Source organism: Streptomyces sp. Isolate_45, from assembly GCF_024721315.2.
GTDB lineage: Bacteria > Actinomycetota > Actinomycetes > Streptomycetales > Streptomycetaceae > Streptomyces.
Map to the genome: position 1 here is coordinate 1 of NZ_JANFAK020000005.1, position 57377 is coordinate 57377.

48 protein-coding genes and 6 pseudogenes are annotated in these 57377 nt (G+C 69.5%); 19 read left to right on the forward strand and 35 right to left on the reverse strand.

The window, feature by feature from the left end:
• Positions 1-99: 99 nt before the first annotated feature.
• Positions 100-261, reverse strand: a complete 162-nt coding sequence (locus NOD94_RS02925; protein WP_053676175.1) for a hypothetical protein — start codon at positions 259-261, stop codon at positions 100-102.
• Between the two features lie 300 nt (positions 262-561).
• Positions 562-747: pseudogene (locus NOD94_RS02930) on the reverse strand (HNH endonuclease); the annotation flags it as partial.
• A gap of 480 nt (positions 748-1227) precedes the next feature.
• Here NOD94_RS02930 and NOD94_RS02935 point away from each other — a divergent pair.
• Positions 1228-1710 carry a hypothetical protein gene (locus tag NOD94_RS02935; protein ID WP_281204108.1) on the forward strand — a complete coding sequence of 161 codons (483 nt, stop codon included), beginning with the start codon at positions 1228-1230 and terminating at the stop codon, positions 1708-1710.
• 110 nt (positions 1711-1820) lie between these two features.
• Here NOD94_RS02935 and NOD94_RS41360 read toward each other — a convergent pair whose 3' ends face one another.
• Positions 1821-1982 carry a hypothetical protein gene (locus tag NOD94_RS41360; RefSeq protein WP_348652304.1) on the reverse strand — a complete coding sequence of 54 codons (162 nt, stop codon included), beginning with the start codon at positions 1980-1982 and terminating at the stop codon, positions 1821-1823.
• A gap of 562 nt (positions 1983-2544) precedes the next feature.
• On the opposite strand from NOD94_RS41360, the gene NOD94_RS02945 reads away from it, so the two are divergent.
• Positions 2545-3042: a peptidase inhibitor family I36 protein gene (locus NOD94_RS02945; RefSeq protein ID WP_281204109.1), complete on the forward strand. Its 498-nt coding sequence runs from the start codon at positions 2545-2547 to the stop codon at positions 3040-3042.
• A gap of 64 nt (positions 3043-3106) precedes the next feature.
• Here NOD94_RS02945 and NOD94_RS02950 read toward each other — a convergent pair whose 3' ends face one another.
• Positions 3107-3646 carry an EF-hand domain-containing protein gene (locus tag NOD94_RS02950; protein WP_281204110.1) on the reverse strand — a complete coding sequence of 180 codons (540 nt, stop codon included), beginning with the start codon at positions 3644-3646 and terminating at the stop codon, positions 3107-3109.
• A gap of 195 nt (positions 3647-3841) precedes the next feature.
• Between NOD94_RS02950 and NOD94_RS02955 the strand changes: the two genes are divergently transcribed.
• Positions 3842-4510: a hypothetical protein gene (locus NOD94_RS02955; RefSeq protein WP_281204111.1), complete on the forward strand. Its 669-nt coding sequence runs from the start codon at positions 3842-3844 to the stop codon at positions 4508-4510.
• Positions 4511-4603: 93 nt separating this feature from the next.
• Here NOD94_RS02955 and NOD94_RS02960 read toward each other — a convergent pair whose 3' ends face one another.
• From NOD94_RS02960 to NOD94_RS02975, 4 genes are all read right to left on the reverse strand, one after another.
• Positions 4604-4753 (reverse strand): hypothetical protein, encoded by a 150-nt coding sequence (locus NOD94_RS02960; RefSeq protein ID WP_281204112.1) that lies wholly within the window; start codon positions 4751-4753, stop codon positions 4604-4606.
• A gap of 468 nt (positions 4754-5221) precedes the next feature.
• Positions 5222-5428 carry a hypothetical protein gene (locus NOD94_RS02965; RefSeq protein ID WP_281204113.1) on the reverse strand — a complete coding sequence of 69 codons (207 nt, stop codon included), beginning with the start codon at positions 5426-5428 and terminating at the stop codon, positions 5222-5224.
• A gap of 51 nt (positions 5429-5479) precedes the next feature.
• The gene (locus tag NOD94_RS02970; protein WP_281204114.1) at positions 5480-5761 is read right to left on the reverse strand and encodes a hypothetical protein; all 282 of its coding nucleotides are present in this window, start codon (positions 5759-5761) and stop codon (positions 5480-5482) included.
• Positions 5762-5958: 197 nt separating this feature from the next.
• Positions 5959-6147: a cold shock domain-containing protein gene (locus NOD94_RS02975; protein ID WP_281204115.1), complete on the reverse strand. Its 189-nt coding sequence runs from the start codon at positions 6145-6147 to the stop codon at positions 5959-5961.
• A 357-nt stretch (positions 6148-6504) separates the two neighbouring features.
• Here NOD94_RS02975 and NOD94_RS02980 point away from each other — a divergent pair, with 357 nt between their 5' ends.
• Complete coding sequence (locus tag NOD94_RS02980) at positions 6505-7266, forward strand: hypothetical protein (protein WP_281204116.1); 762 nt, start codon at positions 6505-6507, stop codon at positions 7264-7266.
• 323 nt (positions 7267-7589) lie between these two features.
• Here the strand turns inward: NOD94_RS02980 and NOD94_RS02985 are convergent.
• The 4 genes and pseudogenes from NOD94_RS02985 to NOD94_RS03000 all read right to left on the reverse strand — a co-directional run bounded on the left by NOD94_RS02985 (position 7590) and on the right by NOD94_RS03000 (position 11331).
• Positions 7590-8154 (reverse strand): annotated as a pseudogene (locus tag NOD94_RS02985) (HNH endonuclease family protein).
• A gap of 932 nt (positions 8155-9086) precedes the next feature.
• Entirely contained in the window at positions 9087-10292 is a 1206-nt protein-coding gene (locus tag NOD94_RS02990) for a PP2C family protein-serine/threonine phosphatase (protein WP_281204117.1), read from the reverse strand.
• A gap of 254 nt (positions 10293-10546) precedes the next feature.
• Entirely contained in the window at positions 10547-10879 is a 333-nt protein-coding gene (locus NOD94_RS02995; protein WP_281204118.1) for an STAS domain-containing protein, read from the reverse strand.
• A gap of 107 nt (positions 10880-10986) precedes the next feature.
• Positions 10987-11331, reverse strand: a complete 345-nt coding sequence (locus NOD94_RS03000; RefSeq protein ID WP_281204119.1) for a MerR family transcriptional regulator — start codon at positions 11329-11331, stop codon at positions 10987-10989.
• A gap of 1149 nt (positions 11332-12480) precedes the next feature.
• Between NOD94_RS03000 and NOD94_RS03005 the strand changes: the two genes are divergently transcribed.
• Both NOD94_RS03005 and NOD94_RS03010 read left to right on the forward strand, forming a co-directional pair.
• Positions 12481-12732, forward strand: coding sequence for a hypothetical protein (locus tag NOD94_RS03005; RefSeq protein WP_281204120.1), 252 nt, complete (start codon positions 12481-12483; stop codon positions 12730-12732).
• 425 nt (positions 12733-13157) lie between these two features.
• Positions 13158-15491 carry an Orn/Lys/Arg decarboxylase N-terminal domain-containing protein gene (locus tag NOD94_RS03010; protein WP_281204121.1) on the forward strand — a complete coding sequence of 778 codons (2334 nt, stop codon included), beginning with the start codon at positions 13158-13160 and terminating at the stop codon, positions 15489-15491.
• Between the two features lie 1121 nt (positions 15492-16612).
• On the opposite strand, the gene NOD94_RS03015 is transcribed toward NOD94_RS03010, so the two are convergent.
• The 7 genes and pseudogenes from NOD94_RS03015 to NOD94_RS03045 all read right to left on the reverse strand — a co-directional run bounded on the left by NOD94_RS03015 (position 16613) and on the right by NOD94_RS03045 (position 27479).
• Complete coding sequence (locus tag NOD94_RS03015) at positions 16613-16963, reverse strand: MerR family transcriptional regulator (RefSeq protein WP_281204122.1); 351 nt, start codon at positions 16961-16963, stop codon at positions 16613-16615.
• A gap of 1400 nt (positions 16964-18363) precedes the next feature.
• A pseudogene (locus NOD94_RS03020) lies at positions 18364-18552 on the reverse strand (hypothetical protein); the annotation flags it as partial.
• A gap of 106 nt (positions 18553-18658) precedes the next feature.
• Positions 18659-18904 (reverse strand): hypothetical protein, encoded by a 246-nt coding sequence (locus NOD94_RS03025; protein ID WP_281204123.1) that lies wholly within the window; start codon positions 18902-18904, stop codon positions 18659-18661.
• A gap of 281 nt (positions 18905-19185) precedes the next feature.
• A complete protein-coding gene (locus NOD94_RS03030) occupies positions 19186-19473 on the reverse strand; it encodes a hypothetical protein (RefSeq protein WP_281204124.1) in 288 nt (95 codons plus the stop codon).
• 383 nt (positions 19474-19856) lie between these two features.
• On the reverse strand, positions 19857-25358 hold the full coding sequence (locus NOD94_RS03035; RefSeq protein ID WP_281204125.1) for an FAD-binding protein: 5502 nt from the start codon (positions 25356-25358) through the stop codon (positions 19857-19859).
• A gap of 628 nt (positions 25359-25986) precedes the next feature.
• Positions 25987-27087: a hypothetical protein gene (locus NOD94_RS03040; protein ID WP_281204126.1), complete on the reverse strand. Its 1101-nt coding sequence runs from the start codon at positions 27085-27087 to the stop codon at positions 25987-25989.
• On the reverse strand, positions 27060-27479 hold the full coding sequence (locus tag NOD94_RS03045) for a DUF4158 domain-containing protein (protein WP_348652305.1): 420 nt from the start codon (positions 27477-27479) through the stop codon (positions 27060-27062). The genes NOD94_RS03040 and NOD94_RS03045 overlap by 28 nt, the downstream gene beginning before the upstream one ends.
• Before the next feature lie 38 nt (positions 27480-27517).
• Here NOD94_RS03045 and NOD94_RS03050 point away from each other — a divergent pair, with 38 nt between their 5' ends.
• Positions 27518-27673, forward strand: coding sequence for a hypothetical protein (locus tag NOD94_RS03050; protein WP_281204128.1), 156 nt, complete (start codon positions 27518-27520; stop codon positions 27671-27673).
• Between the two features lie 410 nt (positions 27674-28083).
• Here the strand turns inward: NOD94_RS03050 and NOD94_RS03055 are convergent, their stop codons facing one another.
• The gene (locus NOD94_RS03055; protein WP_281204129.1) at positions 28084-28764 is read right to left on the reverse strand and encodes a pyridoxamine 5'-phosphate oxidase family protein; all 681 of its coding nucleotides are present in this window, start codon (positions 28762-28764) and stop codon (positions 28084-28086) included.
• Between the two features lie 409 nt (positions 28765-29173).
• On the opposite strand from NOD94_RS03055, the pseudogene NOD94_RS03060 reads away from it, so the two are divergent.
• Positions 29174-29515: pseudogene (locus NOD94_RS03060) on the forward strand (transposase); the annotation flags it as partial.
• 198 nt (positions 29516-29713) lie between these two features.
• Here the strand turns inward: NOD94_RS03060 and NOD94_RS41365 are convergent.
• The 4 genes from NOD94_RS41365 to NOD94_RS03080 form a co-directional block, all read right to left on the reverse strand.
• Positions 29714-30268 carry a Ku protein gene (locus NOD94_RS41365; protein ID WP_348652308.1) on the reverse strand — a complete coding sequence of 185 codons (555 nt, stop codon included), beginning with the start codon at positions 30266-30268 and terminating at the stop codon, positions 29714-29716.
• A 330-nt stretch (positions 30269-30598) separates the two neighbouring features.
• The gene (locus NOD94_RS03070) at positions 30599-30787 is read right to left on the reverse strand and encodes a hypothetical protein (protein WP_281204130.1); all 189 of its coding nucleotides are present in this window, start codon (positions 30785-30787) and stop codon (positions 30599-30601) included.
• A gap of 143 nt (positions 30788-30930) precedes the next feature.
• Positions 30931-32766, reverse strand: coding sequence for a SulP family inorganic anion transporter (locus tag NOD94_RS03075; RefSeq protein ID WP_281204194.1), 1836 nt, complete (start codon positions 32764-32766; stop codon positions 30931-30933).
• Between the two features lie 172 nt (positions 32767-32938).
• On the reverse strand, positions 32939-33541 hold the full coding sequence (locus NOD94_RS03080) for a carbonic anhydrase (protein ID WP_281204131.1): 603 nt from the start codon (positions 33539-33541) through the stop codon (positions 32939-32941).
• A gap of 284 nt (positions 33542-33825) precedes the next feature.
• Between NOD94_RS03080 and NOD94_RS03085 the strand changes: the two genes are divergently transcribed.
• The 3 genes from NOD94_RS03085 to NOD94_RS03095 all read left to right on the forward strand — a co-directional run bounded on the left by NOD94_RS03085 (position 33826) and on the right by NOD94_RS03095 (position 35018).
• Positions 33826-34134, forward strand: a complete 309-nt coding sequence (locus NOD94_RS03085; protein WP_281204132.1) for a transposase — start codon at positions 33826-33828, stop codon at positions 34132-34134.
• Positions 34131-34532 (forward strand): IS3 family transposase, encoded by a 402-nt coding sequence (locus tag NOD94_RS03090; protein WP_281204133.1) that lies wholly within the window; start codon positions 34131-34133, stop codon positions 34530-34532. Before NOD94_RS03085 ends, NOD94_RS03090 begins: the two co-directional genes overlap by 4 nt.
• Before the next feature lie 66 nt (positions 34533-34598).
• Entirely contained in the window at positions 34599-35018 is a 420-nt protein-coding gene (locus NOD94_RS03095) for a hypothetical protein (RefSeq protein WP_281204134.1), read from the forward strand.
• Between the two features lie 269 nt (positions 35019-35287).
• Here NOD94_RS03095 and NOD94_RS03100 read toward each other — a convergent pair whose 3' ends face one another.
• Positions 35288-35947: a response regulator transcription factor gene (locus NOD94_RS03100; protein ID WP_281204135.1), complete on the reverse strand. Its 660-nt coding sequence runs from the start codon at positions 35945-35947 to the stop codon at positions 35288-35290.
• On the reverse strand, positions 35850-37328 hold the full coding sequence (locus tag NOD94_RS03105) for a HAMP domain-containing sensor histidine kinase (RefSeq protein WP_281204195.1): 1479 nt from the start codon (positions 37326-37328) through the stop codon (positions 35850-35852). The genes NOD94_RS03100 and NOD94_RS03105 overlap by 98 nt, the downstream gene beginning before the upstream one ends.
• 1469 nt (positions 37329-38797) lie before the next feature.
• Between NOD94_RS03105 and NOD94_RS03110 the strand changes: the two genes are divergently transcribed.
• The 4 genes and pseudogenes from NOD94_RS03110 to NOD94_RS03125 form a co-directional block, all read left to right on the forward strand.
• Entirely contained in the window at positions 38798-40210 is a 1413-nt protein-coding gene (locus NOD94_RS03110) for a DNRLRE domain-containing protein (protein ID WP_281204136.1), read from the forward strand.
• A gap of 174 nt (positions 40211-40384) precedes the next feature.
• Positions 40385-41725 carry an MFS transporter gene (locus NOD94_RS03115; protein WP_281204137.1) on the forward strand — a complete coding sequence of 447 codons (1341 nt, stop codon included), beginning with the start codon at positions 40385-40387 and terminating at the stop codon, positions 41723-41725.
• Entirely contained in the window at positions 41722-42735 is a 1014-nt protein-coding gene (locus NOD94_RS03120) for a hypothetical protein (protein WP_281204138.1), read from the forward strand. The genes NOD94_RS03115 and NOD94_RS03120 overlap by 4 nt, the downstream gene beginning before the upstream one ends.
• 233 nt (positions 42736-42968) lie before the next feature.
• Positions 42969-43091, forward strand: a pseudogene (locus tag NOD94_RS03125) (DUF5999 family protein); the annotation flags it as partial.
• Positions 43092-43157: 66 nt separating this feature from the next.
• Here NOD94_RS03125 and NOD94_RS03130 read toward each other — a convergent pair.
• The 4 genes from NOD94_RS03130 to NOD94_RS03145 form a co-directional block, all read right to left on the reverse strand.
• Positions 43158-43505 (reverse strand): hypothetical protein, encoded by a 348-nt coding sequence (locus NOD94_RS03130; protein WP_281204139.1) that lies wholly within the window; start codon positions 43503-43505, stop codon positions 43158-43160.
• Between the two features lie 81 nt (positions 43506-43586).
• A complete protein-coding gene (locus NOD94_RS03135; RefSeq protein WP_281204140.1) occupies positions 43587-43970 on the reverse strand; it encodes a DUF6262 family protein in 384 nt (127 codons plus the stop codon).
• Positions 43957-46083, reverse strand: coding sequence for a tyrosine-type recombinase/integrase (locus tag NOD94_RS03140; protein ID WP_281204141.1), 2127 nt, complete (start codon positions 46081-46083; stop codon positions 43957-43959). Before NOD94_RS03140 ends, NOD94_RS03135 begins: the two co-directional genes overlap by 14 nt.
• 158 nt (positions 46084-46241) lie before the next feature.
• Complete coding sequence (locus NOD94_RS03145) at positions 46242-47360, reverse strand: tyrosine-type recombinase/integrase (RefSeq protein WP_281204142.1); 1119 nt, start codon at positions 47358-47360, stop codon at positions 46242-46244.
• A gap of 298 nt (positions 47361-47658) precedes the next feature.
• Here NOD94_RS03145 and NOD94_RS03150 point away from each other — a divergent pair.
• Positions 47659-48350, forward strand: a pseudogene (locus tag NOD94_RS03150) (IS5 family transposase); the annotation flags it as partial.
• A 14-nt stretch (positions 48351-48364) separates the two neighbouring features.
• On the opposite strand, the gene NOD94_RS03155 reads toward NOD94_RS03150, so the two are convergent.
• Positions 48365-48766: a hypothetical protein gene (locus tag NOD94_RS03155; protein WP_281204143.1), complete on the reverse strand. Its 402-nt coding sequence runs from the start codon at positions 48764-48766 to the stop codon at positions 48365-48367.
• 311 nt (positions 48767-49077) lie between these two features.
• On the opposite strand from NOD94_RS03155, the gene NOD94_RS03160 reads away from it, so the two are divergent.
• The 3 genes from NOD94_RS03160 (at position 49078) to NOD94_RS03170 (ending at position 52774) form a co-directional block, all read left to right on the forward strand.
• A complete protein-coding gene (locus NOD94_RS03160; protein ID WP_281204144.1) occupies positions 49078-51438 on the forward strand; it encodes a phosphoketolase family protein in 2361 nt (786 codons plus the stop codon).
• Between the two features lie 116 nt (positions 51439-51554).
• Positions 51555-52040 (forward strand): cyclic nucleotide-binding domain-containing protein, encoded by a 486-nt coding sequence (locus tag NOD94_RS03165; protein WP_281204145.1) that lies wholly within the window; start codon positions 51555-51557, stop codon positions 52038-52040.
• A gap of 44 nt (positions 52041-52084) precedes the next feature.
• A complete protein-coding gene (locus tag NOD94_RS03170) occupies positions 52085-52774 on the forward strand; it encodes a response regulator transcription factor (RefSeq protein WP_281204146.1) in 690 nt (229 codons plus the stop codon).
• A gap of 9 nt (positions 52775-52783) precedes the next feature.
• Here the strand turns inward: NOD94_RS03170 and NOD94_RS03175 are convergent, their stop codons facing one another.
• The 4 genes from NOD94_RS03175 to NOD94_RS03190 all read right to left on the reverse strand — a co-directional run bounded on the left by NOD94_RS03175 (position 52784) and on the right by NOD94_RS03190 (position 56843).
• Positions 52784-54502, reverse strand: coding sequence for a GAF domain-containing sensor histidine kinase (locus NOD94_RS03175; protein ID WP_281204147.1), 1719 nt, complete (start codon positions 54500-54502; stop codon positions 52784-52786).
• A 161-nt stretch (positions 54503-54663) separates the two neighbouring features.
• Positions 54664-55032, reverse strand: a complete 369-nt coding sequence (locus tag NOD94_RS03180) for a universal stress protein (RefSeq protein WP_281204148.1) — start codon at positions 55030-55032, stop codon at positions 54664-54666.
• Between the two features lie 52 nt (positions 55033-55084).
• Complete coding sequence (locus tag NOD94_RS03185) at positions 55085-55474, reverse strand: peptidase inhibitor family I36 protein (protein ID WP_281204149.1); 390 nt, start codon at positions 55472-55474, stop codon at positions 55085-55087.
• Positions 55475-56330: 856 nt separating this feature from the next.
• Positions 56331-56843: an AAA family ATPase gene (locus NOD94_RS03190; protein WP_281204150.1), complete on the reverse strand. Its 513-nt coding sequence runs from the start codon at positions 56841-56843 to the stop codon at positions 56331-56333.
• Between the last annotated feature and the right edge of the window lie 534 nt (positions 56844-57377).

Consider the following 57377-nt stretch of genomic DNA (forward strand, 5'->3'; position numbering starts at 1 on the left):
CCCCCCCCCCCCCCCCCCCCCCCCCCCCCCCCCCCCCCCCCCCCCCCCCCCCCCCCCCCCCCCCCCCCCCCATGACGTGCAGTCGAAGCGGGTGTTCGGCTACCAGCGGTACCAGCGGCCGCTACCGCCCTTCGGACGGGCGACGAAACCGACCAGCCACAACACCAGAACAGCGATCGCGACCCACCAAAGGATCTTCACCGCGAAACCGGCACCGAACAGAATCAGAGCGAGCAGAAGAACAAGAAGCAGGGGAACCATAGTTATCAACCTCCAAGGCATCGTGTGCCCGACCACCTCCCCACCATGCACCCGACATTTATCTGTTTCTTATCCGAACCTGCGGGCACGAGCATCCGCTCCGAAGTCGACCGCCGGGCCCGCTCCTCCCCGGAAACCGACCGGCAGGACCAGCGCTCGCCGCGTGATCAGGCCGCACATCGTCACCGATCCACCCCCGACCGCAACCCACCCGACCCGGCACCCGGCACGTCGGCCGCCGACCCCCACACGGCGGCAGGGCGGGCACGCGAAAGCGCGGGCCGCCGCCAAAAGGCAGCGGCGGGTCGCGGTCCACTCCGCCGCGTACCGGCACAGCGCCTCCGACGACGACGGCAACCACTCCGCCGGATCCTGATCCGACTTCTGCCGATTCGAACGAGCGATCACCGCGACGAGGGACGTCTCCTGACCGAGGTCGTTGGCGTACGCCTCCCGCCGAGCCGCCGTCTACGAACTTGCCCCAGCTGGCGGGGAGCGCTATTCGAAGCGTGCGGTATTCCCCCGATGTCGGTACGCCCCACTAGGCGGCGACGTCGGTGTCCGGGAGGGCCGGGGACCCCGGAACGAGCGTCCGTGAAGTGGGGAGTTTCCAGACCTGGGCCAGGACGTCATTCGTGGTGCTGCCGGTTCGCTCTGGCCGTTGGACGGAGAGGGACCGGAAACGTGGGCGAGCGCCAACGGCTCGGGCCTGATGTGCCGGTTGTGCGCCCCGGCCACCGGGGTGAACTCCGGGAGCCGATCAGGCGATGCCCGTAATCCGCCATCCGGGGGTGGGGCTCGGCAGTTCCGAATCGTTTCTCCGCCCGCAGGCTCGGCAGAGCCCTCCGGGCGGAGAGCGCCGGCAGTACCACGGAGCGGGATGACAACGAGCTGACGCCCATGATCATGTAGCGCCGTCCGGACCACGCCGGTCCGGACGCAACGCGACAGGATCGGTTGGACCAGATGAAGCGTTTCGTTCCGTCGAAGAAGACCCTCGGGGTCGCCGTGGCGGCCCTCGCGCTCGGCGCCGGCTGCGCCTTCAGCGCGCCCGTCGCCGCCCAGCAGCCGACCCAGCACACGGCCATTGACCTCTACGCCATGACGATCACGTTCAGCGATCTCACCGGAGCGAACTACACGGGCCACGGCGTCGTCCACGACATTCGAGGAGAGAGCCCCGTCGTCGTCGGAGACGCCTACCGCCGCTGCGAGGACACGGCCTTCGTCTCCACCGAGACCTGGTGCACGCTCCACATCCGCTTCGGCACCGACAAGGAGGCGAGCACCGTTGACCTGTCGGAGGTCATGAAGACGCCCGAGACCTACCCCTCCGAGGAGTGGATGGCGACGATCACCGCGGGCTCCTACACCCACGAGGGCCTCACCGGCCAGGTTCCGGCCAAGGCTCTGAGCCGTAACGTCGTCCAGTACGTCGGCGCGTACTGATCGTCACCCAACCACGATCACCCACCCTCATAGTGGGGGACGCGCAGACGCCCGTGTCCCCCACCCCGGGGGCCTGTCCCACTCGACCGGCAACGATCCGCTCAACGCTTCTACACGGCGGCCTCGTAGACGACGGTGGTGGTGGAGCAGTCCTCGGCGAGTCCGAGGAGAGCCTGCCGCTCGGACTCGCCGACGGCCATGTCCCAGCGCAACTTCGTGCCGACCAGGTCGCGGCGTACGTGCAGTGGTAGGAGCCGTCCGAGGGCAGCCACTCGGCAGGGTCCTTGTCGCTCTTGGAGCGGTTGGTGGCGGCGGAGACCGCGATCAGAGTGTCCGGGCTGCTCTGGTCGTTCGCGTACGCCTCCCGCCGCGCCGTACGCCACGGGGTGGGTTAGCTGGCGGGGAGCGCTATTCGAAGCGCGCGGTATTCGCCAGACATCTTTTATGTCCAAGGCGGCCACGGGCACAACGCCCGCGTGGAGCTCCCCTGCAGCACCTACGCTCTGCACCGAGATCCGCGCTGGTTCCCCGACCCTGAGCGGTTCTAACTCGACCGCTGGCCGCCCGACCGCGCACGCTCCGCGCCAAGGGCCCCTGGCCTTCACCGAGATCGTCCTCGCCCTCGCGGTCATCTGCCGCCGCTGGAGCCCTCTGCCGGTTCCGGGTATCCGGGTGAGCGAGGTCGCCCGGGGAGATGCCACGCCAGCCGGCTCTCCATGGCCGTGGAACCCCGGAGCATCCGGACCGGCAGCCCGGCCGCCCAACAGGTGTGACCTTCGGGATCCGGTGGCGTTGATCATGCGATTGGATCCCACCCCTATCGGAGGTACCGGAATGCGCATCCATCGCGCACGCGGGCTCACTCTGGCCGCCGGCTCGTTCGTCGCCTTGGCTCTGTCCCTGCCCGGCGGAACCGCCGCGGGGCAGGGACAGCCCGACACCTTCTATGTCCAGGGCGGCCACGGGCACGAGGCCTGCCCCGACGGCTACCTGTGCGTCTACGACGACGTCCAGTGGAATACCACAGGAGGGCTCCCCGGCAAGGAGCCCGTGACTCCCAGCGGCGGATCCATGTGGGCCACCAAGGTCAGCGACCCTCACCTCAACCACATGAGCGACCGCGCTTCCTCCCTCGTCAACAACACCGGCCGCCGGGTCACGATCTACCAGGACCGCAGGTACAGCGGCCACAGCTTCACCACCACGGCCCGCCGACGCACCCTGTACACCACCCTCCGCCAGGCCCCGTACGGCAAGGGCGACCAGATTCCCTACGGGCCGGAGGCCGGCTTCAACTGGAACGACCAGATCACCTCCGTGAAGATCAACTGATCCTCACGAGCCGCCAACGGACGTGGCGGGTGAGGCCGGCAAGCCTTCGGGCGGTCGCGGTGGTTCAGGCGGGGACGGCGAAGGCCTGCTGGGGTTGGCCGGTGGTGTGGTAGGCGGTGACGGCGGTGAGGATCTCGTCCTCGGTGATCAGTCCTGTGGTGTCGGTGTGGTGCTCGGCGGCGACACGGCGGGCCTGCTCCGGTTCCGCGCCGAGCGTGACCAACATCAGGTCGACCGCGTTGACGGTGACTCGGCGGTCGCCGTCGTGGTCGGCGGCCGTGAACACCGCCCGGTGCCAGGGCAGGGCGATCCGGGTGAACGCTTCCGGGTCCTGGTGCAGGCCGGCCAGGGCGGCGCCGACGAACTCCCCGCGGGTGATGCGGCCGTCGAGGTCCCTGTCGGCGAGGCCGGCCATGCCCTCCCAGTACCGGTCGGCCGCCTCCCGCAGAGCGACCTGGCCCGCGCCGTCGGCGACGTCGAAGGCGAGAGCGACCCGCTCGGCCATGAGCTGGAAGTCCCGGCGGGTGACGTGTCCGTCACCGTCCTGGTCGAAGGTGTGGAAGCGGGCCGCCATCTTGGCGGCGTAGTCGTCGAGCTCACTCACGGGGAAACCTCGCAGGTCGTCACAGCGGGAAGAACGCCGAGACTAGGTGGGCCACGAAGGCCTCGACACCGCCGCACATGTGCGCCCGTGCGCCGCCGCCGCGCCCCGCCGGGCTCCCGAACGCTGTTCGAGGATGAAGCCTGCCCGCCCGCCTCATGCGGCCGGATGCTCCGTCGCCTGCCCGAAGGGATGACCGTGATCACCCTGACCGAGACACTCGCCGTCCGCACCGTGCCCGGATTCCTCGACCCGAAAGAGATCACCGAGCTCACCGCGCTCCTTGACGATCATCTCGCGGCCATCAGCTGGCGTCCCGCCTACGTGGGCGAGGAACTCGACGACCTTCCCGCCCGCGTGCACGAGTTCCTCGACCGTGCGGTCGCCCGGCACCTGCCGGAGATCCGCAAGGTGTTCCCCTCGGCTGTGGGGGCCTCGCCGTGGCAGTTCATCGAGTTCGGGCCGGGCGAGGGCGCGGTCCGCCACCTCGACGGCATCGGGCCCGACCCGCTGGCCCACCCGCGGCATGTCGCCCGCATCGGCGTGACCGTCGAAGACGCCACCGCCGGAGGCGAGTTCTTCATCGAGACCGGCCCCGGCGAAGCCGTATGGGACACACGGCTCGACGCCGGACCCCACACCGGCTACGCGCCGGGCATGCGGTTCACCCGCATCGCACCCCACGACAAGATCTCCCGCGGCGAGCAGGACACGTCCTGGATCCACACCGTCACCGGCAGCCCCACCGTCCTGCCCGCCGACACCGGCACCGCCACCGTCTACGGCGCCCAACTCATCCACGGCATCAACCCCGTCCACCAGGGGCGCTGCCGCAAATTCATCACCGGACTCACATCAGGCCGGTGACCGATTACCGCTCGCCCTGGCGGAACGGCGACCGCGGCCGGCGGGCCTGTCCTCGGGTGGACAGGACAGGGCCGGGAGACCTGTCGGTGGGGGTCAGGACTGGCCTTGCTGCATCATGTTGCGCGCCTGCGCCTGTCCTTCGGCAGGTGCCCCTTCCTCCGTGGCGTCGTGGGCGTCCTCGTCACCGGCGACGGCGGTGATGACGAGTTCGGGCTCGTCGGCGTAGAGGTCCTTCTCGGTCATGGCGAATCCTCCTCATGCGGCGGCAGGGCGCCGGCCGCCCGCCGATGATGTCACTACGCAAGGTGGCGAGCCGACAGCGGAGGGTCGCCGCCGACGGTGTCCATGCCCCCTAAGCCCGATCTTCGACGAGAAGCCGACGGATGTTGGGGAGCGCGGCTCGGGGACAGCCGTCGGTGCCCGCTCTCCGCCGAAGCGCCCTCAAGGGGTCGGTGGGTTCTCCGCAGGCGGGACTGGGTTCACGCCGGATACGGTCGGTGCCACGTCCACGGTGGCGCCCGAACGCGGTCGGGCGTGCAAAGGAGCACTCGCCCACGGCCGGAGCCCGCGTTACCGGCCCTGGGTCGCCGGCCGACCGACGCCCCCGGCGCCGGGCCCTCGCAACGACGGTTCGGCTGGGGGCCCGCCGGATTCGCAAGCCCCCGCGGTCGTGTCCCGGGCCCGGGGCGGAGGCGCGGCGGCCCTGCCGAGCTACTTGCCGACGGCGTAGACGATGTCCTGTTCCAGGTACTTGTCCTGGACGGTCTCGGCGTAGGTGGCGAGGTTGGTGGAGAGCACCGCCCTGGCCCGTGCCTGGACAGGAGCGGGTGCGTCCGTCAGCTGCCCGAGCGCGGTGGCCAGGTCGCGGGACAGGACGGTGATCGTCTCGATCAGGGCATCGTGGTCCGGAGTTCTCATGAGGTTCCTTCACTGCGTGGGCAGGGATCTCGCACCGCGTGGATGCCGGGTTCAGGCCTGGTCCGCCGTCACATCCAGCTGGGCCGTCCTGCTGTCTTCGTTGGCGGTGAAGTCGACCTCGATGGGAATGACGTCGCCGGGCCGGGGCACGCCCAAGGTGCCGGTGCCCGCCGACAGCCGTCCACTGTCAAGGTTCTCCTGCTCGACGTCCGCCGTGAGGGTGGCGACACGGTCCCTGAGGGCGGCTTCGTCGACGGCGTCGGCGTGCGCCAAGCCGGCGGAGAGCAGGACGGTGCCCACGACGAGTGCCGCCTGTGCGGTTTTCTTGATCATGTAAAGATCAACGACAACAGGCTCCGCCGGTCACCGTGCCGGACGCGGTCCGGTCGGTCCGTCAGGCCATCCGGGATCAGCGGCGTCGCGGTCGTGGGCCGACGGCCGCCCGCCAGAGTCGGTGCTCGAAGGGCGGATCCGGCATCGCCGGTGTGCCCGATGTGCTCCACGACGAGCGTTCCGTCGTATGCGGTGCTTCAGTCGAAGTTGTAGGTGATGCCGGTCGCCTCGCCGTTGACGACGTTGAACGTGACCCTCTGGCTCTCCATGAGCGCGGTGCCCCGCTCAACCTGACTGGGGACGAAGTTGTAGATCTTGCCGTCGTCACCGGTGATGGTGCCGAAGCCCTTGTCCGAGTTGTACAACGAGATGTTCCCTGCCGGCATCGTTCCTCCGCTGCCACGTGAATCGGTCCGCCGCGCGGTCCGACGCGACGGGCGGCGACCGAAACGGTCGCCTCAGCGGATCGTTCCAGGCCCGCCGGCAGCCCGCCAGGCTCAGCGGGGCGGCCCACCCCAAGGGGTGAATTCCCATACCGGACCAGCAGAGATGCCGCTGCCACCGGGCGAACCGGAGCAGCACACCCCGTACAAGGATCAGCAGCCGGCGGTGAGAGAAGCCGGGGTGTGAAACCCGATCGGACTCTTCGCGAACGCCGGAAACGAGCCTGCCGCATGGGGCATGATCGTCATTCCCGATCATGTCCTGGAAGGGTTCCTGCGTTGATATCGAAGAGTCCGGCGGTGCGCAGAGGCGCTCTGGTCGCGGGTGCGGCGGCCTGTGGCGCGGTGGTACTGGCCGGGTCGCTCACCGGCGTGGCACACGCCGCGGAGCCTGCCGGGACCGGGGTGAGGATCGTCTCCGCGCAGAGCTCCGGGGGCACCCTCGCCTGGTCGGGGAGCTACTCGTGCGCGGGCGGTGTCGCGAACACGGTGACGGTCCACGCCAGTGACGAACTCGGCCACAGCGCAACGGGCCTGGCCGTCATCACCTGCCTGGGCAAGGTCACCGGTGCATCCGTCAGCGGCACCGTCAGCACCGGACTGCTGGGGCTCGGCGGCTCCTGGGGCAACGAGATCACCCTGACGACCACGATGCGCGGCCTGCTCGGCGTCACACTGGCCTCCGACCAGGTCGCCCTGGCCGGCAACCGCCTGAACAAGGCGTCCCTGGAGGGCGTCACCCCCACCCCGAGCGGCCTGACCGTCTCCGGCGGCTTCGACTGCGAGACCCCGGTCGGCACGGTGACGCTCCGCCTTACGGCGGCCGACCGCATCACCGGCCTCCCGCTCGGCACCACCGCCCAGACCCTCTCCTGCCAGGGCAACACGGGCACCCCCGGCTCCGGCACCTGGAGCGCCGCCCTTCCCTCGGCATCGGGCGGCGCATCCGGCGGTACTGCAGGCAGTGACGAGAACCTGAGTTTCAGCATGGAAGGCAGCGTCGCCGTCACCATTGACGGGCAGAACGTGGCGCGCAAGTTCAGCTTCAACGGCCAGATCTGACACGGCGCCGCGCGGTGCTGAGCCGACGGGGTGGCCGCCAGTGCGGACGACTGACTGCGGACTGGGTGTTCGGCTGACATCCGTCATCCACGCCACCGCAACTGGCAAGGGCGCCGCATCGTTGGTTCGCTGACGCGCACGGATTCTGAACGACCCCCACGGGGATCCGTGTACGTCGGTGGGCCCCGGTGCGCCGTTCAGCACCGGGGCCACAGCACGAGCGGAAACTGCCCCGGCTCCGGGGGCTGCCTCGTAGACGACGGTGGGTGGTGGGACAGTCCTCGACGAGTCCGAGGAGAGTCTGCCGATCAACCTCGTCGACGCTACGGGGCGGGGGTGTAGGTGACGGTGTTGCCGCCGCAGCCGGCCGCGATGTCATACAGGCGGTCCTGCTCACTCTCGTCGACGGCGAGCTCCCAGCGGAGCTTGGTCGCGGTCCACTCCGACGCGTACCGGCACAGCGCCTCCGACGCCGGCGGCAGCCACTCGAACGGGTCCTGGTCGGACTTCTGCCGGTTCCGACCGCGCCGTGACCGCGACGAGGCTGCTGGCCTGCTGTTGGTCGTGCGCGTACGCCTCACGCCGCGCCGGCGTCCAGGCGGAAGCGCCCGAGTCCCAGGCCTCGGCCAGGGGCACCATGTGGTCGATGTCCAGCGCGCCCGCCGAGGTCACGGTCTGCTCGTCGTAGTACGACCACCAACTGCCCCCGCTCAGCGTGCGCCGCGGCCCCACCACCGGCGGCTCGACGGCCTCGGCGATCAGAACCTCCCGACGGGTGTCACAGCCGTCGGTGCGGTTCTCGCCCGCGTTCCAGTGCCTGAACGCGTCGCGGTCGTAGCCGTCCCGGGACTCGTCCGCGATCCGCAGCGCGGAAACCACGACACCGATCGGCGAACGGGTCCTCGGTCTCGTCCATGACGTCCTCGGACGCGGCCGCCAAGGCGTCGGCGAAGCGCCTGGTGGACGGCCGCCTCCTTCAGGGCCTGGACGACGCTCTCGCGGTCGGCGGTGCTCCGCGTGATGGCGTCGGCGAGCATTCCCAGCGCGGCGGCCGCCGCCGGGGCCAGGTACGCGAGCTCGCTGTCGACGGCACCCGCCTCTCAGGTCCGCGACCTCTTCCGCTGGCTGTAGACCCGCCCGCCGACCCCGCCCAACCCCCACTAGGGAGACACCGTGTTCATTGGAACCACCGAAGACTCCGCGCCCGCGAGGCTTCGACGCCCGCCTGGCCGCCGACAACCTCTCGGGCGCGGCTGGGCCTGGGCGCGGGCGGCGGGCAGGGGGAGGGGGAATTCAGCTCAGGCGCAGGATGGCTTGGATGGTTTTGCCGTCGGGGTGGGGGGTGATGTCGATGTGTTCGGCCAGTCGCTGGATTAGCGGCCACCCGTATCCGCCGGACCGGGCGGGGTCACGGCCGTGGGAGGACGGTGTGCGCGTACTGGCGTCGCCGACGAGGACGCGCAGGGCGCCGTCGGTGATGTCGGTGTGGAAGAGGGTGATGCCGCCGCCGTGGCGGATCGCGTTGGTGACGAGCTCGGTGGTGACGAGGAGGGCGTCTGCGGCAAGACACTGTCAGGGGGATGCCCGCGCGTTCCAGGATCTCGCCGACGTGACGGCGGGCGGCGGCCGACGTCGTGACGGCCGGCTGGTCGCCGCCCCGAGCGCGGTACGGGCCGAGCGTGCCGTCAGCTGCTGGGGGCGTGCTCATACCCTGATCACCTGCCCTGCCTCCCGTTGTCAAGCCCTCCGGCCCGTTCGGCGGCGGTGTTGGTGATCAGGATGCCATCTCGGCGTCCGGGCATCCTGCGGCAGGCCCCGCATCAGAGGTCGAGGGCCTTCGGGGAGATTTCGGTGCGGGGGCCGTGCCAGTCCAGGCAGAGAACGGTCGCGTCGTCTCTCGGCGGCCGGCTGTCGTAGGCGTCGGTGACCGCTCCGACCAGAGCGCGCACGACCTCACGGGGGTGCTCGGCGGTGGTCTTGCGCAGGAGGCCGGGCAGGTCGACCGTTTCGGCTTCGCGGTCCTGCATGCCGTCGGTGTGGAGCAGGAGGCGATCGCCGGGTTGCAGGTCGAGGTCCTGGACCTGATAGATGCCCGGATGGTCACCGAAGCCGAAAGGCATGTCCACGGCCAGGGCGAGTTCGGTGACGGTGCCGTCGCGCAGTCTCAGCGGCTTGGGATGGCCGGCGTTGACGAGCTGGGTGCCGCTTCCGTCGAGGGCGATGCGCAGCATTTGGCCGGTGACGAAGGTGCGGTGGCCGTGGTCGAGGAGGGCCTGGTGGCTCTGGCGTGCCTGTTCGGCGAGGTCTTGGCCGGCTCGGCGGGCGCCGCGGGATGCGTTGACCAGGAGGGTGGCCATCAGCGAGGCGTGGACGTCGTGGCCCATGGCGTCGGTGATGGACAGGTGCAGAGTGTCGGCATCGAGGCTGTAATCGTAGGTGTCGCCGGCGACGGTGGCCGCCGGGACGAGGGCGCCGGCGAGGGTGAACTGGGGGGCTTCGCACGCGGCGGCGGAGGGCAGGAGCTGGCGCTGGATCTCGGCGGCGACGCTGACCGTGGTGGTGCGGTTGCCCCAGTGGTAGAGGTCGGTGAATCGGCGGTCGGTGACGATGATGTACGCCAGCGCGTGCGCGGCCTCCTCCACCTGCGCCAGGACATCGTCGGTGACGTCGGTGGTGAGGAACAGCTCCAGAACTCCGACGGTGTCGCCGCGGTTCGTCACCGGGGCCAGGACCCGCTGCCCGTCATCGCCGGCCGGGGCCCGCACCAGCTGCTGCGTGCGCAGGACCTCGTCGTAGACGCCGCTGTCGACCAGGGGAATCCGCTCGGCGCGATCGTCCGGATCCGCGCCCAAGGTGTCGTGAACGCGCAGCATGCGCCGGCCAACGATGTCGACGAACAGAAATGACACATATCGGGCACCGAATCGGTCCCGCAGGTTGTGGGCGACGATATTGAGGGAGTCCACCGGCGCGGCCGCCTCCGCCCCGGCCAGCACATCAGCCAACCCGAACCGGTCATCCGTCACAGCAGCCTCCACAGGATCCGCACTTCATAAGAGTCAGCCCGGAAGGTTTCCAGCTTCCCCTCGGACGAAGACGTCCCACCTGGTGTACCCGCCGCTGGACAGCCAAGCCCACCCCATGAACAACGTCACACCACTGCGATGCCGGCATGAGTGCGGCGGCACGGGGCAAAGCCGGGCGAAGTTCCGCTCCGGTCCCGGCGTGAGGGGGCCGGGGCGAGCACTGCGTGCCCGCGAAGGCAGGAGGGCGGGGCCCGCTACAGGGTGCGGGCCTCTTCCACACTGCCGGCCGTCGGGAACAGCGGGCCGGCCTGGGTTATCTCCAGGACCCGGGCCAAGGAACGCGGCAGCGGGCCGGCCAGGACCAGACGGCCGGTGCGTAGCAGGTGGAACATGGTGTTGAGCATGGAGGAGTCGGCGAAGGTGATACGGCTGACGTCCAGGACGATCCGTCGGATTGCCGGGTCGGCGACGGCCGGTGCGTAGGCCTGTCGCAGCGGCTCGAGGGTGTCCTGGTCGAACTCTCCGGAGCACGCGATCACGCGGACGCCGTCACCTTCGTCCGGGAGTGTCAGGACGTCTTGTTCCACGGGCTTTCCTTGATCGGGTACAGGGGTCTGGATGGGCGGGGGATGTGGAAGAGCCCATGCGGGGGTTCTCCACATCGGCTCATGAGGGTGCGTCGGGGTGACTCGGGTCAGGCCGCGGCCCGGGGTCGCGCCGGCGCCGCGGTGGCGACTTGCCGGTGCTCCGCGTTGACGCGCCGTGCTTCCTGGAGCTGGTCCTCGAGGATCACGATCCGGCAGGCCGCCTCGATAGGGGTTCCCCGGTCGACGAGTTGCCGGGCGCGGGCGGCGATGCGCAGCTGGTAGCGGGAGTAACGCCGGTGCCCGCCGGCGGAGCGCAGCGGGGTGATCAGGCGAGCCTCGCCGATCGCGCGCAGGAAGCTCTGGGTGGTGCCGAGCATGTCGGCGGCCCGGCCCATCGTGTAGGCGGGGAAATCGTCGTCGTCGAGACGGTCGAGCATGTCGCCTGCGGTCATTTCACCTCTCTGTGAACCATGCGGAGGGGCCCGGGCGCCTGATGGCACCCGGGCCCCGAAGGAACTGCTACACCATCTACCGGCCCTGGAACTGCGCCGGCCTTCTTGTTCCGCCTACCCGACCGGAATGCTGCCGGGGGTGCGGGGATCGCGGTTGCTCGACCGGAGACCACCTCACAAACGATGTCCTGCGGTACCCGGACTCGCGTGGCGTCCGGGCGATCCTGATGGCGCCTCAACTCCTCCGTTCATCCCTCTGGGATCACTTACTTACCAAACGGGTACTGCTCTTACTGCGGTACTGCAACTGCTGGTACTGCGAACTGCTCGTGGCCTGACCAAGCACCACGCTTCGGCAGCCGGCCCCGTCGCCCATCCTGCATCTGCTCTGGCTTGGAACCCCACTGCCGAACCTCCCGGTCCGGACGCCCACCTTCGACGCCCTGACCGAGGTACTGCGGACTTCTGTTACTGCACCACTGCGGTAATGCTCCCGGTGGCCCCTGACGACTGCGGGCCACCCGGTCCGGTGATCAGTCCCGTCGCCCATCCTGCACAAAACCTGGCTTCGACACTCCACCACCGCACCGCACTGCTGAACTGCAACAACCTTTTCTGTTGCCCGCCAGTTCGTCTCTGCCGGGCCCTTCTTGACTGGGCTACGAGAGAAACCATAACCACACCAGCACCCAATGTCTACTCCGGCCACCATAGGTTTTCGTGTGAGATCCGCTGAGGAAAACGAACGCCACCACGGGCGGGGAACAGCCGGCGGGAGCGGGGCCGGCAGGCGGCAGGGCCCCGCGAAGGAAGGGTGAACACCGCCCGAGCCCTGACCAGGACAGCTCGTTCGAAGTCAGTTCCGGCGGGCCGTGATCCGATGTGCGGGTGCTGTGACGTGGTGACCCGGACGGCTGAATCCGGACAGCAATCCGGGATCGTCATGGAGTGACGGGGCTGCGCCCGCTACCTCCGGGCCAGACTGCTGGCCTACCGCTCGACCACACATGACAGGGGACCCCTACCCTGCACGACCCGAGCGGCCGGGGCGAACTGGACCGCGACGCCTTCGCCGCGCAACTGCTGGCGGCGGCACGAGAGAACGCCCGCTCCTTCCGAGCCTCGCTGAACCGGCTGTGCTGCGCGCTGGTGGACATCGCGGATACCGACGGCGACGACCAGGTGTCCGAGCGCGAGTACCGGGTGCTGCTCTCCGCTGCCTTCGGGCTCACCTCGGAGCGCGACCTGACCGCGGCCTACCGGATGCTGGACCGTGACGGGAGCGGAACGCCGGAGCACAACGAGATCCATGCGGCGGTGCTGGAGTACTTCACCAGCGAATCGCCCGATGCGCCGGGCAATTGGCTGCTGGGCCCGCCGCCCACCTCGTTCACGGCGTGAAGTGTGCCGCATCGGCCGCTCCGGCATCACCGTCGCCCACGCCGGGGAACGGCCGCAGAGGGTAACCTGCGCGGTCGAACGAGGCGTCATGGGGCTGGAGTGCCGCATCGACGTGTTCAACCTCCGGGGTCAGGACCCGCCTGGGCTGTGCCCTCGGGTGACAGCACGGACCGTTGCCCCGCTCGGTTACGGCGATGCGCCCGGAGTCGCATGGGCGCGGAAGAGGCCCGGCGGCGCCCGACCCTGATGACGGACAACCAGACCTGCGAGCCGTCGTTCGCTCGGCCTTAGGTCGGTGGAACGCGGGGGCGCCCTGCCGTGCGCCCCTGCCGAACGGGTGAGGGTCGCCGGATTTCGACCCGGTCCGTGGTGTTTGAACTCGATGCTTGGCAGGTCGGGATGGGTAGACGCACGTGGAGAGTGTCATGGCGAACGGTAGTGTCCTGCTGGCTTTGCGCGAGGACCCCTTGGGTCGGGGTGTCGGCGGTGACCAACTGCGCAGGATCGGCAAGGAGTTGGAGAATCGCGGCCTGGAGGTGCGGTGGGCTCGGACCGTTGAGGCGGCCTGTGCCGCCCTGCGTACGGAGGCGGGCCTGTCGGCCGCGGTCGTCGCCTGGGACCTGCCGTCCGAGACCGGCGAGGACGGCGACGGCCGGGGAGCGGCCGTCTTGCGCCAGATCACCCGCCGTTTCACGGCCCTGCCCGTCTTCGTCGTCATGAGCGAGGAGTCGGACCACGGCCTGGACCGGCTACCCCTGTGGGTGGCGGAGACCGCCGTCGGATACATCTGGCCGCTGGAGGACACGCCGTCCTTCATCGCGGGCCGGGTCTTCAACGCCGCCCGGGAGTACGGCGACTCCGTCCTGCCGCCGTTCTTCAAAGCGCTGCGTCGGTTCGACGACGCCCACGAGTACTCCTGGCACACCCCGGCACACTCGGGCGGCGTGGCCTTCTTGAAGTCGCCCGTGGGTCGGGCCTTCTTCGACTACTACGGTGAGCGGCTCTTCCGCACCGATCTGTCGATCTCGGTGGAGGAACTGGGCTCCCTCTTCGAGCACAGCGGCCCCATCGGGGACGCCGAGCGCAACGCCGCCCGCGTCTTCGGCGCCGACCGTACGTACTTCGTGCTCCACGGCGACTCCACCGCGGACCGCATGGTCGGCCACTACTGCGTCACCGCCGACGAGATCGCCCTCGTGGACCGCAACTGTCACAAGTCGGTGCTGCACGGGCTGGTGATCTCGGGTGCGCGCCCGGTCTACCTCGTCCCGACCCGCAACGGATACGGGCTGGCCGGACCGCTCCCGGCGCGCGAGACGGCGCCCGCCGCGGTCGCCGCCCGGATCGCAGCCCACCCGCTGACGCCTGGCGCGGTATCGCCCCAGGCCCAGTACGCGGTGATCACGAACTCGACGTACGACGGCCTGTGCTACGACACCGTGGAGACGGCGCGCGCCCTGGCTCCCAGTACGCCCCGTCTGCACTTCGACGAGGCGTGGTTCGCCTATGCGCGTTTCCACTCGCTCTACGCGGGCCGTTACGGCATGGCCGTGGGGCCGGACACCTTCGAGGGCGACGAGCGTCCCACGGTCTTCGCGACCCAGTCGACGCACAAGCTGCTGGCCGCCCTGTCGCAGAGCGCCATGGTCCACGTGAAGTCCTCGCCCCGAGCGCCGGTCGAGCACCACCGGTTCAACGAGACGTTCATGATGCACGGCACCACCTCGGCGCTGTACCCGGTGATCGCCTCGCTGGACGTGGCCGCGGCGATGATGGACGGACCGCAGGGCGAGTGGCTGGTGAACGAGGCGGTGACCGAGGCCGTGCGGTTCCGGCAGGCCCTCGTCCGTACCGCACGGCGGATCGCGGAGGCCGGGGACCGACTGCCGTGGTTCTTCGGCGTCTGGCAACCAGACACCGTCACCGACCCGGCCGACGGGACCACCGTCGCCTTCGCAGACGCCTCCCCGGCACTCCTGGCCTCCGACCCCCGCTGCTGGGAGCTCGTCCCGGAGGCGGACTGGCACGGCTTCGAGGGACTCAGCGAGGGCCAGTGCCTGCTGGACCCCATCAAGGTGACGCTGACCTGCCCCGGCGTCAATGCGCGCGGCGAGGCGGACTCCTGGGGCATCCCCGCCCGCATCCTCACCGCGTACCTGGCCGGCCGCGGCATCGTCGTGGAGAAGACCGACACCTACACCACCCTCGTCCTGTTCTCCATGGGCATCACCAAGGGCAAGTGGGGCACCCTGATGGATGCCCTCATGGACTTCAAGGCCCTCCATGACGCCGACACCCCGCTGCGCCAAGTACTGCCGGACCTCGTCGAGCGCTACCCGCAGCGCTACAGCGGCACGACACTGCGCGGTCTGTGCCAGGACATGCACGAACACCTCACCCGGGCGGAACTGATCGACGCCCTGGACACCGCCTTCCAGCAGCTGCCGGAACCCGTCGTCCCGCCCCAGGCGTGCTATCGGCAGCTGATCCGGGGCGGCACGGAACGGCTCCCCCTCGCCCAGGCCGCCGGCAGGGTGGCAGCGGCCATGGTGACCGTGACTCCCCCGGGGATCCCCGTCCTGATGCCCGGAGAAGCGCTCGGCGCACCGGGCGGCCCGGTCCTGCGCTACCTGTCCGCGCTGGAGGCGTTCGACCGGGCCTTCCCCGGATTCCACAGCGAGGCCCACGGTGTCACCATCGATGCCGACACCGGGGACTACCTCATCGAATGCGTACGCCAGGGCACCCGGATGACGTGAGCCTCACGTCGCGTCGTCCTCCGGCCCGGGCAGTTCGAGTAGCGCTCTCCGCCGGCCGGCGGAATCACCAGCCATTGCCAAAACCCATCAACGAGATCCCGGCCTCACACACACGGCCTTGTCCCCCCTCCGGGCGTTCCCGGTGTCCCGGCGGCGCTCGCCAGGAACGTGGTCTACCCGAGGCGTAGTTCGGCCAAGCAGCCCCCGACACCGGCCGGCAACAGCGGCGAGCGGCTCGGGGGCCCCCGACGGACGTCCGGTGGTCGCGGACTCGGCTGCACTGAGTCGATGACGGCACAGTGGGGACTGCCGGAGCGGTGGGCCCCACCGTGGTGCCCGCCTGTCCGACAGGTTCCGGGGGTGCTGTCCGGGCTCGGGACGCGGACACCACGCAAAGGGGGGTGGGTCGGAAGCGGGCGCAAGGGCGGCGGCGGGAAGGAGGCGGCTCGTTGCTCGTCGCGCGGGCCGGGGACGAGGCAACCGGCGGCCCGTCGCTCGCGGGCGGGCGCGGCGTAGATCGGCCGCAGGTCGGGGCGGGAAACCTCATCTCCGTGCTCCCGCCCGGTGATGGCCGGGGTGGTCCGCACCGTCGTGGTCATATCCCGTTCAACGCGCAACCACCGGGCCGGTTACTCCACCACGGCGGGCACTGTCGCAGGCCACAGCACGCCGCGTTCTTCCCGCCGCCCGCGGTTCCGTTCGGCCGCGCTGGAGCGTCGGGCCGAGATGGGTGGTGGTGCCGGTGGCCTCCAGGACCCGAGCCACGGCGGGCTGGAACGGGCCGCCGAGGTGAAAACCGGCCCCGGCACGGGCCGCCTCGGACCTCGCCCACAACAAGGCCCCCAGACCCGCGCAGTCGCAGAACGAGACGCCACTGACATCGATGCGCAGCAGAGCGGGGCGGCTCTCCAGGCACTCGCGGACCGCGTCGCGAACGGCCGGGGCGCTCGCCAGGTCGAGTTCGCCGGTGAGACGGATCAAGCCGTCGCGGCCGGCGAGGAACACCGTGCGGTCGGCCCGCCGAGGAGATGGGATCGTGCCCGGCTTCCGCGGATCCGCCGGCTCATGGCCCGTCAGCGTCTGCGGGCCCGTGGGCGTGTGGCGTTTCGCCTCTGCCCTCATCAGGCCGCTGCCGGTGGGTTCGTCGATCCGGAAGTGCGGCGGAACTCGGCGTTGATGCGCTGCGCTTCCTGAAGCTGGTCCTCCAGGACCACGATCCGGCAGGCCGCGTCGACGGGGGTGCCCTGGTCGACGAGTTCCCGGGCGCGGGCCGCGATGCGCAGCTGGTAGCGGGAGTAGCGTCGGTGTCCGCCGGGCGAGCGGAGCGGGGTGATCAGGCGGGCCTCGCCGATCGCGCGGAGGAAGGCCTGGGTGGTACCGAGCATTTCGGCGGCCCGGCCCATCGTGTAGGCGGGGAAATCATCGTCGTCAAGGTGACCGCCGAGGGGGCCGGTCGGGTTTTCTGCTGTCATCGACACCTCTTACGTGGTTGTGGAACGCGTGGAGGGGCCCTGGTGCGTACTGGCACCAGGGCCCCGAAGGAACTGCTTCACCACCTGCCGGCCCTGATAGTGCGCCGGCCTACTTGTTCCGCCTACCCGACCTGAGCTGCGCCGGGTGTGCGGGGATCGCGGTGCTTGACCGGAGACCACCTCACTCACGATGTCCTGCGGTGCCCGAACTCGCGTGGCGTCCGGGCGATCCAGATGGCGTCTCAACCCCTCCGTTCATCCCTCGGATGATCAACTACATACCTACAGGGAACTGCGGTACTGCGAACTGCGGGTACTGCTCCACTCGATACCGCTGATACTGCGAACTTCTTGTACTGCTCGTGGCCTGACCGAGCGCCACGCTTTCGGCAGCCAGCCCCGTCGCCCATCCTGCGTCCGCTCTGGCTTGGAACCCCACTGCCGAACCTCCCGATGCGCGCGCCCGCAGCCGACGCCTTCACCGAGGTACCACTCCACTTCACTGCTGAGTTACCGCCTGGGCGGCGGCCCCTGATCACCGCGGGCCACCCGGTCCGGCCGCCAGTCCCGTCGCCATCCTGCACAAAACCTGGCTTCGACACTCCGCGACCGCACCACACTGCTGAACTGCAACTACGGGTACTGCTGCCCGGCAGTTCGTCTCTGCCAGGCCCTTCTTGACTGGGCTACGAGAGAAACCATAACCACAGGATCAGCGAATGTCTACTCCAGCCAGCACAGATTTCTGTGTACTCTGCGAGGAGGAATACGGCTGTTCCGTGAGGAGAAAATCGAACGCGAAGAGGGTTACCCGGCCGCAGGCCGGGGCAGAACACACCGCCCGGATCCACCGTCGGCCGTCAGAGACCGGGGAACGAGTAGCCCGGCCCCGGCGGGCATCAACGCCCTACGCCTCGCGGGCTGCCGTGAGTTCGCGGCAGCGGACGTCGCCCGCGCGATGGTGTTCCATTGCGGGCGGGCCCGCCGGAACCCGTGATGCGTACAACCGCTGTGGTCCACCAGGAGCTGCCCGCACTCCGCTTCCGCGCACGAGCAGCCCGCCGTCCCCACGGCCGGCCCGGCGAACGGTCGGGAGTGCTGGCACACCTGAGGGCGGGCGCACGGCCCCGACCACGACAGCTCGACCCGGCACAGCCGGCCCCCGAAGGCGGTCCAAGCCGCCAGGACGTTGACGTGGGTCGCGCTGAACGCGGTCCGCGCAGGCCGGCTCGGCGAAGCCCCACCAGGCGGTGAACATCGCCCGCATCTGCGGTCGTGAGGCCGTCGGCGCGCAGGTCGACCCCCAGACCGGTGTGCAGAACCAGGCGGGCGGCGGGCACGGCTTCGGTGAGGGTGATCTTGCCGTGGTCGAGGAGCCATTCGCCGACCGCTCGACGGTCGAAGACCGGGGATTTGGGCGTGCCGCCGGTCGGGGTGGGGAAGTCGGTGTGGCGGCGCCGCCAGGCCGTCACCGTCGCACGGCCCACGCCGGCGATCCTCGCCACCACCGCCGCCGTGACAGCGTCGTCGCCCGCCTCGGGCAGCAGGCGGGAGAGCGGGGACCGCGCACCCGACCCCAGCACCCGCATGGGCGGCCAGCCGAGTTCGGGTCGCAGCAGCGGGAGCAGGGCCACGTCCAGGCCCCGGAAGAGCGGCACGTCAACTTCCCCGCCCGGGCCTTTCCGAAGTCGACGGCTACCGTGCGGGCCCGCCGCAGCAGGTCGAGGCGGACGAGGTGATCGACGTCGCTACGGCGCAGTCCGAGGCGCACGCGATCTGGTCGGGGCCGTAGTGGGTGTGGCGGTCGAGGAGGCTGGGGAGGTCGCGGCGGCGGCCGAGGGCGGCGAGCTGGTCGGCGTGGACGGTCGGGGCGTCCGCCGGGCCGCCGGGGCGGAGCAGGACTCCGGCGGCGGTGAGGTCGGCGATCGTGCGGGCCGTCACCGCCGGCCGCACCCCGACACGGAGCCGTGTCCCGACGACCCTCCTCGGGGCACGCCTCGTCACCCGCCGACCCACCAACGCATCGCGGCGGCCGTTCCAGAACCCGCCGCCCGAGCATCCTGCGAACGTGCGATCCGTGGCAGCCGATCTGCCGGCACGCATACGCGCCCCGAGGGCTGGTCGCGGCCGGCCCGGTCCCCGCCGGCACGCTCACGCCGGTCCGGCGCTGCCTGCCCGTCATCACCATCCATCCGCCCCTCTCCGTCACGGTTCTCCCCCGGTCAGGTGCCCGCCTCGCGGGCGGCGTGCCGCTGTACTTCCTCCGAGGGCGCCATCAGCGAACCGGCCGCAGGCGGGACGGACCGCGGCCGGTGGACGGCTCCCCGGTACAAGGCGGCGACGCCCGCCGTGCCGGCCAGAACCGACAGGACGAAGTCCGCCTGCGCCAGCCCGAGGTGGTCCGCCCGCCGGGCGGCCGCGAACAGCGCGCCGGCCGGCAGCAGTCCCTCGACAGCGATCCGGTCCCGGTCCGACAGCGCCCACCAAGCCGCCCGTACCCGGTCCGCCAACGCCCGGGGCCCCGCCTACGGCGTCCGGGCGTGGGAGCCGCCCCCGTCACCGCGTGCGCCCCGCGCCCCTGGCCGGTACGGCCTGCCGCCGGGAAGACGCGGAACACGGGCGTGGGACACGGGCGCGGCCGAGGTGGAGGTAGCCGAACTGCTCCAGCACCTTCGCCACGGCGACGAGGTCCAGGTTCCGGGGCACGTCCAGGCCTCGGTCAGCGGCCCCAGGACCGCTTCGCGTTCGTACTCGCGGGCGGCGCCCACGGCCTGGCAGCCTCCCACACAGGTACCGCAGCGGCGGCCGGGCTTCTTGCGCGGTATCCCTCTCCTCGTATGTACAGGCGAATCGAGGTCACCGGTCACGGTGGTCCTGTGAGCATGTGGTGCTGTCAATTTGAATGGTGCCGCGGGGGTCCGTCTGTGGAGCGGGTGTCGGCTGTGGCCTGTAGCTGAGTGGGGAAGGCCGGCAGGGAGGAGGCTCGGACGGCCTGGGGGAAGTCGAGCACCTGGTCGGGGTCGTAGGTCGCCTTGACCTTCTGTAGCCGGGGGTAGTTGTCGGCGTAATAGGCGTGTTCCCAGCCAAGGAGTTCGGGATCTGTGTCGTTGACGTAGGCTCCGGGGCCCAGGTGCATCTGCATGGCTGCGTGGGTGTTCCGCATCGAATCCAGCCGGGCGGCGGAGTCGGAGTGCGGGCATGTCCGGGACCATGTGGTGATGTATTGAAGGACTGCCAGGGCGTTTCGGTGTGGAAACGCCGTCGCGCTGCTGGTCATGTCGGCCACGGCGCCTCCCAGGGAGTCGAGGTAGAAGCCGCCGGTGGCGCCCAGCCGGTGGAGGTCGTCGATGCCTGCGATCAGGATGGCGGTGGCGGCTTCGGTCATGGGTGCACGGACGATGTGCGACTTCCCGGCCCAGGCCATCCGGTCATCGCCGCCGGGGGCGCCACCCGAGTCGTTGCGGGCCCCCGGGTCTGTGAAGGCAGGGGCGGGCCAGGCGGATTCGGAGTGGGTCGCGCCGTCGCGCAGGGGGTGGTCGGTGACCATGGCGGATTCGACGTAGCTGCCGGGCGTGATGGTGATCCGTTTCGGCGGGCGTCCGACGGCTGCGATCAGGCGGTCGATCTCGCGGAGAAGCGAGGGGGTGCCGCCGATCCAGGCGCCGTGCACGATGGGTTGGGAGGGCCCGCTGCCGTCGAGCAGGATCCGTACGTCGCAGGAGACCTCGCGCGGTGTACGGGGGTCGGTGATCCAATGCTGCCATCCGCGCAGCGCGCTCGCCATATCGGCGTGCGCCCACTGGACCTGGAAGTGCGCGAACGAAAGGCCGGTGATGTCGACCGGTTGGAAGTCCAGGGCCGTGACGACGCCGAAGTTGCCTCCGCCCGCGCCACGCAGGGCCCAGAACAGTTCGCGGTCGGGATCCTCGGGTGCGCAGGTGAGGTGACGCGTGCGTCCGTCCGGGGTGACGATGGTCGCTCCGATGAGCCGGTCGCAGGACAGTCCCCAAGCGCGGGTGAAGGCACTCTTGCCACCGCCGAGGGTCAAGCCGGCGACCCCGACCGACCCCCACCGTCCTGCTGCGATCGCCAGGCCGGAGCGTGCGAGGGCCTGTCCGGCGCTCGTGCTGCTGACACCGGCGCCCAGGCGCACCCTGTCACGTGAGACGGTGATGCTGTTCAGGGCGGCGACATCGATCACCAGCCCCGGGGTGGTGGAGAAGCCTGCGTAGTTGTGGCCACCTGCGCGGACGGCAGTCGCTGTGCCGGTCTCGGCGGCGTAGGCGAGGCACGCCGCGGCGTCGTCCTCGTCTACGATGCGGGCGATTGCTGCGGGCATGACGACGTCGTAGCGCTGGTTGTGCAGCACTCGGGCTTTGTCGTAGTCGGGGTCCCCCGGGCGCAGGAGCCGCCCGCGAAGCCTTCGTGCCAGCCGGGTGAGCTCCGCGTCGGTGCGCTGACCATGAGCCCGGACGGTGGGGCGCGATCCGGTGGGTGTCGTGACCGTACCGGTGGAGGGCGTCGTGGCAGGGGTGATGGCCCGGGGCTGGGTGAAGAACCGGTCCGGGTCCACTGCGGCCTTGACGCGTTGCAGGCGGGGGTGGTTGTCGCCGTGATAGGCGCTTTCCCATTCGTCGAGTTCGGGGTCCATGCCGTTCACGTAGCCACCGGTGCCCAGGTGGGGGTGCATGGTGTTGTGGATGTCACGGAGCCACTGCAGACGCTGTTCGATGTGGGGCTGTGGGGTGAATTCGTGCCAGTAGGAGTGGTACTGGACGACACCGACCGCCGACCGGTGAGGGAAGGCGGTGGCATCCGGAGCCACGTCGTTGACCGCCCCGCCCAGGGAGTCGATGAGCAGCCCTCCGGCTCCGGTGACGCCGCCCAGCCGGTGGAGCCGGTTGACCGCGGCGACCATGTCTTCGGCTGCCGCCGGGGTCATGGGCCGGCGGACGATCTGCGACTTGGCCGCGAAGGCAACGCGGGGCCCGAAGGTTCCCCCGCCCCAGCGCTCCGGTTCGGCTGCCGCCTGGACGTAGCTGACGGGGTGGGTGACGCGGTCGCTCTCGGGCCTGCCGACGGCGGTGACCAGGCTGTCCAGGAGCGGCTGTACTTCGCGGGGGGTGCCGATGAAGGTTCCGGTGACGACGAGTTCGGAGGGCGCGCCTCTGTCGCTGAGCTGTTCGATGGCGGTGCGCAGTTCGCGCGGCAGGTTCGGGTCGGCGTTCCAGGCCGTCCAGCCCTGGATGAGGGCGGCCATGTCCTTCATGGGCCAGCGCATGACGATGCTGGTGAAGGCCATGTCGCTGATGTCGACGGTGGTGTAGTCGAGTGCGGTGACCACGCCGAAGTTGCCTCCGCCGCCCCCCAACATGGCCCAGTGGAGATCGCGGTCGGCACCGGAGGAATGAGCGTCGACGCTGCGGAGCCGCCCGTCCGCGGTGACGATGTCCACACCCGTGAGGTGGTCGATGGCCAGGCCCCAGGACCGGGTGAAGGCGCTCAGGCCGCCGCCCAGGGTCGCTCCGGCCACCCCGATGGAGGGGCAGCGCCCCAGCGGCAGGCCCGCTCCGGATGCGGCCAAGGCCATGTGAGCCGCCATCCCCAGCGTTCCGGCACCCAGCCTGACCCGGCCGTCGCCCACCCTGATCGAGTTCAGTTCGCGCAGGTGGACCACGAGGCCGGGACCGGTGGAGTACCCCGCGTAGCTGTGGCCGCCGGAACGAATCGTCAGCTGCACGCCGCGCTCGCGTGCGAAGGTCACGCACGCGGCGACGTCCTCGGCTGTGGCCGGGTAGGCCACGGCTTGCGGGCGCACGTCGTCGTAGCGCTGGTTGACCACGAGCCTTGCCTGCTCGTAGCGGGCGTCGTGAGGCTCCAGCAGCGTTCCACTCATCCTGGCGTCGAGGGCCGACCAGTCCACGGTGCTCGGGGCTCGGCCGCCGGACGGGATCCTTCGGTGGGGCGCGGAGCCCGGCGACGGGGCGGGCGGATCCTGGGTGAGCGAGGCGGCGGTGAGGAGGGCCGGCAGGGTATAGAGGGGAGCCAGGACCGGAAAGTCGAACGGCAGCGGGCGCGGGCCCGTCTGGTCGGGCACGGAGGTGAATCCGCCGTCGGAGTCCTGGTGGGCCAGGAGGTAGCTGATCCCGTGGCGGGCGCACGCGTGGTTGCCGTGGCGGGCCAGGACGGGCACTGCCTGTGCCGTCGACAGCACGTCGCTGGGGTCGTTGTTCTGCCGTCCCCAGCCTCCGTCGGCGTTCTGCGCAGCAGTCAGGTGTGACACTGCCCGCGCGGTCGCCTCGGTGATCCGGGCAGCGAGGGAAACCGACGGCTGTGGAACCGCGTGCAGGGCGTTGAGCGCGCGGAGGATCCCGCTGGACTCGCTGATCGTCCAGCTGCGCTCGAAGGTTCCGTCAGGTCGCTGGGTATCGAGGACGAACCCGGCGGACTTGATGAGCATTGTGTGGTGCCATCCGGTGGGGGCAAGTGCGAGCAGGGCCCCGGCGGTCATGTCCAGGTCGGGCGCGTCGCCGCTGACCCAGGTCGGGAAGCCGCCGTCCGGCCCGCCCATGGCTTCCAAGTACCGGGTAGCCCGTCGCAAGTGGGAGGCATAGCGCTCGGGGGCACCAGCCTGGAGGAACTCCATGCAGCGGGTGGTGGTGTCGAGGTCTGTCTGGGACATGGCGCTGGCGAACGGCCAGCCACCGTCGGGCGCCTGCCAGGAGGCGACGAACTCTGCCATCCGGCCCGTGAGCGGGCGCAGCCGGTCATCGGCAAGGAAGGCCAGTCCGGCGACGGCTGTGAGCCAGAGGTCCTGGCTGTCGAGAAATGGCAGCCCTCCGTCGCGGTTCTGAGCCAGGGTCATCCTCAGAATGCCGTCGTCCACCACCGGGTGGCCGGGGCGGAAGCCACGAACGGCGTGCAGGGCGAGCAGGTGGGTGGTGGCGCCGGCCTCCCAGAACAGCCGGTTGCGGCCGGAGTCCAGCGAGTCGACCAGCCGGTTGCGTTCGGCTCCGGTCACCATGTGCGGGTGGCCTGTCGCCAGGGCGCAGATCATTCGGATGGCGAGAAGATTGACATCGGTGTACGTCGTGATCCGGTCCGGCGGCATCGACGGCAGGAGATCGTCGTCCGTCAGGGGGGCGTCGCACAGCAGGTGAAGCACGGTCCGCATCATGGCGGCTTTGAACCGGCCGCGCCCGCCGGTACCGCGGTTCAGCCGGCCGGAGAGCTCCGCGACGGCCGGGCCTGCCCGTCCCGCTGTTTCGGCGGGGTGGAGACAGGCATCGATCAAGAGGGCGTCGACGGGATCCGCGCCCACCCGGCGTGAGCGCAGGAACAAGGTCAGCTGTTCCTGCTGGGGCTCGTGTGTCCGTGCGGCGCGCAGGAGGGCAAGGAACAGTGCCGATTCAAGTACCCGGCTGGCACACCGGTCCGTCACCGCTCCTGTGGGCGAGACGGCCAGCGAAAGACGCCGGGTGAGGCGGTCGACGCTCCTCGGCGCGTCTGTCGGTGCCTGACAGGGGCCCCGCCAGGGGCCGAGCCAGGGGCCGAGCCATCCGGTGGCCGGGGCGAAGGGCGGAGGATCGTTGCCGGCCCGCTCTGGCCCTGCCGGTCGGGCGGCGTCGGGGGCTGCTGCCTCGGGGTCGTTGCGTCGCGTTTCTCCCTGCCAGGCCAGGGCCCCGTCGAGGAAGGAGCGGATCCGATCGACTCGTACCCTCAGACCTGCACCGTGCGGGCCTTGAGCGAGTGCGGTTGCCACTGCCGAGTCGAAGGCGTCCATGCGTTCGCTGATCATCGTGCGGGCGATCGCGGCAGCCTCGTGGTGGGTGCACCGGCGTTCGCGCGCGAGGATCGAGACGAGGTTGTCCGTTCCTTCAGCGGATTCCCGTTCCGCCGATGCCAGGTCGTTGGTCCACGCGACGAGATCCGCGGTGGCCTCGCGCAGACTCTCCAGGCCGCTCTCCTCGCCGGACAGCCCGCGCTCCACCAGAGCGAGCATCGGCAGCACCGTGATGGTGTGCCGGCGCATCTCCACGTAGCGGGACAGTGCAAGGGGAGTGCGCCTGGTGCGCAGCAGGGCTTCTTCACAGGTGGCGTCGGCGAAGTCGCGGTAGCGGGCGGCGAATCGCCTTGCCCATTGCGGGCTGGTGGCCGGTGTCGAGCGGTTCCACAGGTCCACGATCGCCCGCACCGCAGGAACGGACAGATCGGATGTGGTGGCCGACCCGTCCACCACGGAGACAAGGGAGTCCATGAGGGCCCGCACGTGCGATTGACTGCCGCTGCCCGGTCCACGGTCGATGCTGTCGTCGACCAACGCGATGAAGGCACCCCACTGTGCGAGGAGTTCGAGTTCGGCATGGTCCGCCCAGGGAGCGACGAAGCCGGCCATCCTTCCCTGCCCCATCCTCTCCAGACGCCGCTTATCGTCCGGGGTCGTGAGCAACCCCATGCGGTCGGCCCAGGCGCGTGCACGGCATTCTGCCCGGTCCCACTGCCGATTGCAGATGGTGGGTTGGTTCACGGTTCGCTCAACCTCGGTGGAAGTTCGTGTGCAGCTGGACAGCGGCGGGACGGGACGCGTTCGAGGGGCTGGTGACCGACCTCGTATCGTGAGCGCATCCTGAAGGAGACGGCCGGGATACGGCTGGCCTCGAGCAGGGGCCACGGTGAACCGGCGTTATGGGCGCGCTGGTTCACCAGGACCGATACCGCGCTCCGCGGCGCTCCTGGGTCAGGCTTCCCGAAGACAGATCAAGACCCGCTGTTGCGTGGCGGCCCGCGCTCCGACGCTCTCTTCGGCGGCACGACCGGTACCTCGCCCAAAAGGGTCGTGAACAGACGGCGATCCGGCCTGGCCTCCTTCTCGATCTCCCGCGAAACTCATCGCACCGCACTCGAACGAACATCGAACGGCATCGACTCCAGCCGTCCATGCGGGTCCAACCGCACCGTCAATCGCCCCTCCGTCACCCCGCAAACCGACCGCAACAGACTCGCGGCACACACCGGTCACCGCATCAACTTTGGTGCACTCTCCTCCGCACGAGGTGCTGCACGAATGCTTGTACGGCACCGGCTGGTGTACGGCGCCGGCTGGACGTCTGCTTCGTGCCGGCGTTGTCGGTCCAGTACTTGGTCAAGCCGGCCTTGTCCGCCAGGCCCGGCTCCAGGCCGGGGGCCGCGAACACCTGCCGCCGCCACGACCCGCCCACCAGCGTGTCGGAGACCTCGCAGGTGTCGATCTTCTTGCGGCCGATCAGGTGCGGCAGCTGCTTGAGCGCGTTCACCACCGGGGCGCCGGCCTGCTCGGCGCCGAAGTCGACGACGTCGACCAGCAGGCGGATGAAGCCGAGCACGGTGCTGTAGCGGGTGGCGAGCGCGGCCCTCCACTCCGCGTCCTCGTCGCCCTCCTCGTCGCCCTCCTCGTCGGGGACGACCTCGGCGATGACCGCCAGGGCCTCGGCGAGCTTCTCGCGGGGCACGGCCTTCTCGATCGCCGACCACGCGTCGACCACCGACACCAGCTCCCCCGTTTCGGCCGCCGGCGCGGTCTCCAGGAGCACGCCGACCACCTTCGCGATCCATCCCGCAGCCCTGCGCAGCCTCGGCAACGACTTGAGCTTCTCCTGCTTGCCGACCCGCTCCGTCCGCGACAGCAGCCGCGAGGACATCAGGACGTCCAACAGGTCCGGGGCGTCCTCGACAGTCGCGGTCTCCAGATGCTGCACTGTGGCCAGCAACGTCGCCGTCTTCCGCGACTCCGACTCCTCCAGTTCCCGCAGGGTCGGCGTCTTCGAGCCCATCCCGTACCGGGCGAGCCCCGACAGCCGGACCGCCGGCAGCACCGCCGTGGGCACCAGGCGGGCGCCCAGGCCCTGCACCTCCCCCGCCCGCTCCAGTGCTGCGGTCATCGCCGACCCCGAGACGCGCATCGGCGGTGTCCGCAAGCGTTCCAGTCCCGAGATCCGCTTCCCGTCGGGCACTTTCAGCAGGTCGCGCATCGTCTGCCGCAGGCCGTTCGGGACGGCCTCGTCCAGCGTCCGGTACAGGACAGTGTTCTCGCTCGCGCGAACCTCGGCGACCAGCCGGGTCAGCGTCGTGATCCCCGGCAGCAGCACCCTACTGTCACCAGCCACACCACCGCCCGGTCGAACAACGCCCGCAGCCCCTCCAACGACGCCAACACCCGCGCCGCCAAACACGCACGGACCTCGTCCTCGGAAGCCGAGAACACCCGATAGCCGCAGGCATCCCGGAACTCCCACGCCTGCTCGTACCGGTTCTGCCGCCGCGCCCCGTACACGGCGAACTCCTCTGGCCCGACGTCGAGCTGCTCGGCCGCGAACCGCACCACCGCGGCCGGCACGACGGACAGGCCCTCGGTCGGGAACACCCCGAGCATCCACACACAGCCCCACTGCACCGCCCAACCCCAGCCGCATCGCCGGGGCCAAGGCGAGCGCCTGCGCGTCCAGGCGGAAGAACTGCTCCAGCCACCGGGAGAGGGCACGGCAGCGAACCGGCCGAAGCGGGCTGCCGGGGTGGAGCGTGGTCGAGGTCCTGCCCGACGGGGTGGAGCACCGTACGGGGAACTGGATCGGGAACACGAAGGCCCGCCGCGACCGGCTCCACCCGGCGCCGCTGACCGCGCTCGCCGAACTCGGGTTCCTCCCCTTCGGTGGACAGGCCAACGTAGGCGTGTAGGGCGGGTCGGGTGCCGGGGAGGCCGTATTGGGTGAACCGCTCGTGGAGATCTGAGCCGAACGGCATGGGGAAGGCCTCGACGGTCCCGGCCTCCAGCGTGCGTACGAACTCTTTCTCCTTGCGCGCCGCGACCGCCCAGACCGTGTCGGTACCCGGGGCGCTGCCGGGGCCCCCGGCCGGCAGGTCGATGCCTCGCGCGTCCAAGAAGGCGGCCGCTCCGTCCAGCCGGGGCTTGCCGTCGACCCACTGGCGGTACTCATGATCCGCGTCGAAGGGTGGCTGCCGCCCCTTCCCGGACGCGGTCCGGGCGCCCAGACAGCTGTCGAATGCGGTCTTCCAGGCTGCGGCGTGCAGCCGTGCCGAGTCGAGCAATACTCCGTCGGTGTCGAACACGACGGCACGTAGCGCGCTCACCCGGATCGCGCGCGGCGGCCGCTGATCCGAGTGGGGGTGATGGACATCCAGTGCGTGCGGGGGCCGCCGGCCCAGGGAAGCGAGCGGGCGATCGAAAACAGGTGGCTGACGCGCGCCCCGTCCGTGACGCCGGACAACTCGCCGACGGCCATGACGCTCCAGCCTTCTCGCATCGCGTCGTCGATGTGGTCGACCTCGAAGGCGACCTCGGTCCCGGTTGCCTCGGCGAGCCGGGAGTTGGCCGCTGTGCGGAACGCGATCTCGTCTCCCAGGACGACGTAGTTGACGGGAAGGACGGCGAGTCCCTCCAGATCCGAGAACCCGACCCGGCCGATGCCGTGGGTGGAGAGCAGGCGGTGGCACTCCGCCTCACCCAGCACCGTCAGCTCGGAATCACGCATGGCGGTCCCCATGCCGGGCGGACTGTCGGTCGTTCTCCCGGTCAGCTCGGAGACGGTGGTGCCGAGGCCGTCCGCGAGACATACGAGCATGCCCATGCTGGGCGCCGCCGCCCGCTCCTCCACATAGGTGATGTACGACGCGGCCGCCCCGACGCGCTGCCCGAGTTCTTCGCGTGTGATGCCCAATTCTTCGCGGCGGGCGGTCACGCGCCGTCCGAGGTCGCCGCGGGCCGCGGGGACCTTGATCGGGGACGGATCTGCTGCGGTCTTTCCCATGTTCGTCACACCTTTGCCATGTCGAAGCCGGTACAGGAGGGTCCCGTGGGCGTCCCCCCCAGGCTGTACCCGCTGCCGGCGCGTGGCCAGGGCCGGTCGGCCCCCTACCTGGGCCCGCCCGGCCCGCTTCCGCGCAGTGCGGACCTCGGACGCCCTCACGGTTCGAGAGGTCAACTCCCCTGGTCCGTTTCGGGTACCAGCCGGCGGTGGATTTCCTTGGTCATCGAGTGGATGGCACGGGTCAGTTCCGTATGGGTCTGAGCTCCTGCTCCTGCTCGACGAAGTCATGGTCGGCCTTCGCCTGCTGGAACGCCGCCTGGCGGCCGGGCGTACCGTCTAACTGATCGTTTCAGAATGAGATTGGTTGCGGGGCTTGGCAGTTGGGTGTGGTGTCGGGAGGATCTGGGGTGTGTCTGCTGATCTCGTGCCTGATGACCTGTGGGAACGTGTGGCCCCGTTGTTGCCGGGGCGGCCGGTCAGGCGGCTTCGGTATCCCGGGCGGCTGCCGGTGGATGACCGTGCCGCCTTGAGGGCCATCGTTTACGTGTTGTGCAAGGGCGTGAGCTGGCGTGACGTTCCCACCGGGCAGCTCGGCTGCAGTGGTGTGACGGCCTGGCGGCGGCTTCGGGACTGGACCGAGGCCGGCGTGTGGCCCCGCATCCACCAAGTCCTGCTGACCGAGTTGCGGGCCGCCGGGCTGCTGGACATGGATGACGCCGCCATCGACGCCTCGCACGTCAGGGCCCTCAAGGGGGGCCGGTCGCGGACCGGGATCAAGGCTCCGTCCACGATCCACAACCGGTCCACATCGGCGACCGGCCGCAGGGCCCAGCACCTTTGACCAGCACAAACGTCCTTCCGGACATAGAAGTCGACATGACTGACACGGCACTTCGTCACGTGTGAACAGGCACGCCCATGGCAGCTGGCCGTCCTCGCGACGGGCACCTCACGGCAGCAGCTTCGTCATTCCGTGCCAGCCATGACCACTACCACTGCGCAACGTGAGCAGGGGCAGCCGTCCGGTCGCGGCTGACACCCATCCGATGCCACCACCGCACGCATTCACAGGCGGGGCGACACGTGCCCGTGTTCCGGCCCCCACGGTCGTCACGGCCCCGACTCCGCGCCCGGCGTCGGCGCCTCCCCCCGGCGGTGGTTGGTCGGTGGAGCGGATCTCGTACGGCCAGCGCAGCCCGTGCAGGACGATCACCTTGTCCATGACGCGCGGAAGGCCCAGGCGCTCGCGGTCGCGCATCGCGAACCTGACGACGGCGACCTTGCTGCTGCGCTGCAGTGCCTGGCGCAGGAGCTCGTACGGCTTGGCCCCGACGCCGTCGGCGGCAAGGTAGTAGGAGGCCCCGATCCGGACCGGGTCGATGCTGTCGGCCGGGACGAACGCGACGATCTCGATTGCCTTCGCGGTCGGCAGCGGCATGTTGTCCAGGTCGGCATCGGTGATCGCCACGAGGGTGCCCGTCACGGTCTCGTAGCTTCGGCCGATCTCGTCCTACCGCAGCTCCCAGCCGTCGACCTCCCACGGCGCCCACCTGGTACGAGGGGCGCCGTACGGGATCCGTACGGCGCCCCTCGCGAGACATCAGGCCGGGCAAGACCTACCGTTGTGCATGAGGTGTAGGCGGGTTGGAGAGTGGAGGTGCCGCTGAACTGCTCCTGGCCTGGGCCGTACAGGATCAGCTGGTGGCAGAGGTGTCATCAGCGTTGCCGGCATCCTGAGCGTGCCGGCAGTAGCCAGTCGAGTGGGATGCATCGCCCCGGCGAGCCGGAGGCCGTCCGCGCCCCCACCCGTCTCACGTTTCTGCTCCACGCAGACTCAGTACGGATGACGTAACGGGACAGGCTTCGCCAGCACCCCGGTGGCCGGATGGTGGGTCGGCTGGACGGTCGTGTTCGCCACGGGTCCTACTGTGTGCGCGGGTGCGGTGAGCAACGCATGGAGGTCGCACAGCAGCATGAAAAGACCGTTGTTCTCGACGACGTTGCTCTGCTGGCGAGGGATCATGCGGGGTCCGCGTGCCTCCCTCGTGGCTTCCGGACGGGGGGCGGGGGAACGGGCCGAGCGGTGGTTCGGGGCGCCGGGTTCGTCCCACTGGGCCTGGCAGCCCGCGCACGTCGTGTGCCTGGGGTGCAGGCGCACGGGGCGCTTCATTGTTGGGTTCCTTCCCAGTAGGCGCGTTCGGCGGCGCGCTCGTCCTCGGAGGTCCAGTGGCTGGCCTCCGGCGGATCGTAGGCGTGCCCGTAGTCGTAACTGCCGGGGTGTGGGGCACCGTAGGCCGCGTTGTATGAGGCCGCGTGCGGGGCGCCGTAGTTGGAGACCACGTGGTCCAGCACCGCGTAGTTCGTGGCTGTCTGGATCGGGACGCCGTGCTGCCAACCACCGGCGCCGGCGTGCGGCCATGGCTCCGCGACCGGGTGCTGCTGACCGGGGATCAGGCCGACAGCCGGTGTGGGGGTCTGGCCGGGGAACTGCGCGGTCTGTCCCTGCGGGTGTTCCAGTCCTGCCGGGAAGTCCCCTTCGAGGGGGCTGTGGTCGGGTGCCGTCGTCTTCTCTGGCGGGGTTCCTGGCAGGAGGAGTTCCACGTGTTCGGCGCCTGCCTTGCGCTGTCGTTCGGCGAATTCCTCCACCTGGCTGCGGCATGCGAGGTCGAGGTGGACCACGGCGGTGAGGTCCAGATGGATGCGCGGCTTGCCCGCGACAGAGTCCAGGGCCTCGATCAGCTTGGGCAGGCGCAGGAATGTCGCGTTGCCGCTCATTGTCAGGCAGGCGGTGTTGTCGACCGAAGTGGTGCGGAAGGCGATCCTGGACATGCGCAGGGCGACCAGGACGATGGCGACGGCCAGACCTGCGAGCACGCCTTCGAGGAGGTTGGCGACCACGATGGCGACGGTCGTGATGATCATCACGATGCCCTCGCCGCGGTCGGTCTTCCACATCTTCGGGAAGGCGGTGGGGTCGAAGAGTTTCCAGCCCGCGTGGAGGAGGATGCCGGCAAGTACCGCCACCGGAATGAGGCCGAGCAGGCCGGGCAGCAGCAGCCCGAAGCCGAGCAGCCAGCCGCCGTGCAGCACGCGGGAGATCTTGGTCTTGGCGCCGGCCTGGACGTTGGCGGAGCTGCGGGCGATCACTGCGGTCATGGGCAGTGAGCCGAGGAATCCGCACAGAACGTTGCCGATGCCCTGGGAGAACAGCTCCGCGTTGTACTTGGTGCGTGGCCCGTCGTGCATCCGGTCGACGGCGGCGGCGCTGAAGAGGCTTTCGGCGGAGGCGATGATGGCGAAGGTGATCACCATAGTGATCACCGCGGGGTCGGCAAGGCCGGCGAAATCGTCCGGTCCGGGGAGGTTCACCGCGTCCAGCAGACTGCCGAAGACCACACGCTTGACCTCGATGCCGGGCAGGGCGGCGAGGACGGAGCCGAGCATGACGGCGATCAGGGGAGCGGGCACTTTGGACAGGGGTGCGGGCGCTTTCTTCCACAGGAAGCAGATCGCCAGGGAGCCGATACCCAGGAACAGGGCGGCCAGCCGGTGTGGATCGGCCAGGGTGGACTGGACCAGGTGCGGCAGGCCCCCGATGTTCTTGATGGCCGAGCCGAGCTGCTTGGCGTCCATGACGGCGTAACTCTGGCTCAGCATGAGCGGCAGCCCGATGCCGGCGAGCATGCCCTGCACCACGGCCAGGGAGATGGACTGGAACAGGCTTCCCAGTTTGAGCGCTCCGAGCCCCATCTGGATCAGGCCGGAGGCCAGGATGACGGGGCCGAGCAGGGCCAGACCGTGCTCGGTGGTGAATTCCAGGCAGAGCCCGGCGAGGCCGGCGGCCGGCCCTGATACCTGCAGGCTGCTGCCGGGCAGGAAGCCGACGACCAGGCCGCCGATGATCCCGGAGATGATGCCGAGGGCGATGGGGACGCCGGAGGCGGCCGCCACTCCGATGCACAGCGGCAGCGCCACCAGAAAGACGACGAGGGAAGCGAGGATGTCCGTGCCGGCGGAGGCCGGGCGGGCTGACGGGCCGGCGGCGCTATGGGCCGACCGGCCGGGTCCCCGGCGCGCGTGGCGTGCGCTGCCGGCGGAGCGTGTGTGTTCAGGGGGCACGGGTGTTCCTTTCGCGCGCACCGGTCACCCGGTGCGCGTGCAGGGGGGCGTGGTTTCAGTGCTGGCCGAATACACCTCGTGTCTCGTCGAGCTCCCACAAATCTCCGGTGTCCACCCGGTAGAACCAGCCGTGCAGGCTCAGTTGGCCCTCGGCCGTGCCGCGCTCGATCTGCGGATAGCCACGCAGCGTCATCAGTTGCGCGGTGACATGGCGCTGTACGGCGTCCGGCAGCGCCGGGTCCTTCGGCGGGATGTCGAGCAGCCCGGTCAGTGCCGGTCGGGCGAAGTCCACCCAGTCCGCCACGCTGGGCAGATGGGTCAGGTCCTCACCACGGGCCACGGCCCCTACCGCGCCGCAGTGCGAGTGCCCGCACACGATGATGTCGCGGACCTTCAGGACCTCTACCGCGTACTCGATGGTGGCGGCTTCGCCCGTCCGATAGCCCGGCCGGTAGGGCGGCACGATGTTGCCGGCGTTGCGCAGCTCGAAGAGTTCGCCCGGCGCGGCCGCGGTGATCAGTGTGGGCACGACCCGCGAGTCCGAGCAGGTGATGAACAGCGTTGCCGGGCTCTGCCCGAGCGCGAAGCTCCGGAAGATTTCCTTCTCGCGAGCGATGCGGTGTCGAAAGGAACGGGCCCGCTTCAGTAGGTCGTCCATGCTCACGTCTCCTGGCTCTGAAACATCCTGGGTGGATGTCGTGGGTGAGAGCTTGTGGCGAATACATGAGCTAATCGTGGGTTCCCTGTGAGAGTGTTCTCATGGAAACGCCACAACGGTTTGGGGCGGCCGGGAGACGCCCACATACCCAGCCGGATGGCGGCGTACGCACGAAGATGGGTGTGCTCGTGCCGGATTACACGCGAGGCTTCCACTGAGGTTCCCCCGAGATGCGGGAAGAGGTGACAGAGGGTCAGATGGGTTTCATGAGAGGAACCCAGACGATGCCTGCGCCGAGGAAGTACCCGCTTGGAGTTGGTGAGCGTGCGGTCCGGGTGTACCGGACCGCCGAGCCGAAGCCGGTGATCCGCCGCATGGCCGAGGAGCTCGGCCTGCACCACGAGGCCCTGCGCAGTTGGATTCGACAGGCCGAGACCGACGCCGGCGAGCGAGGCGACATGCTCACCACCGCCGAGCGTGAGGAGCTGGCCGTCCTGCGGAACGAGAACGCCCAGCTCAAGCGGGCGAACGAGGTCCTGCGGACGGCCTCGGCTTTTTTCGCGGCCCAGCTCGACCCGACCCGGCCCAGGTGACCGCGCTCCTCGACGCGCACCCGCGCCTGGGGGTCGAGCCCGTACTCCGGGAACTTTCCATCCCCTCCTCCACCTACTACCGGTGGCGCCAGGCCGAGACCGAGCCGTGCGAGCGGCGCCGCCAGGACGCCGAGCTGACCGGGCGGATCCGTGAGGTCCACGCCGAGTCCGGCGGGATCTACGGCTCACCCCGCGTGCACGCCGTCCTCAAGCGTGAGGGCGTCCACGTCGCCCGCAAGCGCGTCGAACGGCTCATGCGCCAAGCCGACCTGACCGGGATCAACCCCCGCCGGAACAAGGGCTTCACCCGTCGTGCCCCGGACGCCGACCGCGCCCTGACCTGGTCAGGGGCGACTTCACCGCGAACGGGCCGAACCGGCTGTGGGTCACCGACCTGACCATGGTCACGACGCTGGAGGGCCCGCTGTGGCTGTCCGCGATCCGCGACGTTCTCCCGCCGGGTCGTGGCCTGGGAAACCTCCGCCCGCGCCGACGCGGACCTGGTCCTCACTTCGCTGGAATACGCCCCGGCCAGCCGCGATGTCACGCCCGGCGAGCTCATTCACCACGCGGACCACGGCTGTCAATACACGTCCGTGGAGCTCACAACCCGCCTGGTCAGGTCCGGGATCCAGGCGTTCATGGGCTCGGTCGGCGACTCGTATGACAATGCCCTGGCGGAGAACCTGTGGATGGTCATCAAGACCGAGTGCATCCGCGGCCGCATCTTCACCACCGGAGCCGAAGCGAACCTCGCGCTCTTCGAGTACATCGACGGGCTTCTACAACCCCCGCCGCATCCAGAAACGGCTCGGCTACCTCAGCCCCGTCGAGTACGAGGAGAAGCACTTCGCCAACCAGGCAGCAGCCGAACAAGAACCTGAAACCACGTCAACCCGCCCTGAACAGCTAGTCAGCCACTCCCGCGCAGCGGGGGACCTCACACAGGTCATCTGATCGGAACGTGTGCGAACCGTGCCGAGCGGTCGAGGGCGCCTGCAGTGTCGCTGCGGGATGGGCTTCGCCCACCCTGGACAGTCCTGGCCGGAGGCGTGGCGGGCTGCCGGACGCCCCCGGACCAGAAAGACGCCCGGCCCGCGGCACCGCCGCCTGGGCTTTGCCCATGAACTTTGTGCGCGGACAGAGGCGGCAGTCAGACGCGCAGCCGGTAGCCGGCGCCGCGGATGGTCTCCACCCGGTCGGCACCCACTTTGCGTCGCAGGTAGCGCACGTAGACATCGACGATGTTGGACCCGGGATCGTAGTCGAATCCCCAGACCATGCTGAGCAATTGTTCCCGCGTCAGCACTTGGTCGGGGTGGCGCAGGAACACCTCGGCCAGTGCGAACTCCCGCGCGGACAGCTCCGCCACCCTCCCGTCCACGTGTGCCCGCCGGGTGCGCAGATCGAGTACGAGGTCACCGGCTCTGAGCAGTGAGGCTTCCGGTGCGGCGTCCGCGCGTAGCCGCAGCCGAACCCGGGCCAGCAGTTCCTCGAAGGCGAACGGCTTGGAAAGGTAGTCGTCGGCGCCGCCCTCCAGACCCGCCACGGTGTCGGACACGCTGTCCCGCGCTGTCAGGATGATCACCGGCAGGGTCACCCGCTCCTCGCGGAGCCTGCGCAGCACGGTGAACCCGTCGCAGACCGGTAGCCCCAGATCCAGGATCATCAGGTTACAGCTGCCCGTCCGGGCCTCCTCGTAGGCGGATAGCCCGTCACCGACCACAGTGGTGACGAAACCAGCGCTGTGCAGGCCCCGTTGCACGAAGGCGGCGATTCTGACCTCGTCCTCCGCTATGAGCACCCGGTTCATGGTGTCCTTTCTGCCAGGAAGTGTGGGTGGGCAGAGCGATAACGAATCGGGCGCCGCCGCCCTCGGCGTCCTCCACCCAGGCCGTGCCGCCGTGCGCCTGGGCGATTTCCAGGACGATGGCGAGGCCGAGCCCGATGCCCGGGCTCGACGCGTCGGCCGAGACAACTCGGCCGGCTTGCACGAAGCGTTCGAAGATGCGCTCCCGGTCCTGCGGCCCGACCCCCGGCCCCGCATCCCGCACCCACAGCAGCAGTAGACCCTCGCGGAGCTGGGAGCCGACTTCGATGAGGTCCCCGGCGCGGGTGTGGCGCACGGCATTCGCCGCGAGCTGCATCAGCGCCTGGGTGAGCCGCTGGCCGTCGATAAAGAGCGTGCCCTCCGACACTTGTGCCACCCGCCAGTGCCGGTTGCCCAGCGCCCGGGCTTTGGCGACCACGTCGACCACCAGGTCCGTCAGGTTCGTCTCGCCGAACGCGAGGAAGTCCGGGCGCTCCGCCTTGGCCAGCAGCAGCAGGTCCTCCACGATCCGGGTCATCCGGTCCAACTCGTCCACTACCAGGGCTCGGGTCGCCGCCGGATCGTCCGCCCCGTCCTCCATCAGCTCCAGAGTGCCCCGGATCACCGTGATCGGGGTGCGCAGCTCGTGCGCCACTTCGTCGAGAAAACGGCGCTGGGTGGTGAACGCGCTCTCCAGCCGGTCCAGCATGTTATTGAACGTATGTGCCAGCGCTGCCACGTCGTCAGTTCCCGCCACCTCCAGCCGCTCCGTCAGGTCGGATTCTCCGATCCGCTCGGCGGTCTGCCGCACCAGGCGGATCGGCGCCAGCACCCGGCCGGCCACCAGCCAGCTCGCCGCGCCCGCGAGCACCAGTCCTCCGCCCCCCGCGGTCAGGAACATCTTCGCGAGCCACCGTTCCTCCCGCGTCTGGCGATCCCGGAACTCCACGATCACCAGACGCGTGTCGTGCCGGTCCCCCGCCACCCGCACCGGGACGACGCCGTAGCGCACTCGCCCGGCCGGCGAGTCGAGCCAGCCGATCTGCGTGCCGCTCCCCTTCGACAGCCGCGCGACCACAGCTGCGTCCTGGTCCAGTCGCGTGGGTACGGCATTGGGGCTGAGCCGGTCGGCTCGGCCGTCGACGAGGCTGAAGAACGCCTCATCCCGGCGCGGCAGGTTGACGGTCATGAACTCGGTCAGCAGCGACGCCCCTTCGACGAACGGCTCCCCGGTGGCCGGCTCCCGCGCCGTATGTGCGAACCGGCGCAACTTGTCCGCTTCACTGCGCAGTTGATCATCCATCTCGGCGTCGAGTCTGACCTGCCAGATCAGCGTGATGCCGAATGCCGGCACGGCCAACGTCGTGGCGACCAGGAGCAGCATCATTCCCACGATGCGTGACCGGGCGCTCGGCATCCGATGGCGCCGTCTCACCCGTCGCTGCCGCCGTCGTCATCGTCATCGCTCCCGGTCGTAGCTCGCCGGCTGGTACTGGGAGAAGGGCTGGTACTGGGAGAAGGGCTGGCATCGTCATCGCTGCGGGGCAGCGACCGCCTCGGGACTGGCCGGCCTCCGGGTTCGGTCGACGAAGGAGTCGACGCCACGGCTGACGGCGGTGGAGCGGAGGAAGGCGCGACAGACCGCGACGGAGGTGACGACGGCTCACCACTGCTCTCCGATACGGGTACCACGATCTCAGGACCCAGAGATGGCGGATCGCCGTCACTGGACCACCCATACCCGATCACTGCCCCTACGGCCGTAAGGGCGCACAGAGCAGCGACTACCACGCCGACCTTCCGAAGCACCATCCGGCTAGCCTGCCGCCCCAATCGAATGTATGGATGAAGAGGAGAGATTTCTCATCTCCCGCCTCGGCGGATACGCCACCCCATTCCGGACCACGGCGACAACTCGACGACAGTGTCCGCTCGCGGCCGGTTCGCTCGGGCCCCGGGTGCGGACCGATCTTGCGAGCTGCAAGAGACTGCCACCCGTATGCATGGGGCCTGCCCACCACGACCCCCTCAGCGAAGGCGAGACACCAGGTTTCGACCACATGCTCCGTACTTCCACCGATGAGCGGTGTGCCATCCCGACCAGGTGCTGAGGCGGGAGCAACTGCGCAGCTGAGTTTTGGGTTTCGACCACGACCCGGGATCGAACCTCGTCGACGCCTTCGTCGCTACCTTCGGCGCAGAGTGGGGACCGGACAAGGTGGCGACCATCCGCGGCGCCGACTACCGGCTCGACCTATCGTCAAATGACCGGTCAGTCGCATGAGGACACTCTCACCGTAGGCTCACGATCAGCTCACGCAGCTTCCTCAGGCTCTTCACCTGACACCCACCCGGGATGTCCAGAGCCAGGAGACGCAAGCATGCACGAACTGCTGGATCGAGCCCGCTCGTTGAGAGATCGCATCGCCCCCGACCCGTGGGTCTTCCGGGACTTCGCCCTCGGGTAGAGCCCCACGACGCTGTGGGTCAGCTGCTGGGACTCGCGCGTGGTCCCCGCCCTCATCACCGCTGCTGCGCCAGCGGACTCTTCGAGCTGTGCAATGCGGGACACATCGTTCCGCCGTACCAGCCGGGTCATTCATGGGTCAGGAGAAGCCGCCCCATTGAGCACGCGGGGTGCAAGTTCTGATGGTCCGGGACATGCTCCTCTGCGGGCATTCACGCTCCGGCGGCGCTCCTGACCACACCCCCGCGAACGTGGCAGGGCCGACGGCGCGACCTTGGTCCGCCGCTGACCGCCTTGACCACTGCCGCACAACAACCGGTGCCCACGATCGAGGGTCAAGCCCCTACGTTCCGTGGCGCCCACGTACCGCAAGCGAAAGGTTTCGCATGCCCAGTCGGAAGACCACCACGGTGGCTCTCGTCGCCGTACTCGCTTCAGCCGCCGTGGCGGCCACTGCCCTGACAAGCCTCGCGCCCCGCGCGTCGGCAGGGGACATCAGGTTCTCCCCGACCGCCGACACCTACGTCAACAACCGCTACGCCAGCACGAACTACGGCACATCGAAGCAGCTCGGCGCGGACAACAGCCCCGTCAAGCGGATGTTTCTGAAGTTCGACGTCACGGGCATCACCAAGCCCATAACCCGGGCGACGCTCCGGATCCACGTCGACGACGTCGCGGGAGCGGAGAGCGGCAGCGGCGGCACGTTCCGCGCGATGTCCAACACCTCGTGGTCCGAGACGTCCGTCACGTACGGAAACCGGCCCTCCATTGACGGCACCGTACTGGGCACCCTCGGCTCGGTCTCCCGCAACACCTGGTACAAGGTCGACGTGACCTCGTACGTGAAGGGCAACGGCAGCTTCGGTATCGGCGTGACCTCGTCGAGCAGCAACGGGGCGGACTACGACTCGCGCGAGACGGGCGCCACCGCACCACAGTTGGTAATCGAGACTGGCGGCGGTCCGACGCCGACAACGCCGACCCCGTCGGGCTCCACCACCCCGCCGCCCGGCGACCCGGTGCTCGTCGGTGCGGGTGACATAGCCACATCGGGTTCCGGGGACACCGCGACGGCGAAGCTGCTCGACAACATCCCCGGCACGGTGTTCACCGTCGGGGACAACGCCTACCCGAACGGCACTGCGTCGGACTTCTCCACGTACTACGAGCCGACCTGGGGCCGCCACAAGGCCCGCACCCGCCCCGCGCCGGGCAACCACGACTACCACACCTCGGGCGCCTCCGCGTACTACAACTACTTCGGTACCAAAGCGGGTGCGGCCGGCAAGGGCTACTACTCGTACGACCTCGGCAACTGGCACGTCGTCGCGCTGAACTCCGAGACCGGCATGGCGGTGGGCTCGGCCCAGGAGCAGTGGCTGCGCGCCGACCTTGCGGCCAGCACCAAGCCGTGCACGGTGGCCTACTGGCACAAGCCGCGGTGGACCTCGAGCTCCGGCCACGCCCCCGACCCGGCGACGGGTCCGCTCGTACAGGCACTGTACGACAACAACGCCGAGGTCATCCTGACCGGCCACAACCACCAGTACGAGCGGTTCGCCCCGCAGAACCCGAGCGGCCGGCTCGACACTGCGCGCGGTCTGCGGCAGTTCGTCGCCGGCATGGGCGGTGCGAGCCTCTACGGCTTCGGCACCATCAAGCCCAACAGTGAAGCCCGCAACAACGACACCTTCGGCGTGCTCAAGCTGACCCTGCACGCCAGCAGCTACGACTGGCAGTTCGTCCCCGTGGCGGGCAAGACGTACAAGGACAGCGGCACCGGCACCTGCCACTGATAGCGCCCGTTCCGTTCTCCCCTCTGCCGGTCCGGCCATCTGCCTGACCAAGCCGGATGCCGCCCGCGCCACCGCTTCGGGGGCTCGGCGGTGTCCGGACCCCACCCGCCCTGATCCCCTGCACATCCCCCTCATCCCCCTCATCCCTCATCCCCGTCCGGAGGTCGCAACCCCGTGTATCTCTCCACGATCGGCAGGAAGGAGCTGCCAGCCGACTCCGCCGTCACCGGCCGGCGCGGCCGGTGGACCATGGTCGGGGGCAACGTCCTCACGCTCGGCACCGTCAGCCTGATCACCGACGTCTCCGCAGAAATGGTCAGCGCCGTCCTGCCCCTTTACCTTGTCCTCGGCCTGCAACTCAGCCCGGCGGCGTACGGAGTCCTCGACGGGCTCAACACCGGGGCCACCGCCCTGCTCAGACTCGTCGGCGGGTACGTGGCCGACCGGACCAGCCGGCGCAAGGCGGTCGCCGGCGCCGGATACGGCCTCTCGGCCCTGGCCAAGCTCGGCCTGGTGGCCGTGGGCAGCTCCGCGTCGTCGATCGGGCTGGTGCTGACCGCCGACCGGGCGGGCAAGGGATTGCGTACCGCTCCACGCGACGCGCTCATCACCCTGTCCGCGCCAAGCGACGCGCTCGGCCGCGCCTTCGGGGTGCACCGCGCCATGGACAGCATCGGGGCCTTCGCCGGCCCTCTGGTGGCGTTGGCCGTACTGACCGCCTCCGGCCAGTCGTTCGACGCGGTCTTCGTCACCAGCTTCTGCATCGCGGCCTTGGGCGTGCTGGTCCTCGTCCTCTTCGTACGGGACCACCGGGAGGCGGGGCCGACGAAGGGCACCGTGTCACCGCGCGCCCTCGGCCGGCTCCTGCGGACCGGGCCGGTCCGGCGCCTGGTGGCGGCCGCCTGCTTGCTGGGACTCGCCACCATCGGCGACGGATTCGTGTACCTGCTGCTGCAGCGGCGCGAGTCGCTGTCCATCGGATGGTTCCCGCTGCTGGCCGTCGGCACCAGCCTCTCCTACCTGCTCCTCGCGGCCCCACTGGGTGCGCTCGCGGACCGTATCGGAAGGCTGCCGGTGATGCTCGGCGGCTACGGCATGCTGGCGCTGGTCTACCTGCTGCTGCACGGCCCGCTCGACGGCCCGATGCTCCTGGTCCTGGTCGTCGGCCTGAACGGGATCTTCTACGCCGCCACCGAGGGCGTGCTGATGGCACTCGCCGCACCCGTGCTGCCGGAACGGCTGCGGACGACCGGCATCGCCGTGATCCAAAGCGGCCAGGCGCTGGCCTACCTCGGCTCGTCCGTGCTGTTCGGGCTGGCCTGGCAGGTGTGGGGCGCGGCCGCGGCGAGCCGGGGGGCGGCGCTGTGCGTGGTCGTCGGCGCGGTGGCGACGGCGTTCCTGCTGGCCCCTGAGGCCTCCCGAACCGCGGCCCCGACAGCAGGACCCGCCATGCACACAACTCGGGAACCGGATCCGAAGCGAAACCCGGATGAAAGGACTGGTACTTGCGAATGAACGCCCCCACCCAGCGCGGCAGGATCATAGCGACCGTGCTCGCCGCCGCCCTGCTGGCGACCCTGGCAACCACCACCGTCGTCCGCGCCCGTCACAACGCGACCGACGCCCCCGGCGACGGCCCCGGTCCGGTCGCCGCAGCCTCCCCGGACGGTCGGCACCCACACGGCAGCCGGCTCCAGGTGCTGAGCAACGGGTTGCTGTCCACGGTGTCCCTCGCCGACCCGGCGGGCCCGCGGACCGTCACGTCGCAGCGCTGTGACCGCGCTTACACCGCGGGCGGCACCACCGCCTGCCTCACTCCCACCGGCGCACTCAGCGAGCCCCGGCTCCTGGTTCTCGACGCGGACCAGCAAGTTCGACGTACCGTCAACCTGACCGGTCTCCCGAACCGGACCCGGGTCTCCCCGGACGGCCGGATGGTCGCCTGGACGCTGTTCGTGGGCGGGGACTCATACGCCGGCGGCGGCTTCTCGACCCGTACCGGGATCCTCGACACGCGCACGGGCGGGCTCACCCACTCCTTGGAGGAATTCGCCGTCTACCGACAGGGGCACCCCTACCGGGCGGCGGATATCAACGTCTGGGGCGTCACCTTCGCCGCCGACAGCAACCGCTTCTACGCGACGCTCTCCAGCGGGGGAACCCGCTCCCTGGTGGAGGGGGACCTGGCGGCCAGGACCCTGCGTATCCTGGTGGACAACGTGGAATGCCCGTCGCTGTCTCCGGACAATACCCGGGTCGCCTTCAAGCAGGCCGTCGGTGCCGACCCCGCCAAGGGCTGGCGCCTGTCCGTCCTCGACCTCGCGACCCTGCGGCGCACCGAGTCGGCGGAGACGCGAACGGTGGACGATCAGGCGGCCTGGCTCGACAACTTCACCCTGGCGTACGGGCTCCAGCGCGGGGACGGTACCAACGACGTGTGGACAGTACCGGCGAACGGCAGCGGCGAGCCCCATGTTCTCGTTTCCGGGGCCAACTCGCCTGCCGCGACGGAAGCGGCGCGCTGATGCGGGTGGGGCGGGCACGGAGTCCGCGGCCCTTTCGGACTGCTGCCCCGCCACGCGTCCACCCCTCGGCCACGACCACGACCAGATCGCAACGTTCGTGACCAAGTGACCAAGCTGATCAGCGCCTGACCAACTCTCCGACGGGGCCGCAGCTGCACGACCCGACCGCGTCCTGCCTCGGACAGCCACCAGGAGGCAGCCAGCCCAGCCATTCGCCACGCATGAGGACTACCATGTGCAACCATCAGCCGCCCTGCCCGCCGGCCACTGCGCCGGACCATGATGCCGCCCGCACCGTCGTCTTCCACCCTGAACAGGGGTGGAGCCTCTTGTGCAACGGAGTCCTGGCCTTCGACGTTATGTCGATCTCGGACGCGGAAGAGGCTGCTGACCAGGGGCACTACGAGACGGACATGTCTTCGTCAGGACCGGAGGCATTCTCCCTGCGGATCGAAGCAGATGAGTCCGTGCTCGCGAGCCAGCGCAGCGGCGTACTCGGACACTGCCTCAGCCTCGCCATAGGACATGAGCAGGTACACGATCGGGCCCGATGCCTCATCGAGGACCGGTGGCGACGCCCATACGACACTGCGCTCGTCGTCGGGGTATCGCGCCACGAGTGCTTGCACGTAGGCCATGATGCGCGGCGCCGGAGGCACGACGACGTCGTCCGATTCCAGGTAACGCTCGTAGAGCTCGTTGTAGGTCGAGCCCGCTTGGCAATCGTCGGTGGGACGGTCACCGTCCCAAACAGCAAGATCATAGCTCATGGGCGCATCGTCGCAGGCAGGAGCTCCGCTGGCGCCCGCAGGCCCCGAGATCGAACCTCCACTCGTGACCCACAAGAAGTCCTAGGTCAGGGTGCGGAGGCGCCGGATTTCACCGTGGGCGGTCTCCAGTTTCCGGGTGAGGTCGGCGACCTGGTCGCGGAGTTGCCGGTTTCGTTCGAGTGCGGTCTCCAGCCTGCGGTGCAGAGAGGTGTCGCTGGCCGCGTGCCGAGGGCTGCGGTGGGGTGCAGGGGATCGCTGCTGGAGCTGGTTGATCGCGGTGATGAGGTCGGTCTGCGTGTATAGCCAAGACCTGGAGACACCTGCTGCGTTCGCAATACTGACGACGGTGGGCCGTTGGTCGCGGCGGGCGGCTGCCTTGATGGCTTCTTCTGCGCGTTCGCGTGCTTGTCTGCTGCGGGCCTTCGAGGCTTCGACAAGGAAGCGGGCGTTGTCAGCCGGTGGCATCGAGATCGGTCACCTTTCCGCCGGCCACGATCTGCTGAGGTCCGGCTTGTTCCAGGGCGTCGATGATGGTGTCGAGCTTGCCGAGCGTGCGGGTGTTCTTCTCGGCGATCCGCGAGAGCCCGGCCCTCTCGGCATCGCCGATGAGCTTGCGGGTCTCATCGCGCTGGCGTCGGTGCTGGTCGAGGAAGTCGCCGGTTGTGATGAAGAATCGGCAGTCCAGGCATGGGTTGGCGTACTCGCAGTCGGTCTGGATGGGGGCTCCGCAGTACCCGTTGGGGAGACTGACCTTGGCGCGAACGAGGGACAGACGCATCCAGGCGGCGTCGGCGAGGGGATGGTCGGTGGGCAGTTCGACGGGTTCGCCGTCGGCGTCGACCTTGAGGGCCTTCTCCCAGTGCTCGCGCAGGGTCTTCTGGTGGAGTCGCGCGTAGACGGCGGTCATTTCCGGCGACATGTGGTCAAGCAGCTGCTGGACGATGTACTGCGGGACGTTGGCGTTGATCAGCCGGGTGCCCAGCGTGTGTCGGAACTGGTGAAAGGTGACCCGCGCGGAGCGTCCGTGCTCGTCGAGGAGACGAATGCGCTGCAGCCAGTTCTCCATGAGGCTGCGGCACCAGGTGTCCGAGATGGGTTTGCTGCCGTTGAGGTTTGCCTGCCCGCTGGGGAACAGGAAGCGGCTCCCGGCCGGGAATCTCGACTCGACCCGGTGTTGCTGTTCTGCGATCTCGTCTGCCAGGTCCTGGCTGATCGGGAAGAACGCGGCACGTCCGTGCATCTTGTGGTTGATCCAGGCCAGGTAGGGGGCGCCCGTGTCGTCGTGGGTGACGCAGTCGAATCGCAGGCGTCGGGCGTCCTTCATGCGCAGGCCGCAGGAGATCAGCAGGGGAATCATGAGGCGGAGGTCATCACTGGGGATCAGTGCCAGGTTGGAGGGATTTTCCAGCTGGCGCATGAGGTGCTCGGAGATCCAGCGCGGCTTGGCCGGCGGCAAGGCTGGGGCGTCGTTGTAGACGACGGCGTTGCGCGGAAGGTCCGGCTGCCAGTCGTGCGCCCGGGTATCTGTGAGCAACCGGCTCAGAGCGTTGACCGCGGTCCGGCGGGTGTAGACGTCCGGGTAGTCGATGCTCAGGACGGCGATCCATGTCTCGATCCGTGCGCGTGTCAGGTCGGCGGGCGCTGCGTTCGGCGGGAGATGCCGGGCGAAGTGGACCAGGGAGCGGAGATTGTTCGCCACCGTGTTGACGCTGATGCCCGTACTGATCCGCCACCGGCACCACCGTTTGGTCAGCTCGCGAAGCCAGGGCTGGGGGATGCTCGCAAAGCGCAGGTAGCGCGACTCGCCTTCTGCCAGGGCGAGATGGCGCAGGTCCCAGGTATCGCGAGGGTACTGGTCGGCCCATGGGTCATCGGCGATGAGCAGGTGTTCCAGTGCGAAGCGGGTGTCCGCGATGAAGCGGAAGGCCACCACGTTGTGGGTCGAACGCTGGCCGTCGGGGTTGGCGGGGGCGACGTAGTCCCGCCAGTGGGCTTCGCTCCAGTCGACGAGGCTGGTGACCGGTGCCTGAGACGCCCAGGTGACCGCGCGGCGCACGTCTCGGGCGGGGGTGAATCGCAGCCCTTCATCGAGGCGGTGCTGGAGTCCGAACTGGAATTCCAGGCGGAGTCCGGGGGCGAGCTGGCCGAGGCGGATCTTCGGGTCGCCGCGGTGGGCGAGGTCGTCGTACCAACCGCTGAGATCTGGGCGACCGTGCTTGCGCCACCGGCTGTGGTGCGTGTGACACAGCGATGCGTTGGTGCTGTCGGTCCAGCGCGGGCAGTCGGGGAATTCGCAGGACCGTTCCACGGCCTGGGGCCCCTGCGGCGGCTGGTAGATGGTCCGTCCGACCCAGTCCGCGAGGTCCGGCCGTCCCGCATGGTTCCAGCGCGAGGCATGTCGGTGGCACAGGGTGTTGGCGGCTCTGGCCCGATTGCATCCGGGGAGCACGCAGTCCAGTACCTGATTGCGCTGACGCAGCCGCGCGTCGACCTGCACGGACCAGCTGTCCAGGTCGACCGGTCGGTCGGCTGCCACCCAGTGGTGATGGTGGGTGCGACAGAGCAGCAGCCTGCCCATGGTCAGCGTGGTCGGGCAGGACGGTATGCGGCACTCCCCCGGGAAGAACGTCGGGCTGTCACGAGGGGGACGGAACACGTCGGCACGGAACTCCGGCCGGACCGTCTCCATCAGCTTCGCCAGAAGCCCAGCCGAGCCCCGGTGTATCTGGGGTGTGTTCACCGCTCTGACTTCCCGTCCTTGATGACCCCAGCCGAGAGAAGCACCCTGCGATGATCTTCGACACTGAGGTGGCTGTAGATCTCCGCGGTCGTCTGCGAACTGGCGTGGCCGAGGAGCTCGGCCACGACCTCGATCGGAACCTTGGCCCGCAGCAGTCGCGTGGCGTAGGTGTGCCGGCACGCGTGCGGCGAGAAATGGGCGATACCGGTCCACTTCTTCAGGCGTCCCACGAGCTCGTTGACGTTCGCCCGGGTCATCGGGGAGCCGATCGGGGCACGGAAGAGGTTGACGAACACGAAGTCGCAGTCAAGAGCCCTGTACTCGCTCTCCATGTAGGAGGCGTAGCGGTCGAACAGCTCCGGACTCACCGGAACGGTCCGACCCTTCATCCCCTTGACCCGAGCGCGGTTCGGATTGTTCTCCCGCGGAACGATGTAGATCTCGCCCTTGCGGAGGTTGAGGTCGCTATGCCGCAGGCCCAGGGCCTCGCTGATCCGCAGACCCGAGTCGTCCAGGAGGGCGATGAGGAACTGGTCCCGCCGCCGACTGCAGGCTCGCATCAGCCGCTGCACCTCGTCGCCGGTGAGGGTCTTGGGCGGGTTGCGGTGGGCGTGGATGCGGATCGGGCTGTGCTCGACTTCCCCGCCGCGCTGGGTGTGCACCAACATCGGCATGTAGGTGCCGGTGGGCTGCCTGGCCAGCAGGTTTCCCAGCAGCGCGGGAACGCTCTCATCCCGCCGGGCGTGGAACCGGTAGAAGGACGCGAGCGCCGCCCTCTTCCGCTGCAGCGTGGTGTTCTCCAGCGCCGGACCGACATCCGGCAGCACGAACACACCGGCCGCTCGGGCCGGCTTCGGCCGGCGCAGCCAGTCGAAGAACTGGGCAAGGACCTCCAGCCGCACCCGCCGGAAGTCCAGACAGACCTGCTCCAGCCAGACGAAGAAGTCCCTCAGGTCGTAGGCGTAGCCCTGGACCGTGTTCGGCGACGCGCCCGTCGCGGACAGGTACGCAAGGAAGTCCTCCACGGCATCGACGGGCAAGCCGTCGTCTCCCACCACGGTGTACGAGAGCGGACCGTCATCGGACAGCCGCAGCCTCTGCACTGCGAACGACACACCACACCCCAGGCCGATATGGACAGGCGAACAGAACCCGTCCATGAAGCACTGAAAGGCCCTTGGATGGCAGCGAGTTGGACGTCAAAGACACTCGGAAGACTGATCGACATAGTCGAGGACGGCGGTGAACTGCTGCCGGGCGGCGAAGTCATCGAGCCTTCACCAGGGGCTTGCTGAACGCCGTATGAACCAGGGAACGGCCCCTCCACAGCAGCCGACTGCTGCCCCCTCGCCGAGGGGGAACGACAGCACATAGCCGCGCTGATGCCCGTCCGCGACCACATCGGCAGAACTCCGGGCGGCTCTCGCCGGCGTCATGTACGTCCTGCGAACCGGTGTTGCCTGGCGCGATGTCCCGGCCGAGACCGTGGGCTGTTCCGGAGTGACGGCCTCGCGCCGGCTGCGGGACTGGACCGAGGCCGGCGTCTGGCCACGCCTGCACGCCGCCCTTCTCGCCGAACTGCGCCGCGCGGACGCGTTGGACCTGGACGACTGCTCCGTGGACGGATCGCATGTCCGGGCCCTCAAAGGGGGGACCACGTTGGCCCCTCGCCCGTCGACCGCGCCCGCCCCGGCTCCAAGCACCACCTGATCGTCGACCGCCACGGAACCCCGCTCGCCGTCACGCTCACCGGCGGCAACCGGCACGACGTCACCCAGCTCCTGCCGCTGCCGGGCACCGTCCCGCCGATCCGGGGCCTTCGCGGACGCCCGCGCCGCAAGCCCCGGCGCCTGTATGCGGACCGGGGCTACGACTTCGACAAGTACCGCCGCCTGCTGCGGAAGCGAGGCATCAAGCCGATGATCGCCCGACGCGGCGTCGCCCACGGCTCCGGACTGGGCAAAGTGCGCTGGGTGGTCGAGCGTGCCTTCGCGTGGCTGCACCAGTTCAAACGGCTCCGCACCCGCTACGAACGACGGGCCGAACTCCACCAAGGCCTGCTCGAACTGGCCTGCAGTCTCATATGCCTCCGCCGCCTACGCACCGCATCGCGGAGCGGTCAGTTGGCTACGCTGAACCATCCCGGCCGCACCTCGTTCAGAAGCGGTTGCAGCGACCGCACCGCGGACCGCATGTCCTGATCCGTGACGTCAAGAGGCTCCGGCAGGTTCAGCCCGTACCGGCGCAGCCGCCAGAGGTCGAAGATTTCGCTCCCGTCGGCTGTGAAGTCGACATCGACCTCAGTGCCGTTGTCGCTCTCGAAGCGGCACCCTGCCCCGTGAACCGTGTAGGCGTAGGCGCCGATGTGACCAGTCCGACTGATCTGGCGCGAACGGACCAGGCCGAGGACATCTGCCAGTCGCTCAATCGACGGGATCGCCACCCTCATGGCTTCATCAATCGCGTTCAGAGCGCGGACATAACCAAGCACAAGGTCTCGCGCAGCCCCAACCCGTTCCATACGGCGCCATCCCCCCTGAGCCCGTGACTGAAGGGATTGTGCCATGAGGCCGCCAGCCTCTCCGCAGGACGGCATTCTGAAACGATCAGTAAGCCGGCCCCCAGCCGTGCGGCCGAACCCCGATGCCCGTGAAACCTGACCGGCGGACAACCGACTGCCCACAATCCGCCCCACGGCGATGGCGCAGAAGGGGCCGTCCGGCCCCCGCAGGGGGGCCGATCCTGCCCTTCCCGCCCCGGCCCCACGAGAGCAGCGTGTCAGGCATCGGCCAAGCCGACGCATGCCCCGGCCCGCGGTCCGAAGGAGTATTCATGACCACGTACCGAATCTCGGAGCTTGACGCGCACTGGCGCGCCGCGAACTACCTGGCCGCCGGCCAGATCTACCTCTTGGACAACCCGCTGCTCACGGAGCCGCTGCGGCCGGAACACATCAAGCCCCGGCTGCTCGGGCATTGGGGCACCGCACCCGGCCTGAACTTCGTCCACACCCACCTCAACCGGGTGGTCAAGGAGCGATCGCTGGAGGCGCTGTGCGTCTGGGGGCCCGGCCACGGCGGGGCCGCCGTGCTCGCCAACTCCTGGCTGGAGGGCACGTACAGCGAGACCTACCCGGACATCGGCCGCGACGCGGACGGGATGCGCAAGCTGTTCCGGCAGTTCTCCTTCCCAGGCGGCGTCCCCAGCCACGTCGCGCCGGAGACGCCGGGGTCCATCCACGAGGGCGGGGAGCTCGGCTACTCGCTGGCCCACGCGTACGGGGCCGCCTTCGACCATCCCGGACTGCTGGTGGCCTGCGTCATCGGCGACGGCGAGGCGGAGACGGGGCCGCTGGCCGCTTCCTGGCACTCCAACAAGTTCCTGGACCCGGTCCACGACGGCGCCGTCCTGCCGGTCCTGCACCTCAACGGCTACAAGATCGCCAACCCGACCGTGCTGTCGCGCATCCCCGAGGCGGAGCTCGACGCACTGCTGCGCGGCTACGGGCACGACCCCCTCTACGTTTCCGGCAGCGACCCCGCCCTCGTCCACCCGGCCATGGCCAGGGCCCTTGACCAGGCCCTCGACCGCATCCACACCATCCAGGGGGAAGCGCGGCCCACGGGTACGGATCCCGGCAATGAGCGCGCGCGGTGGCCGATGATCGTGCTGCGGACCCCCAAGGGCTGGACGGGGCCGGCGACCGTCGACGGCCTACCGGTCGAGGGCACCTGGCGCGCACACCAGGTGCCGCTCGACGCGGTCCGCGAGGACCCCGCACACCTGCGCCAGCTGGAGGACTGGATGCGTTCCTACCGACCGGAGGAGCTCTTCGAGGCCGATGGCTGTCCTGCGGCCTCCGTGCTGGCCTGCGTACCGGAGGGTGGGCGGCGACTGGGCGCGAGTTCGTACGCCAACGGCGGCCGGCTGCTGCGCTCGCTCCCCCTGCCCGGCCTCGACGCGCACGCCGTCCCCGTGGAGAAGCCCGGCAGCACCCTGCACGAGCCGACCCGCGTCCTGGGACGCTACCTCGCGCAGATCATGAGGGACACGGCCGGACGGCGGGACTTCCGGGTCTTCGGACCGGACGAGACCGCGAGCAACCACCTCGACGATCTGTACGACGTGACGGGCAAGGCCTGGCAGGGCCTGACGGAACCCACCGACCGGAACCTGTCCCCGGACGGCCGGGTCATGGAGATCCTCTCCGAGCACGTGTGCCAGGGCTGGCTGGAGGGGTACCTCCTGACCGGCCGCCACGGCCTGTTCTCCACGTACGAGGCCTTCGCCCACATCGTCGACTCGATGGTCGGCCAGCACATCAAATGGCTCAAGAGCGCACGCGAGCTGAGCTGGCGGGCGCCCATCGCCTCGCTCAACTACCTGCTCACCTCGCACGTCTGGCGCCAGGACAGCAACGGCTTCTCCCACCAGGACCCCGGATTCGTCGACCACGTCCTCAGCAAGAGTCCCGGTGTCGTGCGCGTCTACCTGCCGCCGGACGCCAACACCCTCCTCGCCGTGGCCGATCACGCCCTGCGCGACCGCGACCAGGTCAACGTCATCGTCGCCGGCAAACAGCCCTGCCACGACTGGTTGTCCATGGACGAAGCACGCTCACACGTGGCACGCGGCGCCGGAATCTGGGAGTGGGCCGGCACGGACGACGGGGCCCAGGAGGTCGACGTCGTTCTGGCCTGCGCCGGAGACGTGCCGACCCTGGAGGTGCTCGCCGCCACCGCCCTGCTGCGCCGACACCTACCGGATCTGGCCGTGCGCGTGGTCAACGTCGTCGACATCGCCCGCCTGATGCCGCGGGAGGAGCATCCGCACGGGATGACCGACACGGAGTACGACGCGCTCTTCACCACCGACAGGCCCGTCGTCTTCGCCTACCACGGCTATCCGTGGCTGATCCACCGCCTTGCCTATCGCCGGACCGGCCATCCGAACCTGCACGTCCGCGGCTACAAGGAGTCCGGTACGACCACCACCCCCTTCGACATGGTCGTCCGCAACGACCTCGACCGCTATCGGCTCGTCATGGACGTCATCGACCGCGTCCCCGGCCTCGCCGGGCGGGCGGCGGGCCTGCGGCAGAGCATGTCCGACCAGCGGATCCGCCACCACGACTGGATCCGCCTCCACGGAACCGACCTGCCGGAGGTGGCCGACTGGTCCTGGCCCTACTGAGCGCCCGCTCGGGGTGAGAGGGGTGGGCCGTCCGGGCCGACGAGGGTACCGAACGGCCCTTCCCGGGCCGGCCGCCACCGGCGGAGGGTGGAGGTGTACCCGAACGGAGAACCGCCATGAGCACCTCCTCCCTCCACCGGCTCACGTCCTCCCCCGACCGCTTCACCCGCGCCCTGTCCCCGGAGCACCGTGGCAGCCTGCTGGCATTGGCCCACGAGAAGAACTTCCCCGCCGGCGCACGCCTGTTCAACCAGGGCGGGCACACCAGCCATTTCTGGGTCATCCGGTCGGGCAGTGTCGGCATGGACGTGCACGTGCCCGGCAGGCAGGCCGCGGTGGTCGAGACGGTCGGCCCCGGCGAGCTCGTCGGCTGGTCCTGGCTGTTCCGCCCCTACACCTGGCACTTCGGCGCCGAGGCCATGACACCGGTACGCACCGACGAGTTCGACGCCGACGCCGTGCGCATGCTGATGAACTCCGACCCCGCACTCGCCTCCGAGATGTGGCAGTGGGTGGGTCAGGTGCTCGCCCACCGGCTCATATCCGCCCAGGTCCGCCTCCTCGACCTGTACGCGCCCCACGGCAGCGGAAGCAGCATCTGAGACAATCGACCCCAGACGTATCCCGACCCGAGGGTGTGGCGCGGATGTCCGATGCACCAGCTGCCACCCCGGCCCCCACCAGGGTCTTCCTCCTCGACGACCACGAGGTCGTCCGCCGGGGGCTCCACGATCTCCTGGACGCCGAGCCCGACATCGAAGTGGTCGGCGAAGCGGCCACGGCCGCACAGGCCCTGGCCCGGGGGCCGGCCCTGAAGCCGGATGTGGCGGTGCTCGACGTGCGGCTGCCCGACAGCGACGGCATCACCGTCTGCCGCGAACTGCGCTCTCGCATGCCCGATGTCGCCTGCCTCATGCTCACGTCCTTCGACGACGAGGACGCCCTCCTCGACGCCATCATGGCCGGCGCCGCCGGGTACGTCCTGAAGCAGATCAGGGGCTCCGACCTGGTCGCCGCCATCCGGACGGTGGCGACGGGTCAGTCGATGCTCGACCCGGCGACGACCGCGCGCCTCATGCGCTCGCTGAGGGACCCCAGCGCCGGAAAGCCGCCCGAGGACCAGCGGCTGACGGTCCTCACCGAACGCGAGCGCGCCGTGCTGGAACTCGTCGGCGAGGGCCTCACCAACCGGCAGATCGGCAAACGGCTCTTCCTCTCGGAAAAGACGGTCAAAAACCACATCTCACGACTGCTGGCCAAGCTGGGAGTGGAGCGGCGCGTTCAGGCGGCGGTCATCGCCGCCGAGGTCCGCGAACGTGACGAACCGGGCCGCTGACGCCATCGCTCATTCGGGAGGGCCGAGCGGCACACGCCACTCCAGGCGGGTTCCACCGCCATCAGGGCGCGGCACGACCGACAGCCTGCCCCCGCGAACCTCCGCGCGCTCCGTCAGATTACGCAGCCCACTCCGGCTGCCACCAGCCGAAACACCCACACCATCATCACTCACCGTCACGACCACCGTGCCGTCCGCCACGGCGATGGTGACATCCGCCCGAGCCGCACGCGCATGCCGGGCGACGTTGCTGAGCGCCTCGACGAGAACGGCGACCACGTCCTCGGCAACCGGGGACGGCACATCGGTGTCGATCAGCCCCTCCATCCGCAGGGCGGGGGCGAAACCGAGCACCGCCGCCGCCTCACCCACGGCCCGCACCGCGCGGACCCGGAGTCTGGCGGGGTGGCCCGGTTGCGCCTCGTGGTCGCGGAGTCCGAAGATGGTCGAACGGATGATCTTGATCGTCTCGTCCAGGTCGTCGATCGACCGGCCCAGCCGCTCGGACGCCTCGGGATGCTCAACGAACCGCTGGGCGCTCTGCAGGGTCATCCCCGTCGCGAAGAGGCGCTGGATCGCGAGATCGTGCAGGTCGCGGGCAATCCGGTCACGGTCCGCGAGCAGGCTGACCTCCTCGGTGTCCCGGCGCCGGTCCGCCAGTTCCAGCGCCAGGGCGGCCTGCCCTGCGAACCCGGGCAGCGGCGCGACCTCGGCCGCGGCGAACGACGGGCGCCCGGTCCGCCGTGCCAGCATCAGCACCCCTCGCAGCATGTCCCGGGTGCCCACCGTGACCGCCACAGCCGGCCCGAAACCCGTCCAGACGTCCGACTGGACCGCGACCCGGGCATCGGCGGCCACCTCCGTGAAGGTGATCAGGCCGTCCCGCGCCGTGACCAGATCCGCGAGGATCCCCTCACTGCCCGGCAGGACGACGCCGCGGTGGGCCTCGGCCCCCTCCCCCAGGGCCAGCGAGCCGTGCAGCTCTCCGCTGGGCTCCACCTGATAGAAGACACACATCTCGGCCGAGATGATGGACCGGGCCCGGTCCATCATGCCCTCCAGGACCTTTATCTCGGAGGAGCCCGACAACAGGGCGCTGGTGAAGTCGGAGTTCGCGGCCAGCCAGCGCTCCCGAAGCCGGACCTCCTCGTAGAGGCGGGCATTGTCGATGGCGACGCCGGCGGCGACCGCGAGGGTCGCCAGGACCCCTTCGTCCTCCGCGTCGAAGGCCGTACCGCCGCGCTTCTCCGTCAGGTAGAGGTTGCCGAACACCTCGTCCCGGATCCGGATCGGTACACCGACGAAGGAACGCATCGGAGGATGATGCTCCGGGAAGCCCGAGGAGGCCGCATGCTCCGACAGGTCCGCCAGGCGTAGCGGACGCGGGTGCCGGATCAGCTCACCCAGCAGTCCGTGGCCGGCCGGAAGGGCTCCGATCCGCGCCCGGAGCTGGTCACCGATGCCCACCGGGATGAACGCGGCGAGTCGCTCCTCGTCCCCCACCACGCCCAGCGCACCGTACTCCGCGTCCACGAGGACGACCGCGGCCTCCACGATCCCGCGCAACACCTGGGGCAGGTCCAGTTCCTGCCCCACCGACATGACGGCCTCAAGCAGCCCGTTCAGCCGGTCCCGGCTGCCCCGGGCGTCGGTGACCTGGGCCTGGAGCGCGTCCAGCCTCCGCTGCGGAACGCGGCTCCGTGGCGCGTCGCCATCGTCCCCGACCATGGACACCTCCGGCGCCGTCAAGGGGCTCTGCGGATCCGCCCACTTCAGCGTAGTGCTTCCACCAAAGCTGCCGGTCACTTTCCGGACCATGTGCGGCGGGCGGGAGGCGCCCGAGCCGATCCCGGCTCGATGCGGCCCAACGGCGACCGCCCAGGCCCCGCCTACACGCCCGGTATGGTGATCACCGGGCAGTTCGCGCGGTGCAGGAGCCCGTGGACGACCGATCCGAGTCGGATGCCCGTGTAGCCGCCCCTGCCCCGTCGGCCCACAATCAGGGCCAAGGCGTACTCCGCCGCCGCGGCCAGGCACTCCACCGGGTGCCGGTCGGGACCTCGCAGGTGAGCTTGACGTCCTGAAATTCCTCTGCCAAACCTCGGGCCGTGTCGGTCAGCATGCGGTGCTGGGCCCTCACGGCCGCCGTGTTCGACGTCGCCCACCACGACGATGGGGCAGGAGGCCTGCGCGGTGACGGGCAGCACGACGGAGGTACAGGGCTCGGCCGCCGGGGCCGACTCCCCGATCTCGGTCATCAGCGCAACGTCGGGCTGGATCTCGCCCCGACACACGCACCGGAGCTCGATGTCAGCCCGGGCAGGAGCCGGCGCAGAGGGAGCCGATGGTGTAGGTACCCGCGAGATTTCCCCTGTTGCCGGCGGTGGTGCTGCCGATCCGATTCGTGTAGTTGACGCTGTGGTAGTAGTGGAACCTGCTGCCGGTGCGGTTGTAGACGGACCGGGTGTTCGTGCCGGCTCGCATCCATGAACACTGGGAACGGGTGTCGGTGGAGCTCTGGGACCACTGGCATTTCTCTCCGCCCCCGTCCCTCTCCGAGTAGAAGCAGATCCAGCCGGACGCGCAGTTGTCGTAGCCGCTGATCGAGACGTCGTCGGCCTGGGCCGCGGGCGCGAGTGCAAGCGCTGCACCGACGAGTCCGGTCGTTACGGCCAGGCTGAACTTTGTCCGACGGTTCATTACCCCTCCTTCGACTGCTGGCGAGATTGCCGTGGCGGCCCGCACCGTCGAGGTTCGGGCTGCCACCGAGAAGTCTGGTGGGTACACCGATTGAGCGGCTACGGAAGAATCAGCCAGTTCGTTGAACTTCGTTCGCCATAAGGCGTGTTCGAGGCTCTTCGTGCCATCAGAGCCGGAACTTCCCATGTGAGCGGTTTGTCGTCCACTGATTCCTGAGGGCCGTTCGTACGAGCCGGATCGGTTGTGCTCCACCTCGTACCGGGGTCAATCGGTGGTGCCACAAACGCGGGAGAGGGGTGTCACATGCTCGTGAGCTCGGACGATGGCCCGTCGAAGAGGCTGGGCCGGCTGGTTGTCGGACGAGAGCACGATCATGGCTGAACCTGAAGGAGGTCTTGCCGGTCATCGACTACGGCCCCCTGTCTTCTCCCTGCCCCGCACCTGGTTCAGCTGGGCTTCGGCTATCTCCTGGCCGTGGAAGCCGGAGGCGCCGTTGAGGCACGGCTCGCACCGGAGGTGGAGCGACTGTCGGGTCTGCTGCGGCCACCGCGGAACTGGTCGCCTTCCCCGTGACCGCGCTATCCGACGACACCGAGCCCTGCGCCGGCTCCTTCGCCCTGGACGAGGTCGGCGTGCTCTTCCTCATGATCATCAGGGAATGTGCCACGGCCACCCCGGCTCCCGGGATTCGCGCACCATCGCCCGCTTCGTCGGGCAGATCGCGGACTCCCCTTCGGCGGCGAGGAGAACGTCCCGCCGGTCGGCAGGGTCACCTCCGTCGACCACGCCGACAACGGCCCCAGCCCCGGCGGCTGCATCCGCGGCATCGTCCTCGGCTGTCCTGCGGCAAATCCGCTTACGTCCCTCCGGTCACATATTCCTGGGCCTTCGCCACGTTCGAGGCCAGGTCCGCGATCGAATCGAGCACCAGCCGGTCATCGATCCAGGGCTCGTACTCGGTCCGTCGCTGCTGAACCGCTTGCCAGGTCGGTTCCTCGAAGCCCACGATGCCCCGGGACCGGCGTTCCAATCTCTGCTGGTGCACTCGCGAGTCCGAGCAGACAACCTCGATGAACGCCACTGGCACCCGATGGCGGTCGGCCAGCGTCCGCCACTGTCGGCGTGCCACCTCCATCGCGTTGACCGCGTCGATGATCACGCATTGGTCCAGCGCCAGGACACCGTCGGCCACCGCCTCGGCAACGAGGTAGGCCGCCAGGCCCGTTGGCTGGACTCGGTCCACGCCGGCACGCCACATGGCCGCCTCGATGGGGTCGACCGACACCACCGCAGCGGGCAGCGCCCGTCCCAGTTCCCCGGCAACCGAGCTCTTCCCCACCGCGGGCAGACCGGCCATCACGATCAGCATGACGGCACTGTCCCATACCCGGCTCAGCCCGGCGTGCCGGCCGGGTTGGGGTCATGTACCGGTACCGAATCCGCGCACCAAGCATCAGTCAAGGTGACGGGTTCGACGCTTTCGGTGCGCATCACTGTCGAAAAGGGATCGAGGGAGTTCCACCACCATGCCTGTTGACCCGAGTGACCCGGATACCTCCACCGACGCCCCCCAGGACGACCCACAGAAGCCTTCAAAAGAGGCTCTGGACCACCAGCAGGAAGACCGGCGGAAGCACCACGGCGATGGCCGGCGCCGCCCACCAGCCGATGGCACGGCGCTCCACACGACGACTCGGTGGTCTCAGCACGAGCTGGTCGTCGGTGGGTCCGCCGGGCGACGAGACGGCTCATCGGTGGAGGGTTCGGCCATCTTCAGCTCCGAAGAAGTCGGGTGGTCAGTCGACCCACGCACCGGCGGACCGCTGTCCACCGTGAGGCTCATGGCGCAGACCTCGCCGCCCGCGACCTCCAGCGAAAAGGGCTGCCCCGTCAGGGAGTTGCC

What these genes read in the sequence shown, in the direction of transcription:
- NOD94_RS02925 (WP_053676175.1), bottom strand. Translation starts at nt 261, where the DNA reads ATGGTTCCCCTGCTTCTTGTTCTTCTGCTCGCTCTGATTCTGTTCGGT.
- NOD94_RS02935 (WP_281204108.1), top strand. Translation starts at nt 1,228, where the DNA reads ATGAAGCGTTTCGTTCCGTCGAAGAAGACCCTCGGGGTCGCCGTGGCG.
- NOD94_RS02945 (WP_281204109.1), top strand. Translation starts at nt 2,545, where the DNA reads ATGCGCATCCATCGCGCACGCGGGCTCACTCTGGCCGCCGGCTCGTTC.
- NOD94_RS02960 (WP_281204112.1), bottom strand. Translation starts at nt 4,753, where the DNA reads ATGACCGAGAAGGACCTCTACGCCGACGAGCCCGAACTCGTCATCACC.
- NOD94_RS02965 (WP_281204113.1), bottom strand. Translation starts at nt 5,428, where the DNA reads ATGAGAACTCCGGACCACGATGCCCTGATCGAGACGATCACCGTCCTG.
- NOD94_RS02970 (WP_281204114.1), bottom strand. Translation starts at nt 5,761, where the DNA reads ATGATCAAGAAAACCGCACAGGCGGCACTCGTCGTGGGCACCGTCCTG.
- NOD94_RS02975 (WP_281204115.1), bottom strand. Translation starts at nt 6,147, where the DNA reads ATGCCGGCAGGGAACATCTCGTTGTACAACTCGGACAAGGGCTTCGGC.
- NOD94_RS03000 (WP_281204119.1), bottom strand. Translation starts at nt 11,331, where the DNA reads ATGACCGCAGGCGACATGCTCGACCGTCTCGACGACGACGATTTCCCC.
- NOD94_RS03010 (WP_281204121.1), top strand. Translation starts at nt 13,158, where the DNA reads ATGGCGAACGGTAGTGTCCTGCTGGCTTTGCGCGAGGACCCCTTGGGT.
- NOD94_RS03015 (WP_281204122.1), bottom strand. Translation starts at nt 16,963, where the DNA reads ATGACAGCAGAAAACCCGACCGGCCCCCTCGGCGGTCACCTTGACGAC.
- NOD94_RS03035 (WP_281204125.1), bottom strand. Translation starts at nt 25,358, where the DNA reads ATGGCCGGCTTCGTCGCTCCCTGGGCGGACCATGCCGAACTCGAACTC.
- NOD94_RS03055 (WP_281204129.1), bottom strand. Translation starts at nt 28,764, where the DNA reads ATGGGAAAGACCGCAGCAGATCCGTCCCCGATCAAGGTCCCCGCGGCC.
- NOD94_RS03070 (WP_281204130.1), bottom strand. Translation starts at nt 30,787, where the DNA reads ATGATCCCTCGCCAGCAGAGCAACGTCGTCGAGAACAACGGTCTTTTC.
- NOD94_RS03080 (WP_281204131.1), bottom strand. Translation starts at nt 33,541, where the DNA reads ATGGACGACCTACTGAAGCGGGCCCGTTCCTTTCGACACCGCATCGCT.
- NOD94_RS03085 (WP_281204132.1), top strand. Translation starts at nt 33,826, where the DNA reads ATGCCTGCGCCGAGGAAGTACCCGCTTGGAGTTGGTGAGCGTGCGGTC.
- NOD94_RS03100 (WP_281204135.1), bottom strand. Translation starts at nt 35,947, where the DNA reads ATGAACCGGGTGCTCATAGCGGAGGACGAGGTCAGAATCGCCGCCTTC.
- NOD94_RS03105 (WP_281204195.1), bottom strand. Translation starts at nt 37,328, where the DNA reads ATGCTGCTCCTGGTCGCCACGACGTTGGCCGTGCCGGCATTCGGCATC.
- NOD94_RS03110 (WP_281204136.1), top strand. Translation starts at nt 38,798, where the DNA reads ATGCCCAGTCGGAAGACCACCACGGTGGCTCTCGTCGCCGTACTCGCT.
- NOD94_RS03120 (WP_281204138.1), top strand. Translation starts at nt 41,722, where the DNA reads ATGAACGCCCCCACCCAGCGCGGCAGGATCATAGCGACCGTGCTCGCC.
- NOD94_RS03130 (WP_281204139.1), bottom strand. Translation starts at nt 43,505, where the DNA reads ATGAGCTATGATCTTGCTGTTTGGGACGGTGACCGTCCCACCGACGAT.
- NOD94_RS03135 (WP_281204140.1), bottom strand. Translation starts at nt 43,970, where the DNA reads ATGCCACCGGCTGACAACGCCCGCTTCCTTGTCGAAGCCTCGAAGGCC.
- NOD94_RS03140 (WP_281204141.1), bottom strand. Translation starts at nt 46,083, where the DNA reads ATGGGCAGGCTGCTGCTCTGTCGCACCCACCATCACCACTGGGTGGCA.
- NOD94_RS03155 (WP_281204143.1), bottom strand. Translation starts at nt 48,766, where the DNA reads ATGGAACGGGTTGGGGCTGCGCGAGACCTTGTGCTTGGTTATGTCCGC.
- NOD94_RS03160 (WP_281204144.1), top strand. Translation starts at nt 49,078, where the DNA reads ATGACCACGTACCGAATCTCGGAGCTTGACGCGCACTGGCGCGCCGCG.
- NOD94_RS03165 (WP_281204145.1), top strand. Translation starts at nt 51,555, where the DNA reads ATGAGCACCTCCTCCCTCCACCGGCTCACGTCCTCCCCCGACCGCTTC.
- NOD94_RS03170 (WP_281204146.1), top strand. Translation starts at nt 52,085, where the DNA reads ATGTCCGATGCACCAGCTGCCACCCCGGCCCCCACCAGGGTCTTCCTC.
- NOD94_RS03175 (WP_281204147.1), bottom strand. Translation starts at nt 54,502, where the DNA reads ATGGTCGGGGACGATGGCGACGCGCCACGGAGCCGCGTTCCGCAGCGG.
- NOD94_RS03180 (WP_281204148.1), bottom strand. Translation starts at nt 55,032, where the DNA reads ATGACCGAGATCGGGGAGTCGGCCCCGGCGGCCGAGCCCTGTACCTCC.
- NOD94_RS03185 (WP_281204149.1), bottom strand. Translation starts at nt 55,474, where the DNA reads ATGAACCGTCGGACAAAGTTCAGCCTGGCCGTAACGACCGGACTCGTC.
- NOD94_RS03190 (WP_281204150.1), bottom strand. Translation starts at nt 56,843, where the DNA reads ATGCTGATCGTGATGGCCGGTCTGCCCGCGGTGGGGAAGAGCTCGGTT.